47 protein-coding genes and 1 tRNA gene (2 of these 48 only partly in view) are annotated in these 57,671 nt (G+C 37.0%); 18 read left to right on the top strand and 30 right to left on the bottom strand.

Features of this window, described 5'->3' with window-relative positions; all coding sequences use genetic code 11:
• Window positions 1-95, top strand: the 3' end of a protein-coding gene (pssA, locus tag ASE92_RS08825) for a CDP-diacylglycerol--serine O-phosphatidyltransferase (RefSeq protein WP_056849737.1). It extends 607 nt beyond the left edge of the window; the window shows 95 of its 702 coding nt (coding positions 608-702); its start codon lies off the left edge, out of view; the stop codon is at window positions 93-95.
• A 153-nt stretch (window positions 96-248) separates the two neighbouring features.
• Here pssA and ASE92_RS08820 read toward each other — a convergent pair whose 3' ends face one another.
• Window positions 249-620, bottom strand: a complete 372-nt coding sequence (locus ASE92_RS08820) for an Hpt domain-containing protein (RefSeq protein WP_056849736.1) — start codon at window positions 618-620, stop codon at window positions 249-251.
• Between the two features lie 17 nt (window positions 621-637).
• Window positions 638-1,144, bottom strand: coding sequence for a 2-amino-4-hydroxy-6-hydroxymethyldihydropteridine diphosphokinase (gene folK, locus ASE92_RS08815; RefSeq protein ID WP_056849735.1), 507 nt, complete (start codon window positions 1,142-1,144; stop codon window positions 638-640).
• 38 nt (window positions 1,145-1,182) lie between these two features.
• On the opposite strand from folK, the gene sppA reads away from it, so the two are divergent.
• Window positions 1,183-2,949, top strand: a complete 1,767-nt coding sequence (gene sppA, locus ASE92_RS08810; protein ID WP_056849734.1) for a signal peptide peptidase SppA — start codon at window positions 1,183-1,185, stop codon at window positions 2,947-2,949.
• Between the two features lie 111 nt (window positions 2,950-3,060).
• On the opposite strand, the gene ASE92_RS08805 is transcribed toward sppA, so the two are convergent.
• Window positions 3,061-3,687 (bottom strand): hypothetical protein, encoded by a 627-nt coding sequence (locus ASE92_RS08805; RefSeq protein WP_056849733.1) that lies wholly within the window; start codon window positions 3,685-3,687, stop codon window positions 3,061-3,063.
• Window positions 3,688-3,774: 87 nt separating this feature from the next.
• On the opposite strand from ASE92_RS08805, the gene ASE92_RS08800 reads away from it, so the two are divergent.
• The 6 genes from ASE92_RS08800 to murA all read left to right on the top strand — a co-directional run bounded on the left by ASE92_RS08800 (window position 3,775) and on the right by murA (window position 10,312).
• A complete protein-coding gene (locus ASE92_RS08800) occupies window positions 3,775-5,451 on the top strand; it encodes a DNA polymerase/3'-5' exonuclease PolX (protein ID WP_056849732.1) in 1,677 nt (558 codons plus the stop codon).
• Window positions 5,452-5,592: 141 nt separating this feature from the next.
• Entirely contained in the window at window positions 5,593-6,195 is a 603-nt protein-coding gene (locus ASE92_RS08795) for a DUF4254 domain-containing protein (RefSeq protein WP_056849731.1), read from the top strand.
• A 109-nt stretch (window positions 6,196-6,304) separates the two neighbouring features.
• Entirely contained in the window at window positions 6,305-7,336 is a 1,032-nt protein-coding gene (locus tag ASE92_RS08790; protein ID WP_056849730.1) for a glycosyltransferase family 9 protein, read from the top strand.
• Complete coding sequence (locus tag ASE92_RS08785) at window positions 7,329-7,826, top strand: histidine phosphatase family protein (RefSeq protein WP_056849729.1); 498 nt, start codon at window positions 7,329-7,331, stop codon at window positions 7,824-7,826. The genes ASE92_RS08790 and ASE92_RS08785 overlap by 8 nt, the downstream gene beginning before the upstream one ends.
• A 391-nt stretch (window positions 7,827-8,217) precedes the next feature.
• Window positions 8,218-8,907: a DUF4290 domain-containing protein gene (locus ASE92_RS08780; RefSeq protein WP_056849728.1), complete on the top strand. Its 690-nt coding sequence runs from the start codon at window positions 8,218-8,220 to the stop codon at window positions 8,905-8,907.
• Window positions 8,908-8,986: 79 nt separating this feature from the next.
• The gene (gene murA / locus ASE92_RS08775; RefSeq protein WP_056849727.1) at window positions 8,987-10,312 is read left to right on the top strand and encodes a UDP-N-acetylglucosamine 1-carboxyvinyltransferase; all 1,326 of its coding nucleotides are present in this window, start codon (window positions 8,987-8,989) and stop codon (window positions 10,310-10,312) included.
• 287 nt (window positions 10,313-10,599) lie between these two features.
• Here the strand turns inward: murA and ASE92_RS08770 are convergent, their stop codons facing one another.
• The 7 genes from ASE92_RS08770 to ASE92_RS08740 all read right to left on the bottom strand — a co-directional run bounded on the left by ASE92_RS08770 (window position 10,600) and on the right by ASE92_RS08740 (window position 17,134).
• Window positions 10,600-11,961 carry a pyridoxal-phosphate dependent enzyme gene (locus tag ASE92_RS08770; RefSeq protein ID WP_056849726.1) on the bottom strand — a complete coding sequence of 454 codons (1,362 nt, stop codon included), beginning with the start codon at window positions 11,959-11,961 and terminating at the stop codon, window positions 10,600-10,602.
• Window positions 11,962-12,237: 276 nt separating this feature from the next.
• Complete coding sequence (gene dprA, locus ASE92_RS08765) at window positions 12,238-13,332, bottom strand: DNA-processing protein DprA (protein ID WP_056849725.1); 1,095 nt, start codon at window positions 13,330-13,332, stop codon at window positions 12,238-12,240.
• A 57-nt stretch (window positions 13,333-13,389) separates the two neighbouring features.
• Entirely contained in the window at window positions 13,390-13,656 is a 267-nt protein-coding gene (locus ASE92_RS08760; RefSeq protein ID WP_056849724.1) for a hypothetical protein, read from the bottom strand.
• A 135-nt stretch (window positions 13,657-13,791) separates the two neighbouring features.
• Entirely contained in the window at window positions 13,792-15,306 is a 1,515-nt protein-coding gene (locus tag ASE92_RS08755; RefSeq protein WP_056849723.1) for a S41 family peptidase, read from the bottom strand.
• 2 nt (window positions 15,307-15,308) lie between these two features.
• Window positions 15,309-15,917, bottom strand: coding sequence for an HAD hydrolase-like protein (locus ASE92_RS08750; protein ID WP_056849722.1), 609 nt, complete (start codon window positions 15,915-15,917; stop codon window positions 15,309-15,311).
• 1 nt (window position 15,918) lies between these two features.
• On the bottom strand, window positions 15,919-16,398 hold the full coding sequence (locus ASE92_RS08745; protein WP_056849721.1) for a hypothetical protein: 480 nt from the start codon (window positions 16,396-16,398) through the stop codon (window positions 15,919-15,921).
• Window positions 16,399-16,483: 85 nt separating this feature from the next.
• Window positions 16,484-17,134 (bottom strand): ABC transporter ATP-binding protein, encoded by a 651-nt coding sequence (locus ASE92_RS08740; protein WP_056849720.1) that lies wholly within the window; start codon window positions 17,132-17,134, stop codon window positions 16,484-16,486.
• A 223-nt stretch (window positions 17,135-17,357) separates the two neighbouring features.
• On the opposite strand from ASE92_RS08740, the gene ASE92_RS08735 reads away from it, so the two are divergent.
• The 6 genes from ASE92_RS08735 (at window position 17,358) to sucC (ending at window position 22,903) form a co-directional block, all read left to right on the top strand.
• Window positions 17,358-17,993, top strand: a complete 636-nt coding sequence (locus ASE92_RS08735) for a hypothetical protein (protein WP_056849719.1) — start codon at window positions 17,358-17,360, stop codon at window positions 17,991-17,993.
• A gap of 1 nt (window position 17,994) precedes the next feature.
• Complete coding sequence (locus ASE92_RS08730; RefSeq protein ID WP_056849718.1) at window positions 17,995-18,291, top strand: transcriptional regulator; 297 nt, start codon at window positions 17,995-17,997, stop codon at window positions 18,289-18,291.
• 356 nt (window positions 18,292-18,647) lie between these two features.
• The gene (locus ASE92_RS08720) at window positions 18,648-20,231 is read left to right on the top strand and encodes a DUF4173 domain-containing protein (RefSeq protein ID WP_056849716.1); all 1,584 of its coding nucleotides are present in this window, start codon (window positions 18,648-18,650) and stop codon (window positions 20,229-20,231) included.
• 125 nt (window positions 20,232-20,356) lie between these two features.
• Window positions 20,357-20,665, top strand: a complete 309-nt coding sequence (locus ASE92_RS08715; RefSeq protein WP_056850026.1) for a hypothetical protein — start codon at window positions 20,357-20,359, stop codon at window positions 20,663-20,665.
• A gap of 63 nt (window positions 20,666-20,728) precedes the next feature.
• Window positions 20,729-21,436 carry a hypothetical protein gene (locus ASE92_RS08710; protein ID WP_056849715.1) on the top strand — a complete coding sequence of 236 codons (708 nt, stop codon included), beginning with the start codon at window positions 20,729-20,731 and terminating at the stop codon, window positions 21,434-21,436.
• Between the two features lie 267 nt (window positions 21,437-21,703).
• On the top strand, window positions 21,704-22,903 hold the full coding sequence (gene sucC, locus ASE92_RS08705) for an ADP-forming succinate--CoA ligase subunit beta (protein ID WP_056849714.1): 1,200 nt from the start codon (window positions 21,704-21,706) through the stop codon (window positions 22,901-22,903).
• Between the two features lie 381 nt (window positions 22,904-23,284).
• Here the strand turns inward: sucC and ASE92_RS08700 are convergent, their stop codons facing one another.
• Window positions 23,285-23,491 carry a helix-turn-helix transcriptional regulator gene (locus ASE92_RS08700; protein ID WP_056849713.1) on the bottom strand — a complete coding sequence of 69 codons (207 nt, stop codon included), beginning with the start codon at window positions 23,489-23,491 and terminating at the stop codon, window positions 23,285-23,287.
• A gap of 8 nt (window positions 23,492-23,499) precedes the next feature.
• Window positions 23,500-24,096 carry a DUF2975 domain-containing protein gene (locus ASE92_RS08695; protein WP_056849712.1) on the bottom strand — a complete coding sequence of 199 codons (597 nt, stop codon included), beginning with the start codon at window positions 24,094-24,096 and terminating at the stop codon, window positions 23,500-23,502.
• A gap of 386 nt (window positions 24,097-24,482) precedes the next feature.
• Between ASE92_RS08695 and ASE92_RS08690 the strand changes: the two genes are divergently transcribed.
• Window positions 24,483-25,343, top strand: a complete 861-nt coding sequence (locus ASE92_RS08690; protein WP_010601359.1) for an RNA polymerase sigma factor RpoD/SigA — start codon at window positions 24,483-24,485, stop codon at window positions 25,341-25,343.
• 485 nt (window positions 25,344-25,828) lie between these two features.
• On the opposite strand, the gene ASE92_RS08685 is transcribed toward ASE92_RS08690, so the two are convergent.
• The 17 genes from ASE92_RS08685 to ASE92_RS08605 form a co-directional block, all read right to left on the bottom strand.
• Window positions 25,829-26,692 (bottom strand): AMP nucleosidase, encoded by an 864-nt coding sequence (locus ASE92_RS08685; RefSeq protein WP_056849711.1) that lies wholly within the window; start codon window positions 26,690-26,692, stop codon window positions 25,829-25,831.
• 95 nt (window positions 26,693-26,787) lie between these two features.
• Complete coding sequence (gene clpX / locus ASE92_RS08680; protein ID WP_056849710.1) at window positions 26,788-28,026, bottom strand: ATP-dependent Clp protease ATP-binding subunit ClpX; 1,239 nt, start codon at window positions 28,024-28,026, stop codon at window positions 26,788-26,790.
• Window positions 28,010-28,717, bottom strand: coding sequence for an ATP-dependent Clp endopeptidase proteolytic subunit ClpP (clpP, locus tag ASE92_RS08675; protein WP_056849709.1), 708 nt, complete (start codon window positions 28,715-28,717; stop codon window positions 28,010-28,012). The genes clpX and clpP overlap by 17 nt, the downstream gene beginning before the upstream one ends.
• Before the next feature lie 60 nt (window positions 28,718-28,777).
• Window positions 28,778-29,140 carry a four helix bundle protein gene (locus tag ASE92_RS08670; RefSeq protein WP_056849708.1) on the bottom strand — a complete coding sequence of 121 codons (363 nt, stop codon included), beginning with the start codon at window positions 29,138-29,140 and terminating at the stop codon, window positions 28,778-28,780.
• Between the two features lie 58 nt (window positions 29,141-29,198).
• On the bottom strand, window positions 29,199-30,551 hold the full coding sequence (tig, locus tag ASE92_RS08665) for a trigger factor (protein WP_056849707.1): 1,353 nt from the start codon (window positions 30,549-30,551) through the stop codon (window positions 29,199-29,201).
• 136 nt (window positions 30,552-30,687) lie between these two features.
• A tRNA-Leu gene (locus tag ASE92_RS08660) sits at window positions 30,688-30,769 on the bottom strand.
• Between the two features lie 157 nt (window positions 30,770-30,926).
• Window positions 30,927-31,232 (bottom strand): hypothetical protein, encoded by a 306-nt coding sequence (locus ASE92_RS08655; RefSeq protein WP_056849706.1) that lies wholly within the window; start codon window positions 31,230-31,232, stop codon window positions 30,927-30,929.
• A 43-nt stretch (window positions 31,233-31,275) separates the two neighbouring features.
• Window positions 31,276-32,073: a helical backbone metal receptor gene (locus tag ASE92_RS08650; protein ID WP_056849705.1), complete on the bottom strand. Its 798-nt coding sequence runs from the start codon at window positions 32,071-32,073 to the stop codon at window positions 31,276-31,278.
• Window positions 32,074-32,163: 90 nt separating this feature from the next.
• Window positions 32,164-32,841, bottom strand: coding sequence for an ABC transporter ATP-binding protein (locus tag ASE92_RS08645; RefSeq protein WP_056849704.1), 678 nt, complete (start codon window positions 32,839-32,841; stop codon window positions 32,164-32,166).
• A 102-nt stretch (window positions 32,842-32,943) separates the two neighbouring features.
• A complete protein-coding gene (locus ASE92_RS08640) occupies window positions 32,944-35,367 on the bottom strand; it encodes an ABC transporter permease (RefSeq protein ID WP_056849703.1) in 2,424 nt (807 codons plus the stop codon).
• A 91-nt stretch (window positions 35,368-35,458) separates the two neighbouring features.
• Entirely contained in the window at window positions 35,459-37,849 is a 2,391-nt protein-coding gene (locus tag ASE92_RS08635; RefSeq protein ID WP_056849702.1) for an ABC transporter permease, read from the bottom strand.
• Between the two features lie 184 nt (window positions 37,850-38,033).
• Window positions 38,034-40,403, bottom strand: coding sequence for an ABC transporter permease (locus ASE92_RS08630; protein WP_056849701.1), 2,370 nt, complete (start codon window positions 40,401-40,403; stop codon window positions 38,034-38,036).
• Window positions 40,404-40,478: 75 nt separating this feature from the next.
• A complete protein-coding gene (locus ASE92_RS08625; RefSeq protein ID WP_056849700.1) occupies window positions 40,479-42,857 on the bottom strand; it encodes an ABC transporter permease in 2,379 nt (792 codons plus the stop codon).
• Window positions 42,858-42,997: 140 nt separating this feature from the next.
• Window positions 42,998-45,382, bottom strand: a complete 2,385-nt coding sequence (locus ASE92_RS08620; protein WP_056849699.1) for an ABC transporter permease — start codon at window positions 45,380-45,382, stop codon at window positions 42,998-43,000.
• Between the two features lie 141 nt (window positions 45,383-45,523).
• Window positions 45,524-47,893 carry an FtsX-like permease family protein gene (locus tag ASE92_RS08615; protein WP_056849698.1) on the bottom strand — a complete coding sequence of 790 codons (2,370 nt, stop codon included), beginning with the start codon at window positions 47,891-47,893 and terminating at the stop codon, window positions 45,524-45,526.
• A gap of 208 nt (window positions 47,894-48,101) precedes the next feature.
• Window positions 48,102-48,800, bottom strand: coding sequence for an ABC transporter ATP-binding protein (locus tag ASE92_RS08610; protein WP_010602884.1), 699 nt, complete (start codon window positions 48,798-48,800; stop codon window positions 48,102-48,104).
• Between the two features lie 155 nt (window positions 48,801-48,955).
• On the bottom strand, window positions 48,956-50,200 hold the full coding sequence (locus ASE92_RS08605; protein WP_056849697.1) for an efflux RND transporter periplasmic adaptor subunit: 1,245 nt from the start codon (window positions 50,198-50,200) through the stop codon (window positions 48,956-48,958).
• Between the two features lie 454 nt (window positions 50,201-50,654).
• Between ASE92_RS08605 and ASE92_RS08600 the strand changes: the two genes are divergently transcribed.
• From ASE92_RS08600 to ASE92_RS08590, 3 genes are all read left to right on the top strand, one after another.
• Window positions 50,655-52,025, top strand: a complete 1,371-nt coding sequence (locus ASE92_RS08600) for a sigma-54 dependent transcriptional regulator (RefSeq protein ID WP_056849696.1) — start codon at window positions 50,655-50,657, stop codon at window positions 52,023-52,025.
• Window positions 52,026-52,109: 84 nt separating this feature from the next.
• Complete coding sequence (locus ASE92_RS08595; RefSeq protein WP_056849695.1) at window positions 52,110-53,468, top strand: PAS domain-containing sensor histidine kinase; 1,359 nt, start codon at window positions 52,110-52,112, stop codon at window positions 53,466-53,468.
• Between the two features lie 184 nt (window positions 53,469-53,652).
• Window positions 53,653-55,842, top strand: a complete 2,190-nt coding sequence (locus ASE92_RS08590; protein ID WP_235527324.1) for a bifunctional alpha,alpha-trehalose-phosphate synthase (UDP-forming)/trehalose-phosphatase — start codon at window positions 53,653-53,655, stop codon at window positions 55,840-55,842.
• A 330-nt stretch (window positions 55,843-56,172) separates the two neighbouring features.
• Here the strand turns inward: ASE92_RS08590 and ASE92_RS08585 are convergent, their stop codons facing one another.
• On the bottom strand, window positions 56,173-57,671 hold the 3' portion of the coding sequence (locus tag ASE92_RS08585; RefSeq protein WP_056849693.1) for a glycoside hydrolase family 15 protein. It continues 286 nt past the right edge of the window; the window shows 1,499 of its 1,785 coding nt (coding positions 287-1,785); its start codon lies off the right edge, out of view; the stop codon is at window positions 56,173-56,175.

The following is a 57,671-nucleotide window of genomic DNA, read 5'->3' as shown; positions in this document are numbered from 1 at the left end:
TCGCCGCCATTCCTTTTGTTTTGGTATTCTATATCAGTTTATCAATCCTGCATTTTAGAGGTACTGGCCGCAGCAATATAATAAGTTCGAAATAGTTGCAAGTAATTTACTTCATCCTCAAGCTGAATTTGTTTCAGCATATCTTTCATTAAATACCTTGAATAAATTCAAGGGAACTCCTGCTTTAACTTAACCCTGAATAATAATTTAAATTAAAGCTAAACTTGGGCTTTTCAAAAATTCAGTTATCATTTAGATTGAATCTCATTTTTAGCGACTTCCAATTGAGTATAAATCTCGACTAACAAGGCTTTCAAGCGTTCAACATCTGCGGGGATTTGCTCTACCGCGATCTGATTTCGGGCATTGTCTTCGATAGACTGAACAAAATCTTTAACATCGCTCCGCCCCACATAGCTAAATGTTGGCTTAATTTTATGCGCACAATTGCCAAACTTATCCCAATTTTCACTTGATAAAGCATCTTCCAACTCGGCCAGATAGAAAGGCGTTTGTTCAATAAACGTGTCAAAAACTTCGATCATAAATTCTGGATTATGACCAACCATTTCTTTAAGATATGATAAATCTAAGGGATGATTATCATGATTCTCTTGCATATAACAAAGCTAGATATTTACAATTTCTTAGCGTCTAATTTATCTGTAATATTTTCAAAAATATCCAAAATAGTTTTCCCCAAAATGGGATGTACTATACCTGGGGCAATTTCAGCCAGGGGCGCCATTACAAACCTTCTTTCTTGCATATGCGGATGAGGAACCTGAAGTTTATTTTCGATATCAATAACCTCATTTCCATATAAAATTAAATCAATATCAATTAAACGCTCTCCCCATTTATCTTTCCTAACTCTACCTAAAACTTTTTCTATCTCCAGTGCCTTGTTTAAAACTTCAATAGCAGGAAAGTTAGTCTCAACGGCTACGGCTTGATTTAAAAATGAAGGTTGATCAGTTTTGCCCCATGCTGCAGTTTCATACAAAGCAGAAATTGAAACTACTGAGCCTATATTTTCTGCTATAAGTGCAATTGCTTTATGTAAATTATCTTCTCTATTACCCAAATTTCCCCCCAGTAACAAATAAGCGGTTTGGTACTCTAAAGCCGTATTAAGCATCATGTATTTTTATATCTTTACGGCACAAAATTAACATTTAAATGAAAGATTTTTTCAAGTATCTATTTGCCTCAATGTTAGGATTTTTCCTATCAGCAGTTATTGTTTTCATCATCATCTTTGTAATTATCGTTGGTGCTATTTCTTCCATCGACAGTGATAAAACTGTTACTGTATCGAACAACTCGGTACTATTTTTAAACTTAGACCAACCCATTACAGAACGTACTCCGAAAAATCCGTTTGGTAACCTGCCCATTGTTGGCGGTACCGAAAAAGACGGAATTGGATTAAATGATTTGTTAAAATCTATCCAAAGGGCTAAAACTGATGATAATATTAAATGTATTTATTTGAATGTGAGCAGTCCGAATGCTGGTTTTGCCACTATGCGTGAGGTGAGAAATGCTTTAATTGATTTCAAAAAATCGCATAAAAAAATTATTGCTTACAGCGAGGTTTTTACCCAAGGCGCTTATTATCTGGCATCTGCTGCTGATAAAGTTTATTTAAATCCCGAAGGAGCTTTGGAATTTAAAGGCTTTAGTTCTGAACTCACATTTTTTAAAGGTACGCTGGAAAAAGTAGGCGTAGAAATGCAGGTGATTCGTGTTGGTAATTACAAAAGTGCGGTAGAACCTTTCATTTTAGATAAAATGAGTGATTATAACCGCAAACAAGTTACCGCTTATGTAGGTGGTTTGTACAATACATTTTTAACTGATATTGCTAAAAGCAGAGATATTCAAAAAGATAGTTTGTACAAAATTGCTGATGATTATAGAATTAGAGAACCTCAGGATGCAGCTAATTTTAAAATGGTTGATGCATTAAAATATAAAGATCAAATTTTAGAAGAATTAAAGGGATTATCAGGCAGAACCAGAGGCGAAAATGTACGTACAGTTTCTATTAATGATTATGTTAAAAACAATACTGAAACAGGCTCAGGAAAGGATAAAGTCGCTGTAATTTATGCCAATGGAGAAATTAGTGGCGGCGAGGGCAACGATAATCAAATTGGTTCCGAACGCATTTCGAGAGCAATTCGTAAAGCTCGTTTAGATGATGACATCAAAGCAGTTGTAATCCGTGTAAATTCTCCTGGCGGTAGTGCATTAGCATCGGATGTGATATGGAGAGAAATCGTGTTAACAAAAAAGGAAAAACCTGTTATCGCTTCATTTGGTGATGTTGCGGCATCTGGCGGTTATTACATCGGCTGTGCTGCCGATAGCATTTTTGTTCAGCCGAATACTATTACCGGCTCTATTGGTGTTTTTGGCCTCATTCCAAATTTTCAGAACTTAATGACCAACAAATTGGGAATTACTTTCGACGGTGTTAAAACTGGGAAATACGCTGATATTATGGCAACCAACCGCCCAATGACAGCTGGAGAAAGATTCATTATTCAGAACGAATTAAACAGAATTTACAGTGGTTTTGTAAATCGCGTGGCAGATGGCAGAAAGAAAAGCAAAGCTTATATTGATAGCATTGGTGGTGGCCACGTTTGGATTGGAACCGACGCAGTTCAAATTGGTTTAGCTGATAGAATTGGAAGTTTCAACGACGCGATTAAGGCTGCAGCAAAAAAAGCAAAAATCAAGGAATACAAAGTGGTAGAATACCCTGATGTTGTCGATCCTTTGAAATCTTTTATGGATGAAAGTACAGACAGGATCAAAACGTACTACACTAAACAAGAGTTGGGTGATAATTATATGCTTTATCAGCAAATGAAAAAAGTTATTGCCAGTTCAGGAATTCAGGCAAGGATGCCTTTTGAAGCGGTTATAAAGTAATACTTAATGGAAAAAGTAAGAGAGATGATGGCATCGACCAACTCCGCTCTTACTTTTTCCATTTTTCCTAATCCCCTTTTCAATTCTCCATTTTCAATTCCCTATTCCAACTTATTCAATCATTTTCCACTCCGGATGTAAAGTCAAATAGGTCCCATTAACCGATTGATTCAATGGATGAACCGTTAGAGAAATACTTTTTCCTTTCAAAAACTCAAATCCAATTCCGTCTTGCTTGGCATCGTAAACGGTTACGGTATCTTTTTGATCATTTAAATAAGTAGAAATTCGTTCCATAGCAGGGAATTTCAATTTAGTGTCCGATTCATTTAATCCAACAGTAAAACCATCCTGGGTTTTGTACTTCGGTGAAGTAATTCTAATCTGTTTCACATCTTTCACTCGCATGGTCGAATCTCGATAAGATGAATAAACAGCAATTTCATCTTTTTGTTCAACTCCAGAATCTTTGCTAAACCAAATACCCCATGCCTTGCCCATTGCCGCATCGCCAGCATCAGGTTTACCAAGCAATGCTCCTACTTTTTCCATATTTTCACCCAGAGAAATTTCACCCACTGAGCGACCAGGAACAATCAAATAGCGAGAATCGACTATGCGGCCTGGACCCGACTCAATACTTTCTATCGAATCGGTTTTATGCTGCGAGTTTTGCGAGGATTGACAAGCTGCCGTACTAATGGTCACGCCAAGAAGGATGATTTTTGAGAATTTCATGACTCTAGAACAACACAGCAATTAATTCTGTTTGAAAAAATACCGCTCCCAAAAGTTTTAACGCTTTATTTCCTAATTTTACAGCTTATGGAAAACAAAACCATCGCCCGTACCTTACGCCTCTTATCGCAGTTAATGGAATTACATGAAGTAAATCCATTCAAAATAAAATCAATAGCCAATGCTTATTTTAAAATTGATAAACTTCCTTTTGCACTTAAAGACAAACCTTTAGATGAGATCGATAAAATTGATGGCATTGGTAAAAGTTTGGCAGGAAAAATCATCGAATTATTGCAAACCGGCGAACTTAAAGAACTAAATGATATCATTGGAGAAACACCCGAAGGCGTTGTAGAAATGCTCGGTATCAAAGGGATTGGTCCAAAGAAAATTTTAATTATTTGGAGAACCTTAGGCATTGAAAGTATTGGAGAACTTTATTATGCCTGCAACGAAAACCGATTAATTGAAGCCAAAGGTTTTGGCCTAAAAACACAAGAAGAGATTAAAAATGCTATTGAGTTTAAGCTGGCCGCAAACGGCAGATTCCTTTACGCTCAATTAGAAGACCTTGCAAACACCATATACGCACAAATCTCCGAATGGCTAATTAAAGTTGATAACCATTCTTCCTTAGGTTTTGCTGGTCAATTTCGCCGTGCTTGCGAAATTATTGATGAGTTGGAATTTGTAATCGGTGCTGAACATGTAGAAGAAGTACAAACTAGCCTGGAGACTTTTGAGCCGCTTTCGTTAATTGCTGGCGAAGATTGTTTCATTACGACAACCGAAGCTGGTTTGAGAATTAAAGTTTTTGTTGTTGATAAATCTTATTTTTATTTAGAATGGTTTAAACTGACGGGAAATACCGAACACGTTGAACAGGTTTTAAAATTGGCTGGCGATGGCCCTTTTAAAAGTGAAGAGGCTATTTACAGTAAAGCTGGATTAGCTTTTATTGAGCCCGAACTGCGTGAAGGTTTAGATGAAATAGCATTAGCCAAAGAAAACAATCTACCCAAACTCATCACGGATGAAGACTTAAAAGGAAGTTTGCATAATCATTCTACGTGGAGCGATGGAGTTCATACGCTCGAGCAGATGGCTGTCTATTGCAAAGACACACTGAACTTACAATATTTAGGCATCTGCGACCACTCGAAAACAGCAGTTTATGCAAAAGGGTTAAATGAGCATCGTGTTTTTGCACAACATCTGGAAATTGATGAGTTGAACAAAAAATTATCACCTTTTAAAATTTTTAAAGGGATTGAAAGTGATATATTGAGTGATGGTTCTTTGGATTATTCTGACGAAGTGCTTAAAACTTTCGATTTTGTGGTGGCCTCTGTACACAGCAATCTTCGAATGGATGAATCCAAAGCGACTGCCCGGTTATTAAAGGCTATTGAAAATCCCTACACCACTATTTTGGGGCACCCAACAGGGCGTTTACTGTTAAGCAGAGCAGGTTACCCGATTGATTATAAAAAAATAATTGATGCCTGTGCCGCAAATAAGGTCGTTATCGAAATCAATGCAAATCCTTTACGATTGGATTTGGATTGGCGTTGGCATCATTATGCTTTGGAAAAAGGAGTATTGCTTTCAGTAAACCCCGATGCTCACAGAACCGAAGGCTTCCACGACATGCGTTACGGAATTTTAGTAGCCCGCAAAGGTGGATTAAGCGCAGACAAATGTCTAAATGCTTTTGCTTTACAGGAAATAACGGAATATTTTAACGCTAAAAAAGGTTAGCCACAGATTTGCAGATTAAATGTTGTTTTATAAATAACCACAGATAGACAGGATCAACACAGATATTCTTTCAGGATTTAACTATTCCTCAATCTCTATTCATCTGTGAGAATCTGTTGTAAAAAACCCTAACTTTGCCTCATGATCAGTGAAATTGCCAACCGCATCTTTAACGAAGTAATTACAGATTACCATAAGTTTGATGATATCGACCACCTGGTTGAAAATCCATATGATGCCGAAACCTTAGAACATCTTTTCTATATTAAAAATTGGATCGACACAGCTCAATGGCATATGGAAGATGTGATCCGTAACCCGCAGATCGACCCTATTGACGGCCTGAAATGGAAGAGACGTATTGATGCACAAAACCAGGTGCGTACCGACATGGTAGAGTTTATAGATGGATATTTCTTAAATCTTTATCGTGGAATTTCGGCTTTGCCAGATGCGAAAATCAACACGGAAAGTCCGGCTTGGGCAATAGACAGGCTTTCCATTCTGGCTTTGAAAATCTACCACATGCAGGAAGAAGCAGAACGAGAAAGTGCATCAGCTGAACACCGTGAGCAATGCCAAACGAAACTCAATGTTTTATTATCGCAACGCGAAGATTTATCGACAAGCATAAATGAATTATTAGCTGATATTGAGGCTGGCAAAAAATACATGAAAGTTTATAAGCAAATGAAAATGTATAACGATCCTAACTTAAATCCGGTGTTGTATAATAAAGCCTAACTCCACAAGTCGTCATTGTTAAACACGAAGCAATCCTACAACTTTTGCTATACAACCCATAGCTTAAGATTGCTTCGTGCCTAGCAATAACGAGTGATTCAAAAAAGCCATGTCATCAACAGAAAAAATTATCGTTTTACGTTTTTCAGCTATGGGCGATGTAGCGATGGTAGCTTCTGTTTTGAAAGAATTTTCTCAGCAAAATCCATCAGTAGAAATTATATTGGTCAGTCGTGAGGCCTATAAACCATTTTTTGACGGTATTGAGCATTTGACTTTTCATGCCATTCAACCCAAGACCATCCACAAAGGAATCTCCGGGCTGTATAAACTTTACAAAGAGCTCCGAAAATATAAACCAACAGCCATTGCGGATTTGCATGATAATTTAAGAAGCAGAGCGATTTCAACTTTTTTTCGATTAACTGGTATAAAAATTAAGCGAATTGACAAAGGCAGAGCCGAGAAAAAAGCATTAACGCATTCTGTTAATAAAATATTTCAACCCTTACGACAAACTGTAGAACGTTATGCTGATGTATTCCGCGAACTAGGTTTTGAGGTTAATCTGAGCCATAAGCTTAAAAAAAAACCGAAGAAATTACCTGTAAGAGCTGAGTATTTATTTAAAGATGAAACGAAAAAGAAACTGGGCATCTCCCCTTTTGCACAGCACATTTACAAGGTTTATCCGTTAGACAAAATGGAGGTAGTAATTGCTGGATTATCTGCTTCAGGCTATGAAATTTTTATTTTCGGGGGTGGAAAAACCGAACAGGCAATTGCTGAACCATGGGCCAAAATTTATCCAAACACGCATAATTTAATTGGCAATTTTAACCTTACAGAAGAGCTTGCGATTATTTCAAACTTGGATTTGATGCTTAGTATGGATTCATCAGGTATGCATATGGCTTCGTTGGTGGGTGTTCCTGTAGTTTCTGTTTGGGGACCGACACATCCTTATGCGGGGTTTTTAGGCTATGGTCAGTTGGAAAGCGATTGTATCCAAGTTGACCATCCTAATCGGCCAAATTCTATTTATGGAAACAAACCATGTATGTGTGGTGTTGAGAGCTGTATGGATTTAATAAATCCTGAAACGATTGTAAATAAAATTAAAGAAAAACTAAATGGCTAAGCAATTATTATTGGTTCGTCACGGAAAATCAGACTGGACAAATTTAGATTTAAAAGATTTTGATCGTCCGTTGAATAAACGTGGTAAAGAGAATGCACCAGAAATGGCAGAACGTTTGATCAATAAGGGGTTCAAATTCGATTTGATGGTAAGCAGTCCGGCAAAGCGAGCGAAATCTACTGCAAAATTTTTTGCTGAAGCTTATCAAATTGATGATATTCAATATGAGGAAGCCATTTATGAGGCAAATACCAATACGCTTTTAAATGTAGTAAATGGTTTGAATGATGAGGCAGATACTGTGATTATGTTTGGTCATAACCCTGGGTTTACCGATTTGGCAAATGAATTAAGCGGTGCTGATATTGCCAATATCCCAACAGCAGGAATGGTATTAATATCTTTTCCTTTCGATTCATGGAAGATGCTGAGCAGAGGAACGGGCGATTTGGTGTTTTTTGATTATCCAAAGAATAGTGATGAAGTGTAGGTTTTTGCCACGGAAACACTGAAGACACGGAAGAATAAATCGTCATTTCGACCGAAGTGGAAAAATCCTTTTCAGTTTTTTAAAGGTTTTGCTCTGGGCTTAGATCCCAAAAATGCACATCCCTTTCTTAGATAAACTGATTGAAATGAAAAGCCCCAATTTTTTATTGGGCTTGTCATGTAAAGAAGGGCTGAAAAACCAAAACAACCACCAACCCATCACTTCCAAATAAAATCTAAAATCGTAACCCTAAAATCGTAATTTTAATTATCTTTGAACTATAAATAACGAAAGTCCGGCAATAGACATTTCGGTGAATTCATAACCTCATCTCCTCTGGTTATTTCATAATTCGTATCGCCGGCAGATTTATCCATTAAATTATCTGTACATGAATTTTGATTATAATACTACGCGTAGCCATTTGATTTTATCAGAATATGGCCGCAACGTTCAGAATATGGTGAAGTATATTTGCGAATTACCAACTATTGAAGAACGTAATAAATATGCCCAGGCGGTTATCGACCTGATGGGATTTTTGCAACCGCACTTACGTGATGTTGCCGATTTTAAACATAAACTTTGGGATCACTTGCACATTATTTCTGGCTATCAGATAGATGTGGAAAGCCCTTACCCAAAACCTTTACCGGAAAATGCTTTTAAAAAACCAGAGCCACTTCCCTATCCTCAGCAACGGATTACCTACAAACATTACGGTAAAACAGTTGAGAATTTGATTGAAAAAGCTATGCGGGAGGAAAATCCGGAGCACAAAAAAGCTATGGTTCAGGGAATTGCAAACTTTATGAAAATGGCTTACGTTACCTGGAACAAGGATAATGTAAGCGACGACACGATAATCAAAGATTTGAAATATCTTTCTGGTGGATTATTATCGCTTGATGAGGGCGTGAACCTGGCTAAAGTAGAGTTTAGAGCTCAGAATCCTCGTCAGAATACTAATAATAATAACCGCGGAAGAACGAATAACAATAATAATAACGGCAAAAACCGTCAAAACAATAACAACAATAGTAATCGCGGACGAAACAATAATAATAAACCTAAATATTAATAACTTTTAATTGTCATGTTGAGCCTGTCGAAATACTGTCTTCGATAAACTCAGGCTGACACTTCACATAAAAAAATATATGAACGCATTTGAGATAACAGGCGGAATTAAATTAAAAGGCGAAATCACTCCTCAAGGGGCCAAGAATGAGGCCTTACAGATTCTATCTGCAGTTTTACTTACACGAGAAAAGGTAACCATCAGCAATATTCCTGATATTAAAGATGTAAACAAACTGATTGAACTTTTGGGCGATTTGGGCGTTGCTGTTGAGCGCATCGACAAAGACACTTATACCTTCGAAGCAAAAGATATTAATTTAAATTTCTTTGAATCAGATACTTTTAAAGCTAAGGGTGGTGGTTTACGAGGTTCAATAATGATTGTTGGTCCGTTGTTGGCACGTTTTGGTAAAGCTGCAATTCCTAAACCTGGAGGCGATAAAATTGGTCGAAGAAGATTGGATACGCACTTTATCGGTTTCGAAAAGTTAGGTGCAAAATTCATTTATGATAGTAAAAAAGCTTTCTTCAATGTTGATGCTACTGATTTAAAAGGTGCTTATATCCTGTTAGATGAGGCTTCGGTTACCGGAACAGCGAACATCGTAATGGCTGCCGTTTTAGCAAAAGGTACAACAACGATTTATAATGCTGCATGCGAACCTTATTTACAGCAGCTTTGTAAAATGCTGAATCGCATGGGTGCTAAAATATCTGGTATTGGTTCGAATTTGTTAACCATTGAGGGTGTTAAGGTTTTGGGCGGAACAGAACACAGAATGCTACCTGACATGATTGAGATTGGCTCTTTCATCGGTATGGCAGCAATGACTGAATCCGAAATTACTATTAAAAACGTATGTTACGATGAGCTTGGCGTAATACCTGAAGTATTTAAGAAACTGGGTATTAAACTAGAACGCAGAGGTGATGATATTTATGTGCCATCGCAAAAGCATTATGAAATTGATACTTTTATTGATGGCTCGATTTTAACGATTGCTGATTCTCCTTGGCCAGGATTCACTCCTGATTTATTGAGTATTGTTTTGGTTGTGGCTACACAAGCAAAAGGAAACGTTTTAATTCATCAAAAAATGTTTGAGAGTCGTTTATTCTTTGTGGATAAATTGATTGACATGGGCGCTCAAATTATTCTCTGTGATCCACACCGTGCTACTGTTAACGGTATTGATAAAAAATACAAACTTCGCGGTATCAGCATGACTTCACCGGATATCAGAGCAGGAGTGTCGCTATTGATTGCGGCTCTTTCTGCTGAAGGTAAATCAACTATTTACAACATTGAGCAAATTGAGCGTGGTTATCAGGATATTGATACGCGTTTAAGAGCTTTAGGTGCGCAGATTAAGCGTGTTAACGCTGATGCGCCAGGCCATTAAAGGTTTTTAGCGTTGAAAGATTAATGCTGATAGACTAAAGATAAATAGCATCATGCAAAAACGCCCGCGTAATAATTACCCGGGCGTTTTTTTGTGACTTCTCGTTCACGTAACAAGCAATATATCGGCCGCTAGTTGATCACCCAAAGCATTAAGATTGCTTTGTACCTCGCAATGACGACCGACTCAAAACTATTCGAATGAATAGCAAACCCCTTCCATCATCTATTCCCTATTCTCCATTCCCTATTTCCTATTCTCTATTTACTACTCCTCAACAAATATCCTTACCCCGATATCGCGTTTATAATATCATATTGCGTAATAATTTCAATTTTTCCTGATTCATCTTCTACCAAAACGGCTGAATTTTCTTTGTTAATTAACGATGAAATTTTATCAATAGAGGTATTCAAATCAACGAAAGGAAAAGTTGCCGTCATGATTTCTGATATCGGTGCAGATTTCAAACCCGGGTTTTCAAGTAAAGCAGTTAAAATATCACTTTCGGCAATTTTACCTACAATCATTCCTTGTTGTGTTACCGGAATTTGCGAAATATTCATCGATTTAATCGTATTGATCGCCTCTAAGACAGACTTTGTTGCATCGAGGGTTACAATTTCTGTTGCTTCCTTTTTAGCTAGAATTGATTTTGCTGTTAGTTTTTCATCATGTAAAAAACCTCGTTCCCTTAACCAATCTTCATTGTACATTTTGCCCATATAACGGCTACCGTGGTCATGAAAAATAACCACAACAACATCTTCGGGTTTTAACTTATCTTTCAATTGAATTAACCCACCAATTGCAGCGCCAGCAGAGTTTCCAACAAAAATACCTTCTTTACGGGCAATATCGCGAGTCATTAAAGCGGCATCTTTATCGGTTACTTTTTCAAATAAATCAATTACATCGAAGTTTACATTCGCTGGTAAAAAATCTTCGCCAATTCCTTCGGTGATGTATGGATAGATTTCATCTTTATCAAAAATTCCAGTTTCCTTATATTTCTTGAAAACTGAACCGTAAGTGTCGATCCCCCAAACCTGAATATTCGGATTTTTCTCTTTCAGATATTTACCTGTACCAGAAATTGTGCCTCCGGTACCAACGCCAACAACCAGGTGAGTAATTTTTCCCTCAGTTTGTTCCCAAATTTCCGGACCAGTTTGTTCATAGTGAGCGGCAGTATTTGCCAAATTATCATATTGATTTGGCTTCCATGAATTAGGAACTTCACGCTCTAAACGAGACGAAACAGAATAATAGGAACGCGGATCTTCCGGCTCCACATTTGTTGGACAAACAATAACCTCGGCACCAAAAGCACGTAAAGCATCTACTTTTTCTTTAGATTGTTTGTCAGTTGTAGTGAAAATACACTTGTAGCCTTTGATAATGGCAGCCATCGCCAAGCCCATGCCTGTATTTCCTGATGTTCCCTCAATAATGGTTCCGCCAGGTTTTAACTTACCGCTTTTCTCTGCATCTTCAATCATTTTTACCGCCATACGATCTTTGATTGAATTACCTGGATTGGTAGTTTCTATTTTTGCTAAAATTGTTCCAGGAACACCTTTTGTAATTGTATTTAATTTCACCAATGGCGTATTACCAATGGTTTCTAATATGTTATTGTACCACATGATACAAAATTAAGCAAAGCTATTAACTATTTTACAAACTATATTTTATTTAAAATATAATTTTAATAAACTCATTTTAATGAAATTTTATTCTATAATCTATCAATAAGATAGGTATTATAGATTGATTATTAGGCGAAATGCAATATTGTTTATAGGTTAATCACAGATTCGCAGATTAAAAATCAATTATACTTCTAAATAAATTACAATAAATAAGATGCTGAAAGGATTCAGCATGACGCCAATGTAAAAATCTGTGAATCTGCGGCTAACTTAGGCCAACTTATAAACCTTGCCAGGCATTGAAACAATTATCCCTTGCATTTCTAAGGTGAGAATAACTATGGCCAATTTGCTTTGCTGAATAGCTAATGAAATACAAAGTTCATCAATAGAAAGTTGACCGCTTTGTAAAGCATCAACAACTTTCTGCTCATTTGCAGTAAGATTGAGCTGCAAAGTAGTTTGCGCTTGTTTCTTCTTTTCTTTCACTTCATCATCCCAACCTAAATAATAAATCAAATCATTTGCATTGTTTATCAACCCTGCCCGATTGGTCTTAATTAAAAAGTTGCAACCTTCAGAAAAAGCATCATTTGTTCTGCCTGGAAAAGCATAAACATCTTTATTATAAGAGTTTGCAATTTCTGCTGTAATTAACGCCCCACCTTTAATGGATGCCTCAACAACAATAGTGGCATCGGCAATGCCAGCAATAATTCTATTTCTCTGTGGAAAATTTTGTCTGTCTGGATTTGTCAATGTTGGAAATTCGGAAAGTAAGCCACCGTTTAAAACCATTTTTTGAGAAACTGGTTTATGAATTTGCGGATATAATCGATCTAATCCATGCCCTAAAACACCAACGGTGGGAATATCATTGGCGATACATTCTTTGTGAGCGGTAACATCGATACCATAAGCGAGCCCGCTAACAATTAACACGTTATATGGTGCTAAAACCTCACAAAGCTGCTTACACAGAGTTTTGCCATATTCAGTTGCATTACGAGTACCTACAACGCTAATAATTCTCGAGTGATTCAAATCTGCTTTACCTTTAAAGTAAAGTAAAATCGGAGAATCAAAACAGTTTTTTAAGCGTTTTGGATAATTTTCATCTGAAAAAAAAAGAACTTCAATTCCATGTTTTTCAATAAATTTTAGTTCTTCAGCTGCTCGTTTCAAAGCATCAGTATTCAATATTGCTTCAACAGTTTTCTCGCCAATACCCGGAATTTGAAGCAATTGATTTTTTGTAGCAGAAAAAACAGCTTCAGCGCTGCCACAATAGGCTAATAAATTTTTGGCATTTACCGGACCAATGGATTTAATGAAAGTTAAAGCAATTTTATGAAGCGTACTCATTAATTTTCAGGCTAAGGTGAATAAATGCGGGATGATTTATTTCCTTACAAAGACAACCTAAAAATCAATATCAATTAAACTTTTAATTGGGATATGAATATTATTTTTTAGCTGAATGTATTTTTCTGTTACTGCCCAAACCGTAGTATCTACGCGTTTAGGGCCAATTGTTGTGTTAAAAGTAATCACCGCTTTGGATTTGAACTCATTCCCAAGTCTTTGAGCCTCATCAAGTTTAGTTTTTAGTTCTTCTGTATGATCTTCTTTTGCATTGATGATATTCAAATAGCTTAAATGTTCTTTTTCTACAATTTCTATTGGCATAGCTTCTCTTTAACGATTAATGTTAAACAAGCTTATTGATTTTTTCGAAGAAAAACAACCGCAAACACTCATTTTATGTAATAATTAACAAAAAAAAACCTCGATTTTCATCGAGGCTAAATTTCTAATTTCCTGTTATTTCAACTTCAGTTTTCGAGTTTCGATCATTCCTTTAAATTCGTGGTCAAGTTTTTCGTTATTGCTATCGATTACCTGCCTAGATACGCCAGAAGTACTACTTAATGTGCTTTCTTTTAAATATGAGGTAAATGCACCTGTTGCAGAATAATTTAAAGCCTGGGCTAATAATTTTTCTGATGGGTCTCCGAAGTCTTTAGTCAAATCATCAACTACATCTTTATCTACTGCCATTCCATCGAAATAATCGCCAAAGCCTGATTGATTCTTCGTTTGAAACTGAGGGATGTACAAGTCTTTTTTATCGATTCTGAGAGAGAAAAACCCAACTGGTTTGCCGTAGGTTTTTCTACCAATTAACTTTACATCCATTACCGGTTTTAAGTTGTTAATCAACAACTCGCTTGCAGATGCTGTTCCGCCTGCAACCAAAAAATAAACCCTGGTTAATCCATTCAAACTTCCGCGTTTGGCAAAAACTTCTAAATTACCTCCCTGAGCTGTAGGTTGATAATCATAATCATAAAAAGAAAACATGCGCCTAACCCCATCTGAACCAGTTTGATAAAATTTTTGATTCTGGAGAATAGTAGCTTGTTTATCCTGCATTGTTTTGGTCCAATAAGTAGTATACATTACTTTTCCATTCTGCGATGCCGGAGCAATTAAATTGGTAAAAGCTTCTGATGTTGCAACCGAACCTCCGCCATTGTACCTTAAATCGACTACTAATTCAGTGATTCCATCCGTTGTAAATTTAGCAAAGGCAGCATCCAATAATGGAACAGAATTAGTGGTGAAGCTGTTAAAAACAATATAACCTATTTTTTTTGCCGCTACAGTATATGTATTTGAGTATAGAATAGGATTAATATTATAACTGCCTCTGTTAATTACCAAATCTTGTGAAGTACCATCAGGTTTTACAACAGTCATAGAGATACTGGGATTACTACCAAAAATACCATCGTTTAAATTGTCGATATCGCTTTGACTGGTTCTTAAGGTTGTTCTACCATTCACCCGGGTGATTTGATAGCCTCTTTTTAAACCGGCAAGAGCCGCAGGAGAAGTAGCGTAAACAGATTTAACGCGTAATAAATTATTAGCATCGTAATTTGCTGAAAAACCATAATCGCCACTTACACCGCCCAATTGCCCGGCAACTGCACCATTATCAATAAACGAATACTTATCTTTTCCACCCGTACTTGGCAAAGCCGCAAGCGCCGCTAATACTTGATCATCGTTCGCATACTTTCGTGGATTAAAGGTATCATAATCAGGCATCCCCACATTCCAGAAGTAAGTTTGTTTCGCATATAAAAAGATAGAATCGCGGGTTAAATAATCACGGTTTGAAGTTGGGGTTTGCAGTGTATTCTTTTCTACTACAGGGGTAGATGAATCTGAATCAGGTTCAGTACTGTTCTTTTTACAAGAAGCTAAAAAACCAGCCGACCCAACTAAAAAGAACAAAATGCTCTTCTTCACATTAACTTTTCTAAACATATTTATTTGTAAATTTCCAGTGACACAATATACGGCAAATTCATTAACTTGGATTGTTGTTCATCAAAATTATTTGCCCCCACAACTAACGCATCATTTGGCGATAAATTGTTGTCGTTTAATATCTTCTGAAATATTTCTGTCTTCTCTACGCCCATTTCATCTGCAAAGTATACCGTTAGGTAATTTTCCAGTCCATTCCATTCTGTTTGTTTAATTTTGTTAAGCTGCTGATCTGGATTTCCAGCCGTCACGATGAATATTTTTTTTCTTTCAATGACCAACTCTTGCATAAACTCTAGCAGGTTTTTGAACAATAAAAGTTTTAAAGGCAGTCGGGCATTTTGATGAAGCAAATCAAAATTGTATTGGTATTTGGCGTCAATTTCAAAAGCCTTCGCTGTTTTTACGAATAAACCCTCTACTCCTGATTGCTCAAATTCACCTCTCATGAAAGCTAAGATAGCTTGCGCATTTTTTTGCTCGCTATATTCGATAAACTGGGCAAATAAATAATAAACTTGAAGCAGATAATCCTTTTCAGGGTAAAGCACATTATCAAGTTCAAAAATGACGATCTGCTTATCTTTCACTAGCTCGTATGCATCCATCTTAAATTGTAAGGAGTTTTAAATCATCGTTTGAATTGTTATAGCCGAAAACGCCGTTTAGTTCTTCGTTCTGTTTAATAAAAATTTCAGCACTACTAGCAAAAATACATTCACCTTGAATGAATACTGCGTAGTTTACATAGTTGGTCTTTTCAAGCGAGATATAATTCAGTAACGAATCGGCTGGTGGAGTTAACACCTGAATGCCATATTCACCAAACAAAACGGCTGATTTAGCGAGGGGTTCTACTTCATAATTGTGTAACGGGATGATGCAATCGATAGCTTCAGTGATGCAAAAATTCAATAATAAATGTGCAATACTATCTTGATTGAGCTTGCCCAATGAGGTAAAAGCATAATTTTCAGTTACAATACCCGGAACATCGCCATAGTCGGCTAGCAGGACAAAATGACTAGGAAATGCCTTCATTAACTTTAAGGCTTTGGCATTATTTCCGCCAGTAATTAATATTTTCAATGTTTAAATGTTATTTGATATTCAGTTTTGAATGGGAAATTGATAATTGGTAGTAGATAACAGGCAATTGATAGATGGCAACTTCCTATACGATTAAACCGTCTTTCATCGTTACTACGCGATCGCTTGTTTTAGCCAGGTGTTCGTTATGCGTTACAATTACAAACGTTTGCTGAAAATTATCTCTTAGTGTTACAAAAAGCTGGTGTAAGGCTGATGCATTTTCTGAATCAAGATTTCCAGATGGTTCGTCAGCCAGAATAATTGATGGATTGTTAATTAGTGCTCTTGCAATGGCTACCCTTTGTTGTTCTCCACCCGATAATTGGTTGGGTTTGTGATTGGCTCTATCTTTCAAACCAAATAAATCAAGCAATTCCAAACCTCGGGTTTCTGCTTGTTTTTTATTCGTTTTAGCAATAAAAGCCGGGATACATACATTTTCCAATGCACTAAATTCAGGCAATAAATGATGAAATTGAAATACAAAACCAATATTTTGGTTGCGAAAAGCGCTTAATAATTCTCCACTTAATTTATTTATGATGGTTCCTTTAAGCTCAACTTTCCCATCATCAGGTTTATCTAGCGTACCTAAAATATGGAGTAAAGTACTTTTTCCCGCACCAGACGGACCAATAATACTTACGATCTCCCCTTTCTGAACCTCAAAATTAACACCTTTTAATATTTGCAGATTTCCGTATGATTTTCTTATTCCAGTGGCTTTTAGCATGGCGTAAAAATAGTTAAATTTTTGCTTTGTGAGTGATAAGTTACAGGTTGTAAGCATAAGGCTTGATGTATGACACCCCATTTACATTTTTATTATTTTTCAATCTGTGTAAGTCGTTAATCTTTATAATCGATCCGATAATAATCTGTAAAATCAATTTATTAAAAAAAAGTTTGCAGTTATCAGAATCTTACTTAACTTTGAAAAACAAAGCACTTTCAAAATGAGTAATTCTGAGGAACAACTAAACGCATTAAAAGACATCAGACAGATGATGGATAGATCTTCAAGATTTATTTCATTAAGTGGTTTATCTGGCGTATTTGCTGGAGTTATAGCTTTAATGGGTGCCTACTTTGCAAACGATGAAATTGAAAAATTCATCAACAAAAGAGGATATAGTTATGGAATAGAGGGCGAAATGGACTTGGAATTTAACTTAATCAAATTGGGTGTTTTTGTATTGGTAATTGCTTTAGCGGGTGGGATTTTATTTACTTATCGAAAAAGTCAACGAAATAATTTACCAATCTGGGACAAAACCTCCAAATCATTGTTAACCAATTTGGCTATTCCATTGGTAACTGGAGGATTATTTATCATCGCGTTGCTGATTAATCATGCTCATACTTATGCTATTATTGCGCCTTCTTGCCTAATTTTTTACGGGCTGTCGCTCATTAACGCAAGTAAATATACCTATAGCGATATTCGCTATTTGGGCTTCCTGGAAATCATTTTAGGATTAATTTGTATGTTTTATGTGGCTTACGGGTTAATATTTTGGGCAATTGGCTTCGGCGTACTTCACATTATTTATGGATTGGTGATGTATTTTAAATACGAGAAAGGCCAATAAAATGAAGAATCCAATAGCAGATCTTAATAAAATATTCGACAGCCGAATTCGGCTCGGCGTAATGTCGATGCTGATTGTTAACCATGAAATTAGCTTTAATGATTTGAAACAAATGCTGGAACTTACGGATGGAAACCTTGCATCGCATTTAAATACCTTAGAGCAAGCCGAATTTATTGAGGTACATAAAGGTTTTATCGGGCGTAAAACCAGCACCACCTATTCTATTACCATTTTGGGAAAACAAGCTTTTAAAGCGCATTTAGATGCCCTTGAAAAAATGATTAATAAACTTTAACTATTTTTTTGTACGCATACTTTGAATTTCAAAGTACTTTTAAAAAAAGAAATAATGCATAGAACTGAGTCTCCTTTAATTGTTAGCCTATCGAAAATGTGTGGACTATTCACTGCGATTGCAGCAATAATCCTCTTTACGTTGTTGATTATCTTAAAAGCGGAACTTTTGCTTTTGGGTTGTTTCCTATTTTTTATATCCTCAGTTTTCATTAATACATCACTACTAATTGCATTAGTCATTCAATTAATCATCAATGAATTCTTTAGAAAGGAAGTACTCATTTCTATTTACAGCATTCTCATCAATATCCCCATTTACTTCATCTTATTTTTAATCGGAAATTATTTTAAATTATGAAAACGAAACCTAATTACCTCCTACTCGCTACCCTTATTGGAGGGATATTATTCAACTTGATATTTTGGTCAGAAAGACTGGCATTTAACCTGCTTATCTACAGTGTATTTATCTTGAGTATTAACTTCTTCAACACCGAGGTTGCTAAAACAAAGAAATTTAAAATCTACGCAATTGTGCATTTACTTGCAGCAGTAATGGTAGTAGTTAACAATTCCGATTTATCGCTTGCTACATACTATATCAGTTTTTTACTATTTGTCGGTTTTTCTCATTATCAAAGCATCAGATCAGTTTGGGTAGCACTTATGGCTACAGCACTGCAAATTATTGCCATCCCAGCAACCGCATTTAGGCGACTATCCGATCTTCAAATCGGGAATTTCAAATTCAGACCATTGCTGAGGCCGTTAAAATATATCATCCTGCCAATCATTATGGTATTTATTTTCATCGGCATCTACAGTGGCGCTAACGCAATTTTTGAAAAATACGCCTCCGAACTTGGAGATAGCATTGCAAATGTACTCACAGATGTATTTGGCTTTATTTTCAAAGATTTAAGTTTCGAGCGCTTCATCCATTTTGGTCTCGGCTTAGCCTTAACCGGTGGATTACTCATCACCTTTTACGATCGTGTTTTTGAAAAGATTGAATTGGATCTGGAAGAAAATCTACATCGGAAGAAAAGTAAAAGCAGAATTAAAACCCTTTGGAATGAAGTTGCCCAAGTATTTATGGGCAGAGTGATTTCAAAAAAAATGGCGCTGAAAACCGAATACATTGTCGCGGTGATTTCTTTTGTTGCTTTAAACTTTTTATTACTGATGCTAAATGGAATCGATATTTGGTGGTTATGGCTTGGTAAGGGGAAACAATTGGCCGAAACGAACTATGCCGCCGAATTACACGATGGCACCAATGCCCTCATCTTCAGTATCATTTTAGCAATGGCCATTATCGTTTACTTTTTTAGAGGGAACTTAAATTTTTACTCAAAAAGTAAAACGTTAAAAATTCTGGCATTTGCGTGGATGATCCAAAATTTTCTATTAATTATTTCTGTTTTCATTAGAGATGCGCAATATATAGAAGTTTATGGCCTTACTTATAAACGTATAGGCGTTATTGTATTTGCCACACTCTGCATAGTGGGCTTAAGCACTGTTTATTTGAAAATAGCCAGGCAAAAAACATTCTTCTATCTGCTAAAGATCAATGGAAATATTTGGTATCTCCTATTATTGGTTTTCACAATGGTGAATTGGGATGTTGTTATTGTAAAATACAATTTAGCGCACAGAGAAACCATCGCATTCGATCCTGATTATTTACTTTCCTTATCAGATAAAACGCTTCCAATAATTGATCAGCATAGAAGGGAACTTGATTTATCCGACGGAAATTTTGGAAGCCTTGCGCCTAGAGGTACAATTCTCATTGGCGCCACAAATGATCAACTTCAATTAAAGCTTGATCAGAGAATTGGCTTTTTTAAAGAGCGGTACGAGAGCGTTAGCTGGCTTTCTTGGAATTTGCAGGATTGGAATACGGCTGAATATTTTGGGATAAAAAAATGAAAATATCAGTCATCAACCAAGTCCAAAAATTATTCAAACGGTACAATAGCTTTTATTAGGCAAATAGACGATTTCACTTGCAACAATTATTAAAAATTTATAAATTAATTAACACAAATAACATCATGAAAAATCAAGAAACATTAAGCCCATTTAAGTTAAGAATCACAATTATTTTGAGCGTGATCGCATTCATTTTATGTATTCCGTTAATTGCAATGCAGTTTACCAACGAAGTAAACTGGACACTATCAGACTTTGTAGCTGCCGGCGTATTGCTATTAAGTACAGGTTTAGCCATCGAACTGGTTATAAGAAACATAAAAACCGGTACCAGCAGAACCATTGCTTTGGTGGTAATTTTAATTGCACTGTTTTTAATTTGGGCCGAAATGGCTGTCGGTATTTTTGGGTCGCCAATAGCTGGAAGTTAATTCTAGGTTGCAAAAATCAGAAACTTTTCCATTTAACTCGAATCATTTAAATCCAGCTACATTATGAAAAACATAACACTCATTGCAGTCATCACCATTAATTTATTAATGTTATCCTGCTCAAATCAAGAAAGAACAATTTCTACAGAAGTAGATAATCCATCAGGAACCAGCGAAGAACCAAAAGCGCCAAAGGTAAAATATAGCTCTTCGATCATAATCGAAAATAAGCATCTAATCATTTATCCATTACAGTTAAATGACCGCCAATCTGATAGCTACAAACGCGATGGAGGAATAAACTATTGGAATTTAGCATTTTATAATGTGATATCGGGCAAAAGTGAATTATTGACACGTGAGAAACTGATAATCAATAGTTTTAATGTTGGCAACCCAGATAAAAACCCAAACCAATCCGCTTTACTAACGAATAATTTTATCTATTACGAGGTTACCAATGCTGATTTTGACGGTGACAAAAAGTTAACATCTGCAGACCCTAGGACGTTGTTTTTATCCAGCTTGGAAGGCAAAACCTTTGTTCAAATTTCTCCTGAAAATTATTCTATACAGAATTGGAAACTCGACGAAAAGCATGATTTGATCTTAATGGATCTGATAAAGGATACAAATGGTGATAAGATTTTTGATGACAAAGATGAGCTGGATTATTTCGTATACAACCTTAAGAGCAGAGCTCCGGCCAAACCTGTATTCGATAAAGCTTTTAAAAATGAGGTAAAAGAACTCGCTAAAAAGGTCTTATAAAATTTACAAGCGACCCAATCCAAAAACGCTAGCCGCAGTTAGATAAATGCTCTGAAAAGCGGGAATACTTTTGATTTCTTTTTAAGAGTTGACAACTTCAATATCAAATTGGAAAGAAAGCTGTCAACTCTACAAGTTTAAAAAATTGTAGCATGGGCAAGACTACTATTCCCGATTAACATAAAACGTTCATTTTCTACAAAAAAACGGAAATATCTATTTGTTTAAAGGGTTTGAAATTGTAGCTTTGGGCAAATTTTGTAGCAAATGAATATTCACGAATACCAGGGTAAACAAATATTAAAAAGTTTCGGTGTTAACGTTCAAGAAGGAATTGTTGCCGACACTCCAGAGCAAGCTGTTGAGGCTGCTAAGCAACTGAAAACTGATTATAATTCTGATTGGGTTGTAATCAAAGCGCAAATTCACGCAGGTGGCCGCGGTAAAGGAGGAGGCGTTAAATTAGCCAAAAACCTTGATGAAGTGAAACAACGTGCAACCGATATTCTTGGTATGCAATTGGTTACCCCTCAAACCGGGCCAGAAGGTAAATTAGTGAGTAAAATTTTAGTCGCTCAGGATGTTTATTATCCAGGTGCTTCTGAAACCAAAGAATATTATATTTCAGTATTGTTAGACCGTGCAAAAGGTCGCAATATTATTATGTACAGTACTGAAGGCGGTATGGATATCGAAGAAGTTGCTGAGCATACTCCACACTTAATTTTTAAAGAAGAAATCGACCCTAAAGTTGGTTTACAAAGCTTCCAGGCTCGCAAAGTAGCTTTTAACTTAGGTTTAAGCGGTGCTGCACACAAAGAGATGGTTAAATTTGTAACTGCTTTATATAAAGCGTACGATACTACCGATTCATCGATGTTTGAAATTAACCCAGTGTTAAAAACTTCTGATGATAAAGTGATCGCTGTTGATGCTAAGGTTGATATAGATGAAAATGCATTATACCGTCACCCAGATTATGCAGCAATGCGTGATACGGCTGAAGAAGATCCGATGGAAGTTGAAGCAAGTGCTTCTAACCTAAACTTCGTTAACCTTGATGGTAACGTAGGTTGTATGGTTAACGGTGCTGGTTTGGCAATGGCGACAATGGATATTATTAAATTGGCTGGTGGTGAACCTGCTAACTTCTTAGACGTTGGTGGAACTGCAAATGCACAAACTGTTAAAGCGGCTTTTAACATCATTTTAAAAGACCCTAACGTTAAAGCGATTTTAATCAACATTTTCGGTGGTATTGTTCGTTGCGACCGTGTTGCGCAAGGTGTTATCGATGCTTATCAAGAAATCGGAAATATTCCTGTTCCAATCATTTGCCGGTTACAAGGTACAAATGCAGAAGAAGCTAAAAAATTAATTGATGAATCAGGACTTAAAGTTTACTCGGCAATCGCTTTAAAAGAAGCTGCAGATTTAGTAACTAAAGTTTTGGCTGAACAAGCGTAAAAAAAGTTGAAAGGTGAGAGTTAAAAGTTGAAAAACTAAAATTCAAAGCTTGTTGAATAAAAAAACCTTTCAGTGCAAACTGGAAGGTTTTTTTGTTTCCAAAATTGCCGTCATTGCGAAGCCGATTTTCCATCGGGTGCGGCAATCTCATTTGCTTTTTTATGTAAATCAGGTTTCTGTGCACTTAGGTTCCGAAAGTCCTGCTATCCTTCCTTCCGATAAAAAAATCGGCATCCATCCTATCAGGTTTATTTAACATAATTCAGTGCAAGAAACGAGAATTTGAAACCCATTGCGTTTTTCCGTGTCTTCCGTGTTTCCGTGGAAAAAAACAACAAACTAATTAAGTTTTCTTCCCGCTCATTGCATTTAGAACCTAAGCTAATTAGCTCTAAATTCTAAAATATCTCCTGGCTGACAATCTAAAACCTTGCAAATGGCTTCCAGGGTTTCCAACCGAACTGCCTTTGCTTTACCGGTTTTTAATATGGATAAATTAGACATCGTGATCCCAACGCGTTCACTTAATTCGGTAAGCGACATTTTGCGACGAGCAAGCATTACATCTAAATTTATAATAATTGGCATTTGGTTATTTATATGGTTAAATCGTTTTCCTCTTTCAGCTTTCTTGAGTAAGAAAGTAAATCATATATTATCGCAAGCACCGCAAACAAGGAGAGTAACGTAAAATTGAAAGATAAATTTGTATCAAGAAAATATTTAAAATCATGACCCGACAATTTACTAACATACTGATTTAGTAAAACCATAGATAAAAATTTCAAGGCAAAAAATATCATCACTCCAATTGCAACGCTCTGCCAAAGTCTGGTCTCGGTTATCGTTTCAAAAATTTCAGGCTTTTTGTAATTTAAAGTTAAGGTAACTCCGCCCACCATTAAGTAAAATAGTGTTGCTGCTCCCATTCCACCCAATCCATCTTCTGATAAAATTAAAGCCTGCATCAATGTTGGCTTAAATTCATACACACCAATATTACTATTTGTAAACTTGCCAGTGCCAATTATCTTAATCTCTTTTTTAGCATAAGGTTCGGCTAACTTTATGGCTATTGAGCCATCTCTATAGTTCGAGACGGCAGTGAATATGCCACTAACAATGCTAGTAATCGCAATAAAAATCAGGCTTATACCTGCTTGCCTAGAAATTTTAAAAGTATTAATTTTCATGAAATTAAATTTGAAGGGTTAATTTTTGTGGCAATTCAAATTTTAATTAACTACAAAAGCAAAAGCATTATTGCAAGCTCATATAATTAGTAAAATCTTAAGAGCGTCATATATTTTCAATAATCGACTTATCAAACATAAAAAATAAATTATTAATTAACAAAATATATTTATTGATTTACAATAAATAATAAATGTTAATCAATGATATTAAGATAGTGTTAGTAATTACTGTCAAAAACTTTATTGGAATGATTTTTGTTATAAGTAAAACTATAAAAAACGTGTGCAAACAGCAACATTTTCAGTATTTTATCCTTTCGGATTGCTATACAATTTCGTAACTTTGCACACTTCAACAATTAAAGAGCACACAAAACGTATAAATGAGACAACTCAAGATAACGCAATCCATTACCAACCGTGAAAGTCAGTCGTTAGATAAGTACCTACACGAAATTGGTAAAGTAGATTTAATAACAGCAGAGGAAGAGGTAATTTTAGCAAGAAAGATTCGTGAAGGCGATCAAGCTGCATTAGAGCGATTAACTAAGACCAATTTACGTTTCGTAGTATCTGTTGCAAAACAATATCAAAATCAAGGTTTAACCTTAGGTGATTTAATTAATGAAGGTAACTTAGGTTTGATTAAAGCGGCAAAACGATTTGATGAAACTAAGGGTTTCAAGTTCATTTCTTACGCCGTTTGGTGGATCCGTCAATCGATTTTGCAAGCTATCGCAGAGCAAAGCCGTATTGTACGTTTACCTTTAAACCAAGTTGGTTCATTAAGTAAAATCAGCAAGGCTTTCTCTAAACTAGAGCAAGAATATGAGCGTGAACCATCGCCAGAAGAATTAGCAGATATTTTAGAAACTACTGTTGATAAAATTTCGGATACTTTAAGTAACTCTGGCCGTCACGTTTCAATGGATGCTCCGTTCGTTCAGGGTGAAGAAAATACATTATTGGATGTATTGGAAAACCATGAACCAAACACCGACAGTTCATTAATCAACGAATCATTATCAGAAGAAATTAAACGTTCTTTATCTACTTTAACAGAAAGAGAAAGAGAAATCATTGTTTTATTCTTTGGTTTAGGCTCAAATCATCCTCTTTCGTTAGAAGAGATAGGTGAAAAATTCAACTTAACCCGTGAGCGTGTTCGTCAGATTAAAGATAAGGCGCTACAACGCTTACGTCATACTTCAAGAAGTAAAATCTTAAAATCTTATTTGGGCTAAAATTATAACTTTTGTTATAACAGTAATATCTAGGGACCGACAAATTTGTCGGTCTTTTTTTATGCACTAAATTTTCAAACGAAATTATGCTTATATCAACTTAGCTATAACCCACTATCGCATTTCTCAGCAAGGTAGCAGGAAGCCGTATTTTACAACAAAGCCAATCTTGCGCTTTCCGAACCCTGTCTCGTCATTGCGAGAAACGATTCTTCATCGTTTAGTGGCAATCTCACTTCTGCGATATAATACCCGAATGAGATTGTTTAGTCGTAACTCCTCGCAAACGACCGGTGATATCAAAAACTTCAAACATTTAAGCCCGTCAGTCTCACGCAAGTGGGAATCCTAAAGCGATCGCTGATATTTCAAGTGATCCTGGCGATGTGGGCAGCTAGTGCATAAAAAAAGATCGGTAAACCGATCTTCAATTGATATGTTTTTTCTTCCTAGATTGCTTCGTTCCTTGCAATGACGACAAATTGTTAAAACAGCAAATGTTTAACTGTAAGCCCATTATTAATCAATTGCTTTAAAGAGTCAATTCCAATTCTTAAATGCGTTTCGACATACTTCTCCGTTACAGCACTATCGCTTTCTGCGGTTTTAACACCCTCCGGGATCATTGGCTGATCTGAAACCAATAACAATGCTCCTGCTGGAATTTTGTTTGCAAAAGCAGTAGTAAACACCGTAGCTGTTTCCATATCAACTGCCATCGCCCTTAATGTTTTAAGATACTTTTTAAATTCTTTATCGTGCTCCCAAACCCTTCTGTTTGTGGTATAACAAGTTCCGGTCCAGTAATCTCTACCATGATCACGGATAGTTGTAGAGATTGCTTTCTGCAATGCGAACGCTGGCAATGCCGGCACTTCTGCAGGAAGGTAATCGTTTGAGGTTCCTTCTCCCCTAATTGCTGCAATTGGCAAAATTAAATCGCCTAATTGGTTTTTCTTCTTTAACCCACCGCACTTACCTAAAAACAAAACTGCTTTTGGCTTTATCGCTGTTAATAAATCCATCATAGTTGCTGCAAGCGGACTACCCATCCCGAAGTTGATAATGGTAATTCCATTTGCGGTAACGCTTTGCATAGGCTTATCCAAACCCATAATTGGGGCGTTGTCGTTCCACTCCGAAAACATGCTCACATATTTACTGAAGTTTGTTAGCAAAATATATTCACCGAACTGATCCAGCGGGCGGCCGGTATATCTTGGCAACCAATTTTTAACAATTTCGTCTTTCGATTTTAAACCAGATTTAACAGGACTTTCAACCTCTTTAACCTTTTTGGCTTTCTCCACTATGGCTTCGTCTTTTTTTACGTCTTTTTCTTCATTCATATTTTAAGGGCTTTGAGCAAAGCGCTTGGCGCTTAGCGTTAATAAATATTGTATTAAAAAAAATCCCTCCCGATGCTCGGGAAGGATTTGAATTTTTATGCGGCTTGTAACTTCTTGAAGTCGGCCTTTTCAAATTTTTCTATCGCATAATCGAGCGTGATGTGCAACTCCTTGACATCCGTTTGCGTCGGCGTGTCGAACATTGCATCCAACATAATCGCTTCACAAATCGATCTCAAACCACGAGCACCCAGTTTGTACTCCATTGCCTTGTCGACAACAAAATCCAAAACATCATCTTCAAAAACTAAGTTAACATCTTCGTAAGCAAAAAGCTTAACATATTGCTTAATTAATGAATTTTTAGGCGCTGTTAAAATATTACGTAGCGATTCTTTATCCAAAGGATTTAAATGCGAAAGCACTGGAATACGACCAATTAACTCTGGAATTAAACCAAAAGATTTTAAATCTTGAGGTGTGATATACTTGTAAAGATTTTTAAGATCTAAAACGGTTTCATCTTTCTTCACCTTATAACCAACAGCCTGCGTACGCAAACGATTTGCAATTTTACGTTCAATACCATCAAAAGCACCTCCGCAGATAAACAGAATGTTGTTGGTATTTACCGGAATCATTTTCTGATCGGGGTGTTTTCGTCCGCCCTGAGGTGGAACATTTACAACCGTACCTTCCAGGATTTTGAGTAACGCCTGCTGAACACCTTCGCCTGATACATCACGAGTGATTGAAGGGTTGTCGCTTTTACGAGCAACCTTATCCACTTCATCAATATATACAATGCCACGTTCTGCTGCAGCAACATCGTAATCAGCAGCCTGAAGTAAACGTGTCAAAATACTTTCTACATCCTCTCCTACGTAACCAGCTTCCGTTAACACCGTTGCATCACAAATACAAAATGGAACGTGCAGAATTTTCGCAATGGTTTTAGCCAAAAGGGTTTTACCTGTACCTGTTTCACCTACCAGCATGATATTCGATTTCTCGATCTCAATCTCGTCTTTATCAACTTTTTGATTTAAACGTTTATAATGGTTGTAAACTGCAACTGAAAGTACTTTCTTAGCGTCATCCTGACCAATTACATATTGATCCAGATGCTGCTTTATTTCTAAGGGTTTAAGTAAAGAAATAGCAGCCTGGATGTTTTTAGTGTTTTTGGTTCCTAATTCCTGTGCAAGCAGTTGATTGGCCTGAGTTACACACTTATCGCAGATAAATGCATCCATGCCTTCAATTAACATTAAAGTTTCATGCTTGCCAGAATGGCAGAATGAGCAACGGGATTCTTTATTTTGTTTCGCCATCTTTTTTTGAGTTTCTCGATAAAACTTCATCAACCATACCAAATCCTTTTGCCTCATCGGCAGTCATCCAGTAATCGCGATCTGAAGCTTTCTCTACCCAATCATAACTTTGGCCAGAGTGCTGTGAAATAATATCGTATAATTCTTTTTTCAATTTTAACATTTCTCTCAAATTGATCTCCATATCAGATGCAACACCTTGTGCACCACCTGATGGCTGGTGAATCATTACTCTTGAGTGAGGTAATGCAGCACGTTTACCTTTAGCTCCTGCAACCAATAATACAGCGCCCATTGATGCCGCCATACCAGTACAAATTGTAGCCACATCTGGCTGAATATATTGCATCGTATCATAAATACCTAAACCTGCATATACCGAACCACCTGGTGAATTGATGTAAATCTGAATGTCTCTATCAGCATCTGTTGATTGTAAAAACAACAACTGAGCTTGAATAATATTGGCATTCTGATCGTAGATTGCATCACCTAAAAAGATAATACGATCCATCATTAACCTTGAAAAAACGTCCATTTGAGCTACGTTCAACTGACGTTCTTCAATAATGTAAGGCGTCATGTTCTGTGGGTTCATGTTCGCCTGTGCAATAAATTTATCTACGTGTAAACCGCCAATCCCCTGATGTTTAACGGCAAATTTTCTGAATTCTTGTGAATCTATGTTCATAATATTGTATTGCGTTTAGAGTTTGGCGTTGAGCGTTGATTAACGAATAGCCAAACCGGATTATAATTTTAACAAATATTTTCTGAAGTTGGTTAATTTCCGTGCCAATTTATCTAATTCTTCTAGATAATAAAGCAGTTCAGTGTCAGAAATGTATTTTCTTCTTTCCAATACCACCAAAATATTAGCATTTTCAAATGCAGATCTATGCGCAATGTTCAGATAATGAGCAAATTCCTTGTTTGAAATGGAACCAGAACCTTCGGCAATATTATTGGATATGCTAAGAGCAGCCCCATTGAGCTGCTCTGCAAATCTGTATTTTTTATCGACTGACAATCGGTCAGCTATATCAAGTAATTTATCAGTTAGTTCGATAGATAACTGCCAAACTTCGAGCGATTGAAATTTAAATTGAGCCATCGCTAAATATAAGCAATCGATCAATCATTTTTGAACGCCTACCGCTAATCGCCTAACGCTAGTCCTTCTTATCCAACTCTACAAACTTATCGTAATCAATTTCTTTTTGATCCAAGGTTACGATAGTTTTAATTTGTTCGAAAGTTTTAGCTGCTTTAACCTCTTCGAAAGTGCGGTTCGCATTTTCTTTATCTTGTAAAAATTGAACAGCGTATTGCGCCAATTGATCTTCTGGAAGCGGACTTGGGCTATACATTCTAAATTGAGCATCTAACTTAGCTTTAGCCGCTGCAACAACATCTTCATATTTAATTTCGATGCTATTATCTTTGATGATTTTGTTTTCGATTAATGTCCATTTAAGGTTTTTAGCGAAATCATCATAACCTTCTGCTAATTCTTCGTCAGTTAATTTTTCGTTTGTTGCTTTTAACCAACGACGCAAGAAGTCATCCGGTAAATCAAAAGCGTGTTTTTGTAAAAGTGCTTCGTAAATATCGTTTGATAATTTACGTTCTGCATCTTGTGTAAACATACTTTCTACTTCTTCCTGAATTTTTGCTCTGAAGCCAGCTTCATCTGTTACCGTGCCTTCGCCAAATACTTTATCGAAAAATTCCTGATTTAAATCTGATTCTTCCAAACGGTTAACATTTTTTACTGTCAACTGGAAGTTCGATTTTAAATCTGCTGCATCCTCTTCAGAAATATTTAGTGCTTTAGCAATCGCCGCTTTATCTTCAAATGTTTTTTGAACATCGATTGTTACTACGTCATCCTTTTTTAAACCCACTAATGATTTAAGAACTTTTTTATCCGAGATTAAATCTAAACGGATAGTTGCAGTATTGGAGATGCCACCTTCGAAAATAGAACCATCTGCACCTAACTGAACCAATTCAGCATATAAAACATCACCTTCTTCAGCAACTTCCGGGTTTGTCATTTTACCATAGCTGCGACGGATATTTTTGATCCGGCTTTCCAAAGTCTCCTGATCAGCTTTAACCACATACTGTGTAAATTTATCTTTAGAAGAAACATTAACATCAAACGCTGGTGCTAAACCCAATTCGTAATCGAACTCGAATTCATCTGTGTTATCCCACTTAAAATCGCGTTCGTTATCCATTTGAGGCAATGGCTGACCTAAAATTTCTAATTTTTGCTCAGCAATATAGTTTGATAACGTATCATTTAATAAGTTATTGATCTCTTCTACTAAAATGCTTTTGCCATACATCTTTTTAATGTGAGCAGCAGGAACCATTCCCTTACGGAAACCAGGTAGTTGTGCTTTTTTAGCCTGATCTTTAATGGCTTTTTCTACTTTCGGACTATAATCAGCAGGTGCGATTTTGATTTTTACAACAGCATTTAAGTTGCCGGTTTTTTCCTGTGTAATATTCATTTTTAGAGATATGAGTATTTAGAAGTGAGATGTGAGACAAGCTTAGTGTTCGCAAATCACCCCCGTTGTTATTAATCAATGTTTTTAAAAACAAAACCGTTCCGATGTTTAAATCGAAACGGCCTTTATCTTGTTGTGCGGAAGAAGGGACTCGAACCCCCACGCCGTGAAGCGCCAGATCCTAAGTCTGGTGCGGCTACCAATTACGCCACTTCCGCAGTTAGGATGTATTAAGGACTGCAAAGATAGAAACTAGATTGAATAATCAAAAGGTATGCACCAGTTTTTATCAATTATTTTTTATTAAAAAAGCTAAGTCGCTAATTCTGAACGACAAAAATTTCAAAATAATATTAATTATTATCTTCAGCTTTGCTACTTCATCACCACTTCAGAAACTTCTATCAAATCTGGCCCACCCTCTATTGGGTAACCCGCGACTTTGGTACCTCTTAAAACTACTTGTTTATCGGCATAGGTATCGAGATTTAAACTACTACTTCTAAGCGCATAAGGTTTACCGCCATAACTAATGGTATGGGTTCCGTACTGATAAGTCGTCATTCCCAATTTGGTTATCCTGCCCTCAATGGAAATCGATTCTCCGGAAGACGCAGATCGCATGATCCCACATCCAGAAATCGCAGCAACAAATAATGTGAGGTAAATAAATTTTTTCATAGGTGAAGATATTAAGTTTTATAAACTAAGGAACAGTGAAAGACTAATAAAGTTCTTTTTGAAACTCGAAAAAATATTGAACTGCCTTAACTAAACGGCTTCCATACCAACTGAACATTTCCCCATCAACCAACATGACCTTCGCATTTGGAATGGCGTTCTGTATTTCTTCAATATGTTTTTCTTTAAAAGGATAGGGTTCTGATGAAAGTAGAATCAGTTCGCAATTAAGATGTTTCAGTTTCTCCAATGTAATTTGTGGGTATCGATCTTGTTGAACAACATTAATCATTCCGTTGGTGAGCAGCACATCATCAATAAAAGTGTTTTTACCTGCAGCCATAAAAGGTTTTCGCCAAATGAGATAGGCTACCTTTTTATCAATTTGGTGTTGAACTGCTAACGTTTTCAAATCATTAAAACCAGCTGAAATAAGGTGGTTAAGGTATGCAGCTTCAGGGTCACGATCTACCAGTGCACCAATCTGCGAGATGGTTTTCATGGCATCATCTAAGGTAAAAATGTCGCTCATCCAAACTGGAAAATGCTCGGCTAACTCTTCAATATCGCTTTGCGTGTTTTCTTCTTTATTTCCAATGATGAGATCGGGATTCAAATCTTTAATCAGATCGATATTAAGTTTTTTCGTGCCGCCAACCTTCGTACGTCCGGCAAACTTTTCTATCGGATGGATGCAAAACTTGGTTAAGCCGATAATTTCCTGATCTAAACCCAAATCAAAAAGCAATTCTGTTTGTGAGGGAACAATAGAAACAATGCGTTTGGGCGGAAAGTCGAGTGTAACCTTCCGTCCCATCTGATCGGTGAACGTTTTTTGCATCAAGCAAAGTTATAGTTTTAGGTTATAAGTTCTAAGTCGGGCGTAAAACTTAAAGCGTATAACCTAAAACTTAACATGTAGCACTTACCACTAAACTTGCACATCACCCTTAACAACGCCGTCGGCAATGTGTAAGATCCTATTCCCATATTCAGCATTTTTTTCAGAATGCGTTACCTGGATAATGGTGATCCCATCTTCTTTATTTAATTTTTGGAAAAGCTGCATAATTTCTTCTGCCTGTGCCGATTGCAGATTTCCAGTAGGTTCATCGGCCAGAATGATGCTCGGTTGAGCGGCTAAAGCCCTTGCAATACCGACCAGTTGTTGCTGACCTCCCGAAAGTTGGTTTGGAAATAAATCTTTTTTAGCTACGATATTAAACCTATCCAGCAAGTTAGCAATTCTGCTGGCACGTTCAGCGCTTCCCACTTTTTTATAAAGCAGTGGCGCCTCTATGTTTTCGTAAACCGTCATCTCATCAATTAAATGATAAGCCTGAAACACAAAACCAATGTGATTGCGGTAAAGTTCAATTCGTTTACGTTCATTTAAACTGGTTACATTTTCGCCCATAAACTCGTAAGTGCCGTAAGTCGGCTCCTCAAGCATCCCTAAAATATTCAGCAGAGTTGATTTACCGGCGCCAGATGGTCCCATTATAGACACAAATTCGCCTTGTTTAATTGTAGTGGTTACATGGCGAAGAATGTAACTTTTAACCCCTTTATTGGCGTAATATTTTTCTATATTTTTAAGTTCTATCATAAAAGTTGTGAGTTATCAATTGTAGGTTATCAGTTTAAGAGTCTCGAATAAGTTTGTAGCACGTCTACATCCTTAAAACTTATAACCTAAACCGTTCTTGTATTATTCATATTTAAGCGCCGTTACAGGATCCATAGTCGCTGCTTTCCTGGCCTGAATACTTACCGTTAATATCGCTATGGTGATGGAAACCACTGTTGCCACTATGAAAGGTAAAACAGGCATATCAATCCGATAGGCAAATGCATCTAACCATTTTTTAATGAGAATATAAGCGATTGGCCAGCTGATGACATTAGCGATGATCACCAATATCAAAAACGACCTATTTAACAGGTTGATAATTTCGTAATTAGCAGCGCCTAAAACTTTCCTAACGGCAACTTCTTTTGTTCTTCTTTTTGCAACAAAGGTTGATAATGCAAACAAGCCTAACAAAGACAATGAAACCGAAATCGTGCTAAATAGTACAATCATGTTCATAAACCTGTTGTTCTCCTCTAACACCTTATTCAACGAATCATTCATGGTAACATATGACATTGGATAATTAGGGTACGCAACTTTCCATTCGGCCTCGATTTTTCGGATAATCTGGGCGCTATTTTCACTATTGAACCGAACTAATACATTATTCGTCATGGAGGTGCCACCCAAGTGGGTTACCTTATAAATAGTTGGCAGAACAGCCTTATCAAAGCCTTCGTTATGATAATCTTTTATGACGCCAACAATCTGGAAAGTGTATTTTTCCTTGTCACTTTTCACATCATACAGTTTACCCACAGGGTATTTATCAATTAATTTAGCAGCGCTTTCATTGATCACCACAGCGTTTACGGTATCTTGTTTGTATTCTTTTGCAAAAATGCGCCCCTGCATTACTTTAACTCCTAGTGCCTGCAAGGCATCCATGCTTACCGTAACTGTATTTAAGGCAATGTTATTATCCTTATAAGTGATTTCTTCGGGAATGTTGAAAGCATTACCCATTACCTGCGTGGTGGTAGCGATGTATTTTACACCTGGAATTTTTCGTAAGCGTTCGGCAAATTTTTCTTCATAATTGGTTCTGATATTGATTAAGTTTCCCTTATCGAAACCTAAATCTTTATTGCTTACATATTTTGTTTGCTGATACATTACCCCAATAGCAATGATAAAAGTGACCGAGATTACGAATTGAAAAACGACCAAAACGTTCCGGATTGCCGTTCCTTTTAAACCGTTGGCATAGTTGCCTTTTAAAACTGATACCGGATTGTAGTTTGATAAAACCCAAGATGGATAGAAACCAGCAAGCAGCGTGACGACGACAAACAGCATAACGAGTTGGAATATCATTAACAATAATCTTGGATTATGCCAAAAGCTTAAGGTTACATTGAAGTGTTGGTTAAATGCAGGCAATACTACCTCGACCAGAACAACGCATAGAAAGAGTGCTATTACACTTTGTAAGGCAGATTCTAAAAGAAATTGTGTAAGTAGCTGATGTTTATTGGAACCTAAAACTTTTTTAACGCCAACCTCTTTAGCCCGGTTAACAGATTGAGCGGTTGCTAAATTTACAAAATTGATTACCGAGACTAAAAGCAAGAAAATAGAGATGCCAACTACAGGTTTTAATTTATCTTTCCAGCTGAGATGTATGGCGGGATTTGCGTGTACCTCCGCCAGCTGCAACGCTCTTAATCCAGGCGTTTTCCCATCTTTATAATAGTCATTGTAATTTATTTTTTGCTTAGCAAACGATGCTTTTTTAGCTTTTACATAAACTTGTTGTAGCGTCTTGTTTAAACTTACGCTATCTAAATCACCATACATTTTAGCGTAAACCTGGCAATAGTGCTTGGCTGTAATGTTATCTGGATCTTTATCTTTTTCACCAGTCCTCATGATGGCATTGAAACCAACAGTTTGCGGTGTTTGTGGCTCTTTTACCACTCCTGTAACTGTTAATTGCTGACCAGGATCATTTCTCCAGATCACCAGCTTTAGCGTTTTCCCTAAAACTTTGGTGGTGCCGAACAACTTGAGCGCAATACTTTCTTTTAATACAATCGATTTTGGCGATTTAAGGGCGGTTTCCGTATTACCCTGGATAAATTGATGATCGAACACGCTGAAAAAGCTGCTGTCAGCATCCTTAACTTTCTGTATCATTACCGGGTCTGCATGCCTAACTTTTACAGAATAGCCAGCGTTCCAATCCCACTCCTGATCTACTCTTGTAACGGCTATCGCCTGAGGGATATTTTCTTTAACCAAAGCTGCCATCCGACTATCTACAGCATCTTGCCAGTGTTCTTTATTATCAGGTGTAAAGAAGTCATGTTTCTCACGTATTTGATAAACATTTTTTAAATCCGGCGACCAGGAATCGAAACTTTCTTCGTGATTGATGTATAGCAACATCAATACAAAAGCCGTTAATCCAAGTGCTAATCCGCCTATATTTATGGCTGCATAAACTTTGTTTTTCCAAAGGTTCCGCCACGCGATTTTTAAGTTAAGTTTGAACATATTTCTAAAGGTTGAAGGATAAAAAAGGTTGAAGGCTGGAAGGTTCCGGATACTTTAATCCTTCACCTTAAAACCTTTCACCTTCCCTCCTTTATTCATATTTAAGTGCATCAATTGTATTCGCAACAGAAGCTTTATAAGAGCGGATGGATACAGTTACTAACGTGATTGCCATGGAAATTACCATCGCGAGAGCAAAGGGCCAGATGCTGATATCGATTCGATAAGCAAAACCGGAAAGCCATTTGGAAACGAAAAGATAAGCCAATGGCCAGGCAACTAAATTGGCGATGAAAACCATTACCAGAAATGAACCGTTGAGCATTTTTACCAGTTCGATGGTTGATGCACCCAGCACTTTCCTAATGGCTACTTCTTTGGTTCGCTGAGTGGCTACGAAAGAAATTAGGCCGAATAATCCAATGAATGAAATGAAGATGATTACGCCTGCAAAAACTTTAAAAAGGGTACCCATTATTTTTTCGCCCTGGTAATAGTTGTTGATTTCTTCATTTAGAAAAGATTCGTTGTAAACAGATTCAGGAAAAGTATTCTTCCAAATCTGTTCAACGTTTTTCATTGTTGCCAACATCTGTTTAGCATTTAATTTAACGGCGGCATAAAAAAATCTTGGTTTTAAAGAACCTACTAAAATGGGGTCGATATTTTCGTGTAAGCTCTTGTTTTTAAAATCTTTGATAACGCCAACAATCGGCGCCTTCATGCCACCCAAAGAAATCATTTTTCCAATCGCATCGTTAGGGTTGCGCACATTAAGTTTTTTAAGCAAAGTTTCATTTACCAAATATTCGTTCGTTGTGTCGGATTTTACCAGGTTTCTGCCTGCAACGAGTTTCAGATCGAAGGTTTTTAAATAATCCTCATCAGCATTTTTTGTATTCACCTGGAAATCAGCATCTCTCTCACCATTATAAGAAAAAGTACTACCATTATTATTTTGCGAAGATGGTGCTGTTCTGCACAAACTAACTCTTTCAACACCCGGAATTTGCTTTACCTGCGTTTTAAAAGCAGCGAAGCGTTGCGTCGTCAAACTATCATTCGGTAGGTCGACCATCGCAACTGCTGTCGGATTAAAACCAAGAGGTTGCTCGCGGATGTATTTCATTTGCTGAAGAATAATCAGCGTGCCAATAATTAGCGTAACAGTGATGGCGAACTGAACAACCACAAGCACTTTTCGTAAACCTAAACCGCCGGTATTAGCCGAAACTTTGTTTTTTATGGCCAGCGCAGGATTAAACCCTGACATTACAACCGCGGGATAAAAACCCGCGAGTAAACTCACGAAAACCACCAGCATGAGCATGAAAACCAAAATAATCGGGTGTTGAAAAATACTGAACGAAATTTTCGAATCGAATAAACGCTGCATCCCCGGCAAAGCGATTTCTGTTAACACGCTTCCAATTAATAGTGAAATAAGCACAATTGTTAAGGTTTCAGTTAAAAATTGCACTACTAACTGGCCTCTCTGGCTACCCATAACTTTGCGAACACCAACTTCTTTTGAACGACTTACCGCCTGTGCCGTGGCGAGATTTATAAAATTTATTGATGCGGTAATCATCAGGAAGAAACCGATAACGGCCAAACCCCAAAGTTGCTTTTTGGGCATAATTCTACCAGAGAAACTGCCGTACTTTTCATTGTAGTGAATATCACTTAAAGCTTGAAAAAAATGCCCCTCCTTACCTGGAGCTGCTTCTACATAGTATTTTTTAAGAAACGATTTTAGCGGACCTTCCAGCGTTTCGATTTTTACCTGTGGTTTAAGTTTGAAATAACTTTCGGAGTTTGAGCCCACCGAACCCCATCTGCTTAGGTTTCTACTTTTGAAGGATTTGTATGAAAGCATAACCCTGAGAGGCACCGAGTTATTCTCGGCAACATCATCAATTACACCACTCACAGTATAGCTTGTTTTACCATCGAAATTAAGGCTTTTTCCTGTAGCTAACTTCCAATCGCAGAAGAACTTAGTGGCCATTTCTTTAGAAAGCACCGCATTATTTGGGTCGCCAAGTGAGTTGTAGTTGCCAGCCAGCCATTTATAATTGAAAACTTCGAAGAAATCGGGTTCAACATAGAACACACTTTCTATTACTTTGAGCTTTTCTTTCCCTGTCTCATCTGCAATTTTTATAAGTCCGGCGCTTTGCTCAATTGCCGAAATTTTATCTATGTACGGCGAAAAATCGTTTCTCATTGCCGGCGTTAGTGGCAACGGAACGCCCTGAGTGTAAAATTGATTTCCATCAGCATAATCGAATGTAGAAACTACGCGATAAATCCTGTCTTCATCTTTAAAGCCTTCATCAAAACTCATTTGGTATCTAATAAAAATAAAAATGAGAATACAACTAGCCATCCCGATTGATAAACCAAGAACATTGATGAAAGTATAACCCTTGTTTTTCCAAAGGTTTCGCCAGGCGATTTTTAAGTTGAGTTTGAACATGTTTTTAATTTGCTGGAGAATTTCAGTTTTGAAATGAAGCTTTCTAACCTGATGCTGCTTGTGCCAATTTTATACCACTATAAATAACCATTTTCAATAGTTTGATTATCAATAATTTACAATTAATCAGCAATATAAACTGTTCGATTCCGAACAAATGTTTGTTCAAAATCGAACGGACAGGCTATTCGTATTTAAGTGCATCGACGGCATTTGCTTTTGCAACCTTTATCGATTGAATACTGACCGTCAAAACGGCAATCAGGAAAGAAACCGCGAAGGCCATCACAAAAGGCAATACCGATATGTTGATCCGATACTCGAATGCCGACAACCATTTGTTTATGATGACATACGCTAAAGGGAATGCAATCAGATTGGCAATAGCTACTAACTTGACAAAATCTTTGTTGAGTAAGGTAAGTATATGGCTTGTGCTAGCGCCTAACACCTTCCTGATGCTAATTTCCTTTTTGCGCTGTTCTGCCATAAACAATGCTAATCCAAGTAAGCCTAAGCAAGAAATAAAAATTGCAAAACTCCCAAACCAATTAGAGAGCGTTCCTAAAAGCTTTTCAGAATTATATTTCTCTTCAAATGAATCACTTACAAATACCCGATCTACCGGATAATCAGGATTTATTGCTTTCACCATTGCATCGATTTTTGATAAAGAGGCACTTATATTTGCAGCTTCATTTAAGCGAAGTAGAATTACACCGCCATCGTCATGATAGGCCCTGTTGAAAATCATGGGCGCAACTTTTTGATAGGGTGATTCTGCGACAAAATCCTTCATCACACCAATAATGGTACATTTATATTCTCCATAATCAATCACTGTTCCTACCGGGTTTTTAAGCGCCATGATTTTGGCTGCAGCTTCATTGATTAACACTTTATTCGAATCGCCAGGAAATTCGATTTTAAATTCTCTTCCTGCAACCATCTCGGTGCCGGTAGTTGCAATAAAATCGTAACCAATTCCACGTTGATTAAATAAAACTTTGTCGTTAGGATTTTTTCCAGGCCAATTGATATCTGATGTGTTATTTCCTCCTTCATCAATATTCATACTCAGCAGAGAAACGCTGGTCGCAGCGCCAGATTTCAAAATCTTGGTTTTTAAAAGTTCAAGTTTACTCGTTTGCCTTAAGTTACCTAAAGCTGCCATTTGAACTAAATTCCCTTGACTATAACCTAATGGTTTATTTTTAATATAGGTTAGCTGCTGATAAATTACCAATGTGCAAACAATTAAACATGCTGCAAATACGAATTGAGAAACAACAAGTACTTTTCTAACAGAAATGGCTGAACCCGTTTTTACGCCGAAACCTTTCAGCACCTTAACGGGATCGAAAGATGAGAGATAGAATGCAGGATAGCTGCCTGCAAGCAACCCTGTAAATACCACCAAACCTAACAAGGTAAGCCAGTATCGCCAATTGTTGTATTGAATTATTAAGTTGATATTTAGGATGGAATTAAAATATGGAAGACTAATTTCCACTAAAATAAAAGCGATTATTGTTCCGATGAGGGCAAGTAACGTGCTTTCTAAAATAAACTGTGCAACAAGTGCTTTTCTGCTAGACCCTATTGCTTTACGAACACCAACTTCTTTTGCTCTTTTCTCTGACCGGGCGGTAGATAAATTCATAAAATTTACACAAGCTATCAGCAGGATACAGATGGCGAGCATGAAAAAAACTCGTAACTTGTCTATTTTTCCTCCCGCAGATTTACCGTTTTCAAACTCATTGTAAAGGTGTAATTTGGAAAGTGGATGCAGAAAAAGTTCATTTAATAAGCCTTTTTGATTTCTTTGATAGATTCCTTTTACAGCAGCGTTTACCTGATCCAATAGGCTACTATTTTGAAGTTGCACAATGGTTAAACAGAAGTTACTTCCCCAGCCTTGCTCTTTGATCCATTTTTGTCTTTGTTCATTCAATTTCCAAGGCATCAAATAATCAAATTTGATGCTGGTGTTTTCTGGTAAATCAGCGATAACGGCTTCAACTTTTAATCCACCTTCATTATCAAGTTTTACGATTTTACCAAGTGGATTTTGGTTCCCAAATAATTTATGCGATAGTGATTGAGTCAGAATAACACTATTGATATTATTTAATGGAGAAATAGCATTGCCACTTAAAAACTTGTAATCAAGTATTTTGATAAATTCCGGATCGGCAAATAAACCTTTATTCTTTATTTTTTTATCATCGTAGCTGATTAGTTGCTCAAATGGGTAGGAAGATCTTGCTGCGTTTACTACTGCAGAATATTTGGCTTTTAATTCTGGCGCTAACAACCCAGGCGTCCAGGCCCAGGTATGCACTTTTCCATTGGCCGTCATATTGGTATGCGCTACGTAAGTCGTTTTGTAGTTTTCATACTGTTTATCAAAACTAAACTCGTAAGAAACGTACAGCAATAATAGCATACAGCTCGCCAATCCGATAGCTAATCCACCGATATTAATCAAGCTGAACCCCTTGTTTTTCCAAAGGTTTCGCAATGCGATTTTAAAGTTAAGTTTGAACATAATTGGTTATAGGTTATGTGTTACCTGTTGCGAGCCCAGACTTATAACTGGTAACCCGCAACTGTTAACTCGATTCTATTCGTATTTCAAAGCATCAACCGGATTGGCTTTTGCTGTTTTATATGCTTGAAAGCTCACCGTAATTAAAGCTATTAATAGCGTTCCTATTGCTGCCACGGGGATAATCCACCAGGATATCTCGGTATGGAATTCGAAATTTTCGAGCCATTTATTCATCGCCAGATAACTAATTGGCACAGCAACAACAATGGCGACCAAAATCATCTTAATGAATGAAAGTGAAAGCAATTGCATCAAATTAGCAACCGATGCGCCAAGCACTTTGCGCACGCCAAATTCTTTAGTACGTTGCTCGGCACTGTAGGCAACCAAACCGAATAAACCCAGGCAGGATACGAAAATCGCTAGCCCGCCGAACAGGTTGGAAAGAATACCCAAGGTCTTTTCTGACTTATATTTCTCCTGGTATAATGAATTTATAAAAGTAATTTCTGTTGGATAAGCAGGATTGAAAGCCTTCGTAATTCTACTGATGGTTTCGATGTTACTTTGCAGATTATTGGCGCTATTTAAGCGCATCGTGATGGTGCCTGTTTGCGCAGGATTTAAGAAAACCACCTGTGGATTATTGGATTTATATGGCGAATCCCACACATAATCATCAAATACTCCGATGATATAAGCATTTGTACCAAAAAGATTTACCCTTTTGCCAATAGGATTTTTATAGCCAAACACTTTTACAGCCGAGGCGCTTACCAGTAATGCACTGGTATCTGAAGCAAAGTTTTTAGAAAAATCTCTTCCTTCCAGCAATTTAATTCCGTTGGTTTTGGTGAAATCGTAAGAGGTGGCTACCTGGTTAAACATCACCGTATTTTCGGGCTTTGTCATCCTATCCCATTTAATATCCATAAAATTCCGACCGCGGTGAGAAAGGCTAACGGATGATTGATACATTGATGTTACTGCACCAGACTTCAGCATTTCGGTTTTGAACAGTTCAAACTTACCTTTCAACTCACCATCTTGAGGAATTTCTACCAGGGCATTTACATCAAAACCAACCGGCTTATTTTTGATGAATTGGATTTGACGATAAATAACCAAAGTGGCAATAATCAAGATAATGGCAAAACAAAACTGACCTACCACTAACACTTGCCTTAAACTTATCGTTAAAAATGCTCTGGCCTTGATTTTCTTTTTTAGTGTTTGGATTGGGTTAAAAGAAGATAGATAGAACGCAGGATAGCTACCGGCAATTAAACCAGTTGCAATTACAATGAGCATTATACCTACCCAACTTGCGGTATTGAAATACGAAATTCCAAGATTTATATTGAGTAACTGATTAAATGCAGGCAGACAAAGTTCTATCAAAGCAATTGCAACTACTACAGCAACCAATGTAAGCACCATTGATTCGGTTAAAAACTGGAGAATTAACGAGGTTCGATTTGCCCCGATGGTTTTCTTAATTCCAACTTCTTTAGCTCTTTTCTCTGATTTGGCAGTTGCCATGTTCATAAAATTGATGCAGGCAATAAGCAATATCCCAAATGCTAACCCCATGAAAAGCCAGATTTGCTCAATGTCTCCTCCAACTGGTTTCCCGTTTTCAAATTTACCAAATAAGTGAAGCTTACTGGCTTGGTATAAAAAGTTTGGTTGCGATTGCTCGGTTTGTTCGGCGCTTTTTTTGACCAATTCGTCTACTTTACGATTTACCAAATCAATATTGGCATCAGCATTTAGGGTAACCATCGTTACGAAACTGTAATTTGTCCAGTTTAAATCTTTGGCGCTTTCATCAACAATTTCGTAAAACGACCAGGGCATTAAAAAATCGAACCTGTTAGAACTATTTTCTGGCAAATCTTTAATTACTCCGGTAATTGTTAAGTTTTCTTTGTCTTGAAAACGAACAGATTTATTCAGAACATCATTGGTTCCGAAGAGCGTTTTCGCCGTACTTTCTGTTAAAATTACTGAAAGTGGATTGTTTAGCGCAGTTTTAGCATCCCCGTAAATAAACTCATAATCGTACATTTTGAGAATATCGGGCTCGGCAAATTTTGAATCTTTTTTATAGCTGTTTCGTCCATTTGCTATGAGGCTTTTTCTGCCATAATCCATCCGTGCTACATATTTCGCTTCCGGCAATTTATCCTTCAGCAGCGGACCTAACGCAGTGGTTGAACCATAAAAAGTGCCACCAATTTTTCCACCTTCACCCGGAACGTTGGTCATCGCTATATAAACATTTTGCCAGTTTTTGGCTTGCTTATCAAAGTTCCATTCGTATGATACATAGAGCAGCAACATTAAACAAGCCGCAAGGCCAATAGCCAAACCGATTACATTAATGAAAGATGAAATTTTATTCTTCCAAAGGTTTCGCAAAGCGATTTTTAAGTTTAATCTGAACATAAAGCCCCTCCTAAATCCTCCCCTGAAGGGAGGACTTTTTTTTGTGGTTAAAAAATTTTATTTCTACTAACATTATTTGTTCGGTTCAAAAGGTGTAAACGTTGCAGCTCCTCCCTCCTGGGGAGGTTGGGTGGGGCTAATTATTCATATTTCAAAGCATCAACAGGATTAGCGCTTACCGCTTTTTTGGCCTGAATGCTGACGGTAATCACCGTTAATAAAATGGTAATGGCAGCACTTAGCAAAAACGGCAGCATGGATAAATCAATTCGGTAGGCAAAGGTTTCCAGCCATTTTTTAGTCAGGATATAAGCCACCGGCCAGGAAATTAAATTGGCTAAGAGCACCATTATAAAGAACGAACTATTAATCAATTTGAAAATCTGAATATCGCTTGCTCCTAATATTTTGCGCACAGCGATCTCTTTGATTCTGCTGTTGGTGATATATTTTGCAAAGGCAAACAAACCTAGAATTGCAATAAAGATGGTTAGCATAGCCGCTGCGAAAAACACCGTTTGTAGTTGCTCTTGCTTTTTAAATAGTTTGCCATAAAGCTCATCTAGAAATTCGTACCTGAAATCTTCTCCATCTTTAGGATTTATTTGAGGCCATTGCGATTTCAAAGCGACCAAAGCCGAAGCCATTTTGTTTTCCTCAATCTTCAGCAAGATATGTGTTTTATAACTTCCACAAGGGTCCTTAATCGTGTATATTGTAGGCTGTACCTTACTTTCAAAACCCTGGGTTTTGAAATCTTTAATTATACCAACAATTTTATAATCGATACCGCAGCCCTTAATAATCTGGCCAACAGGATTTTTTATACCATATTTTGCTACTGCACTTTCGTTAATGATGGCAGAATTGATAGTATCGGTTGTAAAGGTGGTTGAGAAAAAGCGGCCTTCTTTTAATTTGATATTCAGCGTTTCAAAGTAGTCAAAATCTACGTTTACGAAATCAATGTTTGCTTTGGTAGCTTTATAAGCATAATTATTTATTCCGTTCTGACCACCAGGGATAAAGCTTGCAACCGTAGCAGATTTTACGCCTGGAATTCGCATTAATCTATCTCTTACTGGATTAAAACTGACTGAACCAAATTTAGCTGGATTGTTAAAGAGCGTTAGGTTTTTGATGTAAACAACCTGATTAGCATTAAACCCAACATCCTGCGTTCGCATGTATTTCAATTGTGAATTGATAATTAGCAAGCCGATAATAAAAATTACTGCAATACTAAACTGGAAAACCAGTAATCCGTTTCGCAACCAAGAGCTTTGTTTGCTGGCAGCAAAATTTCCCTTTAACACTAAAGCCGGTTTAAAGCCAGATAAAACCATAGAGGGATACGTGCCTGCTATCAGTGTGATGATGACTAAAATTAGTGGTAGCTCCCAAATTAATCCATTATCGATTTGCCAAACGGAAAGGTTAACCTGAAATAGATTATTAAATTGAGGTAACACTAATTCTACTAAAATTAAAGCCAGTACGGTAGCGATAAAGCACTGGATAAATATTTCGGTAAGAAATTGTAGGCTAAGCTGAGAACGGTAGGCACCCATTACTTTTTTAACGCCAACTTCTTTGGCTCGTTTACTGGCCTGGGCAATACTCAGGTTGGTGAAATTTATACACGCAATCACTAGAATTAAAAATCCGAGTATGGAAAGCGCCATCAAAGTTTTATATGGCAAATCGTTGCCTGCTTTGGGCCGCAGGTGTAAGTTTGCCAGTGGATCTAAAAATATAGAGATGGTTTTTAATTCAGCTAACTCCTTTTTGGCATCAACTTTCAATAGTTCGTATCTATATAAATCACTTATTTTTCGTTCAAGGTTTGCAACATCTACATGAGGTTTTAGCTTCAGATAGATGGAATAATCATTCATATCGTAATTATCGTGCTCACCGAGTTCGGCGGCCAAAGAAACCCCATCAAAGTTAAAGTTAGAATGTTTTTTCCTTTCAATAGTGCCCGCTATAGTGCCCGTTATCCCCGAGTTGCTCGCTCCATAACCAACTATTTCGGGCTTGTTATCTGTTTTAGCAGGGAAAAGTGTTTTCATGCTTTCTTTACTCAGATAATTGAGTCTTTCTATATCTCCTGACGGTTTGGTCAGACCGTTTTCTGGCACAATGTTTAGCATTTTTGCTGCATTATAGTCTACAGCCAGGATATTTTTGGTGAAAAGTGTGTTATTTCCATTTTTAATGGTCAGTTCGAAGGAGCCTTCTTTTATTAAACCAACTGATTCCACTTCGGGATAAGTTTGTTTGATGGCTTTTGCAAATGGGGCCGCAATGTAATTGGTTCTAAACTCGGGATACGTTACCCCTACCACATAAATATCCTTATAGTTTGGATTTGATTTATCGAAACTGGTTTCATATGCAAAATACATGGCCACCAAAATAAACGCAGCCAAAGCGATAGCTAAACCACCAACATTAATAGCTGTGATGAATTTGTTTCTCCAAAGGTTTCGCAATGCGATTTTTAGGTTAAGTTTGAACATAAAGCCCCTCCTAAATCCTCCCCGGAAGGGAGGACTTTTGTTTGTGGTTAAAAAATTTTATTTCTACTAACATTATTTGTTCGCTTCAAAAGGTATAAAACTTTGCAACTCCTCCCCTCCGGGGAGGTTGGGAGGGGTTAATTATTCATATTTAAGTGCATCCACAGGGTTAGCTTTTGCTACTTTTATCGATTGGATGCTTACTGTTAAAATGGCTATTAAAACAGACAATCCAATTGCAATCACGAACGGTATTGCTGAAATTGCAATTCTATATTCAAAAGCAGACAGCCATTTGTTAATAATAATGTAGGCTAACGGAAAGGCCATTAAGTTTGATATCGCCACCAGTTTTATAAAATCCTTATTTAAAAGTGTAAGAATATTTGTAGTACTAGCGCCCAGCACTTTGCGAATGCTGATTTCCTTCTTACGTTGCTCAGCCATGAAAAGCGCTAAACCCAATAAACCCAAGCAAGAAATAAAGATTGCAAAACCTCCGAACCAGTTTGAAAGTGTACCCAGTAATTTCTCATTTTGAAATTTCAATTCAAAAGATTCATTAACAAACCTTCTTTTTACCGGGTAATCGGGTTCTATCTGTTTAATTAAATTATCTATGGTTGCTAACGAAGAACTAATATTTTGGTTAGGATTTAAACGAGCAAGGATTACCTGAACATCATCCATATAACTTGGATAAAAAATCATGGGTGCAACTTTTTGATAAACGCTTTCCACCACAAAATCTTTCACCACACCAACATTTGTTTTTTCTACATCCCAAAATCTAATTCTAGCTCCCACAGGATTTTTTAGATTCATCATTTTAACGGCAGCCTCGTTAAGCATGATGTTGTTGCTATCTCTTTTTGATTCTGTTTCTACTGTTCTTCCGGCAACTAATTCCGTGCCTATTGTTGCAATAAAGTCACTTCCAATTCCTCGGTTATTAAACAAAATAGATTCTCCAGCTGTTTTGCCTTGCCAATGAACATCTGTTGTATTATTACCACTTGCCGTAATGTCTTTACTAAAAAAGGTTACTCCCGTTGCCGCACCAGACTTTAACATTTGGGTTTTAAGCAGCTCCAACTTGCTTCGGTTACCCATTTTACCTTGAACCGCAATTTGGACAAGGTTTGATTTATCATAACCTATCGGCTTATTTTTAACGTAACTTAATTGCTGATAGATAACTGAAGTACACACGATTAAACAAGCTGCAAATACAAATTGAACAACTACTAAAACTTTTCGGATAGAAACAGAGGAATCAGATTTAATTTTTAATCCTTTCAACACTTTTATCGGCTCAAAAGATGATAAATACAAAGCTGGATAACTCCCCGCCATGAATCCCGTAAAAATCATTAAACCAAATAAGGTACCCCAAAAAGTGAAGCTATTGTAATCGATTTCCAGGCTTATATTTAACAAATTATTGAAATATGGCAAACTGACCTCTACTAAAATGAAAGCCAAAACACCTGCTAATACCGTTACAAAGACCGACTCTAGCAAGAATTGGCCGATCAAAGATTTTCTCGTAGAACCGATAGCTTTACGAATTCCAACTTCTTTCGCTCTCCGCTCAGAACGGGCGGTGGATAAATTCATGAAGTTTACACAAGCAATTAAAAGAATACAAAAAGCCAACAATAAGAAAATTTTTAATTGCTCAATCTTACCTCCAACCGATTTTCCATTTTGAAAATCATCGTACAAATGCCATTTGATTAACGGAAACAAGAGTGCCTCGGCAGTGTTACCCTGCTGATTGCGCTTGTAGATGCCTTTCATATCAGCATTTGCATCAGCCAGAAACTTGTTGTTGTTAAGCTGAACAACGGTCAAACACATGTTGTTTCCCCAGTTAGGTTGACGTGCCCAGGGTTCTCGCTTTAAAAAAAGTGCCCAGGGAGCCAAGCACTCATAGGTGATGCTGCTATTTGCAGGTACGTCTTCAATTACAGCTTCAACCTTCAATACATCCTGATTTTCAAGCTTAACGGTTTTATTAATTGGATCTTCGTTACCGAAAAGTTTTTTCGCCATAGATTCGGTCAATATGATCGTGTTAACATCTTTTAGCGCCCGTTCCGCATTTCCTTTAATAAATTTTAAATCGAAGATTTTTAAAAAATTTGGATCTGCAAAGTTCAGCTTTGCATTGATTCTCTTATCGCCCACCGAAAGTAATTTTGGACTTGGGTAACTGGAATGTGAGGTATATTTCACGCCAGGGATTTTTGTTGCAACCTCATCAGCCATAACATTTGGAGTCCATGCAAAACTAAAAATTTTCCCGTTTGCAGGTGCGTTCTGATAGATTACGTAAGTCTTATCTGCATTGGCGTAGTGCTTGTCATAGCTCCACTCATACGCCACATATAAAAGCAAAATCATACAACTGGCTAATCCAATGGCCAATCCACCAACATTTATAATGGTAAATCCTTTATTTTTCCAAAGGTTTCGCAATGCGATTTTTAAGTTTATTTTGAACATCTTTTGAGTTTTACATGGTTAGTTTAAGTCATAAGTACAGTGTGTAGAACTTACTACGTTTGACTTTTAGCCTTCAAGCGCCTTACCCAAATCTTCCCATCCAGGAAGATTCGGCTGGCCTATCATTAAACTAAAACTATTTTTAATTAGCAAGAGATTTAGGTATGAGTTCAGCTTGGTAACTGGTAACCCATAACTTTTAAGTCATCTATATCAATTCCTCGTTCCGGCTTTTATTTATCTTCTCAGAAATCACATGGCCATCTTTCAGATTGATGATTCTGTTTGAGAAACTAGCATCGTGACTCGAGTGCGTTACCATTACGATCGTAGTGCCCGTTTCATTTAATTCACAAAGCAACTCCATTACTTCGTTACCATGCGAACTATCCAAATTACCAGTAGGCTCATCGGCTAAAACCAACTTTGGTTTGGTTACCAAAGCTCTGGCAACCGCAACACGCTGCTGCTGACCACCAGAAAGTTGTTGTGGAAAGTGTCCGCTACGATTTACGATATTCATTCTTTCGATGATTTCGTTAACTAACTTTTTACGTTCACCAGCAGGAATTTTATTGTAAATGAGTGGTAATTCGATGTTTTCGAAAACCGTTAACTCATCAATTAAGTTGAAATTCTGGAAAACGAATCCCATATTTCTTTTACGGAAATTAGAACGCTCTCTATCGTTTAAGGTTAAAAGTTCCGTATCGATAAACTTGTAACTTCCGCTTTCGGGTTTATCCAATAAACCCATTACGTTCAAAAGCGTAGATTTTCCGCAGCCAGATGGGCCCATAATCGAAACAAATTCACCTTCTTTTACATGAAGATTAATTCCGTTTAGAGCTGTAGTTTCTACTTCTTCAGTTTTATAAACTTTTTCTAAGTTTTCTATTTTTATCATAGCTTGTTGGTATCAAGTATTTCGCCCCAACCCTTCCCAGTAGCGAGGGCTTTGGTATTGTGCTTATTAATTAAATTTGTGCTAACAATTTAGCTTTTTCGTTATCTATGTTTGCTCCTTGCACTCCTCCCCTCTGGGGAGGTTGGGTGGGGCTATTACTTACTGATCTCCACCTGATCGTATTGGTTAAACTGATCGTAAGATGAGGTGATCACTTCATCGCCTTTTTGTAAACCATCCAAAATTTCGTAATACAGATAGTTTTTTCTGCCAATTTTTACATTTTTCTTGGTTGCTTTACCATTGTTTACCACAAACACCCACGAACCACCTGTACTTTGAAAAAACTGACCTTGAGCCAATAGTAAAGATTTGCTATTGTCAGACAAAGTTAACTTCGTTTGAAGGGATAAACCACGACGCAAACCCTCCGGTGCAGCACCCTTGAAAACCATTTCTACCTGAAACTGCCCTGCTGTAACCTCTGGAATTACTTTGCTCACAGTTAAATTATATGTTTTTCCGTTAAATTCGCAGGTGGAAGTCTGCCCCTCCTTTACACGGTTGATATAATATTCATCTACACCGGCTTGCAATTTATAACCTTGCAAAACATCAATTTTCCCAATCATTTCATTCGAGTTGTATGATTTTCCGATAACAGGATCGTAAGATGATAATTTACCAGAAACCGGCGCTTTGATCGTCATATTTTCTATATTTTTCCGAATCATTTCCAAACTCTCATTCATCTGCCCCATCGACTGGTCTATTTGTGAAAGTTGCATTCTTCTGCTTTGATTTTCTTGTTTTACTGCCTGGCGTACAATCTTAAGTTTTCCCTGATAGTATTCGTAATCTTGAGTAGACTTGTTAAACTCCTGAAGTGTAATCACTTTTTTCGCAAACAAAGAACTATCCAAGCGATATTGGCGAGCAGCAGTTCTTAAACTATTTTCAACATCCAAAACATCCTGATTTAAAACCCTTTGATTTTGCTCCAAATCTAATCTCGATTTTCTCAATTGATTAATTTGTTCAGTGGCAGCGGTTTGGCTCGAAGTATAACTCAACATGGCATTGGAATTCGAAATCCTTAATAAAGGTGTTCCTTTAACTACAGAAGCACCATTTTCGGTAAAAATTTCGGCAACTGTTCCGCCCTCCGATGAACTTACAATTACTGAAGTTAACGGTACAACACTTGCATTTAATAAAACTACATCTTCAAAATCACCGTACTCTACTTTACTAATAGTTAGTTTTTCCGCATCTGCACTGTAGGTTTTTTTTAAAGATAAAGTATAGCCATAAATTACAATTGCTACGAAAGCAAGTGCTCCACCAATAATAATCAGGGCTTTAGTGCTAAATCTTTTCTTTTCAATTTTTTTGTCCATTGTTCGGTTGTACTGTTTGATCTCCGTTATGCCAAGCTTGTGCCAAACGATATAAATTAAGATAAAATACTGAAAATTAATAGCTTAAGAATTTTTAGTATTTTAGTTTGTTCATTATCGGACAGTTTATGTGCGGGAGCGGACAGTTTAGTTATTTTTGAGGACAGAACCTCACCCCTTCATCCCCTCTCCTTTAAGAGAGGGGCGGAGAGCAGAACATAATAAAATGACAAGAAAAACTTGCTCTAACCAGTTGCCTTTAGATCCCGAGTGAAAGTAGAAAAACACCAAATACTTCTTCCTTTAACAGGGTGAGGTTTTTTAAAACATACAATATAAATAGGTTATAAAAACTATCTAACCACAATTTCCCGCTCTTCAATGAGAGTGAAAGTATAAAAAAAACAATGCCATTACCTCTGAAAAGGGGTGTTTTTTTTTAAAATTTAAGTCTATGTTAAACGCCACAGTTTTAATCATCGATGATGATGATGACATTCTTTTAAGTGCCCGCTTGTTTCTAAAACAGCAAGTGAAGCAAGTTATTACCTGTAAATCTCCGAAGGAAATAAATGTATTACTCAGTAAAAACGAGGTTGATATAATCTTGCTCGATATGAATTATCAGAAGGGCGCTAGCGACGGTCGTGAAGGTTTATACTGGCTGGAACACATCCTATCGATTGATAAAGATTATGTGGTTATTTTAATGACTGCTTTCGGAAACGTTGAGCTTGCAGTTAAAGCGATTAAAAACGGTGCAACAGATTTCATTCTTAAACCCTGGGAAAACGAAAAACTTTTTGCCACCATTTCCGCAGCGTCGAAACTTCGCGAATCAACCAGAAAGGTTAAGAAATTAGAGAAAATCCACACTTCGCTACACAAAGATATGACACGTGGTTTTGAGCATATCGTTGGCGAGGCCGATGGAATTAAACAACTTCAAAACACACTGCTGAAGGTTGCGCCAACAGATGCCAACGTTTTGATTTTAGGCGAAAACGGCACGGGTAAACAAGTCTTCGCTTATGAAATTCACGGCAAATCGCAACGTAAGAACCAGGTTTTTATGCATGTAGATTTAGGTTCATTAAATGAAAATCTTTTCGAAAGCGAACTATTTGGATACGCCAGAGGCGCTTTTACCGATGCAAAAGAAGATAAACCTGGTCGCTTTGAATTAGCAGATGGCGGAACGATATTTTTAGATGAAATTGGAAACCTCACTTTGCCCCTTCAAGCAAAATTATTAAGCGTTTTACAAAACCGAACCGTAATCCGCCTTGGCGAAAGTAAAGAACGTAAAGTAAATGTTCGTTTAATTACAGCCACCAATATGCCTTTGAATGAAATGGTTTCCAAAAATACTTTCAGACAAGATTTATTGTTCAGAATAAATACAGTAGAACTGCTGTTACCACCACTACGAAAACGAGGAAGGGATATATTGCTTTTATCCAATCATTTTATGCAGGTTTTTAGCATAAAATACCATAAAGAAACCCGAAGTTTAAGCCCTAAAGCGGAAGATGTTTTATTAAATTATAAATGGCCAGGAAATGTTCGGGAACTGCAGCATGTTTTGGAACGTGCCGTTATTATGAGTGATGGAAATGAAATTTCAGAAGCAGATTTGCAATTAAGTCCGCAGCGGTTTGCACAAAACACATCAATGCCAGACGAAATGGCGCTCGGCGAAATGGAAAAAATGATGGTGCAAAAAGCTATTGACAAACACAAAGGGAATATATCAAAAGCAGCGGCAGAGCTGGGTTTAACCAGAGCGGCTTTATATAGGAGGATTGAAAAATTCGGCATTTAATTTAAGGGAGATCGTAATAGGTAAAAGGTTTGTTTCGAAAGCAAAACCTCTACCTCAAAAACCTCAACCTTTAACCTTAAAATTATGTTCTACAAACGATTTACTTTTCGTCTAATATCCAGGTTACTCCTCATTAATTTGCTGGGCTATCTCCTATTCTATCTTATCCAAAACACCCAATTATGGTTTACGATTATTGGAGTAGGCTTAATTTTATTGGGTTCGATAATTTCGCTGTACTATTACATAAACGAAATTCGTTCGGATATTAAACGTTTCATTTTAGCTGTCAAAACCCGCGACCATACTTTGAATTTCAAGAATAAAGCCACAAAAGGCAGTTTCCCTGAGTTATACGAATCCTTCAGCGAAATTCTGCAGGTGCACAAACAAATCAGATTGGAACAAGAAGCGATGTTTCAGCTGATTAAAACCATTTTGGAACAAGTTCCGGTTGGGGTAATTGTGGTTAATAATACAAAAACCGCACAGGATAATGAAGAGATTGCCTTTTTTAATCAGGCGGCATCGAATCTATTGGGCGTTCCTGCTTATAAATACTGGCATCGCCTCAAACAACACATACCAAATTTCGCCAATGAAGTCGATCAGATTTCTTCAGGCGGAAAACGGTTTCTGGAATTAAAAATTCAGGAAAAGTTCATCCAGCTATCTACCGAGGTTATTCCATTAAATCTATACGGAAAAAATTACACCATCATCAGCTTTCAGAACATTAAGGATGAAATCGAACAAAAAGAAACTGAAGCCTGGAATCGATTAATCGGTGTGATATCTCATGAAATATTAAATTCCATTACCCCAATCAGCTCGTTATCCGATACGATTAACAGCATGGTAACGGACAGAGAGAATTTGGATTTGGATGAAATGGAAGATTTGAAAACTGCGTTACAAACCATCAAACGACGCTCTACCGGCTTACTAGACTTTGTAAAAGATTACCGCTTGATTGCCGAATTACCAACACCAAATTTAGAATCGCATACCATTGGGGAAATTTTAAAACACATTAAAGTGTTGATGCAGCCCTTTGCGAAAGTTAAAAATGTGGTGCTTGAGGTGGAGCAAACTTCCTCAAAGATCACTGTTCAACTTGATTTAAAATTGATTGAACAAGTTCTAATTAACCTTATTACCAATGGCATTTATGCAGTCGAAGAAAATGAAAATCCACACATTTCGGTCAGTTATCGCTTGGAAAACACGAAACTTTACATCGATGTAACCGACAACGGAAAAGGAATTGCACCGGAAGACTTGGAGAAAATTTTCGTTCCCTTTTATACCACCCGTAAAAATGGCTCGGGCATCGGTTTAACCATTAGTCGCAACATTATGAAAATGCACCGCGGCAGCATCGAAGTAGTTTCCACTCCAAATGAGCAAACAACTTTTTCATTGGTGTTTAACTATGTTTAGGTTTTTTAACCAAAGGATTTCAAAAATTGATGCAGATTAAAAATCAATTTTCCTCATCTGTTTTTTTGCCTTTCATCTGTGATTGATATTTTTTCTTAAATCATTTCAATGTTTGTTTTCAAACAAAATTCAAACAAAAGGTGTTTAAATGGCTTTTATTTATGTGGATACATCAAATACAAGCATGAAGACAGTTATAATATCGAACAGACTACCCGTTAAAATCATTGAAGAAAATAACGAGTACACCTTTATTCCGAGCGAGGGCGGCCTTGCTACCGGATTGGGAGACGTGTACAAATCAGGCAATTCCATTTGGGTTGGCTGGCCAGGAATCGAGGTTCCTGAAGAAAGACAAGAAGAAGTAATTCAAAAATTAGGAGAACTCAATCTTTATCCTGTTTTCCTTACTCAAGAAGAAATCAATTTATATTACGAAGGCTTTTCAAATGAGGTGTTATGGCCGGTTTTCCATTACCTGGTTACTTATGCCCATTACGAGCAAAGTTATTGGGATTGCTATAAATCGGTGAACGACAAGTTTGCAAAAAGTGCCATGAAGGTGCTCAACAGAAGAGATAAAATATGGATTCAAGATTACCAATTACTTTTATTACCGGGAATTTTGAGAGAAAAATTACCTAATTCTACTATCGGATTTTTCCAGCATATCCCTTTTCCTTCTTACGAAATATTTAGATTAATCCCTTGGCGTGAAGAAATACTGAACGGATTAATCGGTGCAGACTTAATAGGCTTCCATACTTATGATGATGTTCGCCATTTCATCAGCACTGCAACCCGTTTACTACCGATAAATTCGTCATCAAATGTGCTCAACAGTAACGAAAGGCAAATCGTAATAGAAGCTTTCCCGATGGGAATAGATTTCGAAAAATTTTCATCATTAACCACAACAGAAGCCGTAAAACAAGAAATAAGAGATTTTAGAAATGGAAAAGAAGATATGAAAATAATTCTTTCCATTGATAGATTGGATTATAGCAAAGGCATACTAGAGCGCCTAAAAGCCCTTGAACTGCTCGTACAAGTACATCCCGAATACATCGGGAAAATTGAGTTATTTATGATTGTAGTTCCATCAAGAGATACGGTTCCTCAATACCATGAACTGCGTGAACAGATAGACCAATTTGTTGGAAATCTCAATGCCCGTTACCGATCGATGGATTGGATCCCGGTAAATTACTTCTACCGATCTTTCCCTATTGAAGTGTTATCTGCTTTATATGCATCAGCAGATATTTGCCTGGTTACGCCTATGCGTGATGGGATGAATTTAGTAAGCAAAGAATACGTGGCCAGTAGAAACGAGGAAGATGGTGTACTGATTTTAAGTGAAATGGCTGGAGCATCAAAGGAGTTAACCGACGCACTAATAGTTAATCCAAACAACTTGGGCGATATTATGGAGGCTATTGTTACGGCCTTAAAAATGCCTCAAGAAGAACAGCAAACCCGTATGAAAGCCATGCGGGCAATTGTAGAAAAATTCAATGTTAAACATTGGGTAAACAATTTTATTTTAAGATTAAACGAAGTGAAAGATTCTCAAAAATCATTACAAACAAAACATGCAGTAAATTCTGTTAACGAAATTATAGCTGCAAAATATGCTGAAACGAAAAACCGGGTACTGTTTCTTGATTATGATGGTACGCTGGTAGATTTTACTGGAAATATCGACGATGCATCTCCTGATGATGAGCTTTATGATTTGATTGAAAACCTAACTTTAGATTCTGCTAATACAGTTGTCATTATTAGTGGAAGACGGAATGAAACACTTGAAAAATGGTTCGGACATTTAAAAGTAGATATGATTGCAGAGCATGGTGCTTGGCAAAAAGCTCAGGGCGATAAATGGAATTGTTTGCCACTGCTTACCGACCAATGGAAAGGCGAAATTCGTTCATTATTGGAAACTTATACCGATAGAACTCCTGGATCTTTTATCGAAGAAAAAAGTTATTCATTAGTTTGGCATTATCGCAAAGCTGAAGAAGGATTGGGCGAATTAAGGGCAAATGAAATTGTTAGCCACATGAAAATCTTGGCTGCCGACAAAGGTTTGCAATTGATGCCAGGCAATAAAGTAATTGAATTCAAGAACATTGAAGTAAATAAAGGTAAAGCTGCGTTGAATTGGCTTTACAACAAACAACCAGATTTTATTATAGCCCTTGGTGATGATCACACCGATGAAGATATCTTCAGGGCCTTGCCAGATGATGCGATTACCGTTAAAGTTGGTAATAACTTATCTGAAGCAAAATATTATCTAAACGATTTCAAAGAAGTAAGAAAGTTGCTTTGGAGCTTGGTTAAGGAAGAGTTTGTAGAGAGAGATTAAATAAAATACTCCCGGCAGTCCTATATAGGCGGGAATCTTAAACTAATGCATCAGGATTCCAAATCTAATTGGATGGCGAATCTTGTACTGATTACGAAAAAAGAAATCCCGCAGATTAAAATGATTACCGCAGAAAATCAGCGAAAATCTCCTTAATCTGCGGGAAAATTATCTCTAGAAATAATAAGTCTATAAATGTTATTCAGAACTTTTAGAAGAACATTTCGGCAAGCTCAATGTGACAACTTGCAAATAAAAGTCCCGCAGATCAAAATGATTACCGCAAAAAATCAGCGAAAATCTTTTTAATCTGCGGAAATATTATAACCGCTACAAAAATATCGGTCTATCTAACTTAATTGCAATGCGATAAGCCGCATTCATTAAACCAACGTGGCTGTAAGCCTGAGGAAAATTCCCCCACTGACTACCGGTTTTTGCATCCACATCTTCACTGAATAACAACAAATGATTACAATATTTAATAATATTTTCGAATTCCTTAATCGCTTCGTCTGTTCTACCCACACAAGCCAAAGCCTCTACGTACCAAAACGCACAGATTAAAAATGTTGTCTTTGGTTTTCCAAAATCATCTGCATGTAGATAGCGGTAAAATAAACCATCTTCGGTTTTCAGCTCATTTTCTAAAGCGATTAAATGATCTTTTGCACGATCAGAAGCGGGATCTAAATAACCCATCATAATCAGTTGCAATGTACTCGCATCCAAATGCGGACTGCCAACTGCATTTGTATAAACCTTTCTAATTGGATCATAACAGGCCTCAATATGTGCTGCAGCCTTATTAATTAATACCTGTGCCCGATTTTCGAAATCAGCATTTCCAATGGTTTTCGCCATTTTTAATGCTGCCTGTGCACCAGCCCACTGAAACAAATTACTATAACAATGTACGTTTGCAATATTCCTGAATTCCCATATACCGGCATCCTTTTCATCGATTGTTCTTTCAATCTTTGACAGTACACTTTCGATCCATTTTACCGAATCGCTGCGTTCTGAAAATACAAAACGATGATCAGTATAAAGCGGCAACATCGATATTAAAACCTGGCCATAAATGTCATTTTGAATGTGTTCGTAAGCCTGGTTTCCAATCCGGATGGGCTGCTCGCCTTTATAGCCTTCCAAATGATCTAAGGTATGCTCAGTGATTTGCCTTTCGCCGGCAATTCCGTACAAGGGCTGGTAACGTTCATCTTCGGCGTGAGAAATATCAGATAAGTAATTAAAATACTTCTCCATTTCTTCAAAATGACCAATATGGTTCAGTGATGTAAGTACATAATGCGAATCTCGCAACCAGCAATATCGGTAATCCCAATTCCGGGTGCTACCTGGCGATTCTGGTAAACTTGTGGTACTTGCCGCTATAATTGCCCCAGTATCTTCATATTGATGGATTTTTAAAACCAAAGCCGATCGAATGACAAAGGGTTGGTAAAAGCCTGCAATAGATGAATGTTTAATCCAAAGTCTCCAATAGGAAACGGTTTCACGAAGGAAATTTTCAGCAGTACTTACAATGGGCGCCTCCAGGTTTTCGCCATAAGTCATTATGAGATATTTCGGCTCGTTTAATACGAAAGCTTTCTGATCCAAAATATAAGTTAAGGAAACATTAGTACTTAAGCGGATATTTTCGTCGCAACCGTGATAATCAATATGGTTACTGCCCCTGCTCGCCCGCATTTTGTTCTTGCCATAATCGCAAACGGGTTCACATTTAATGGTCACCCTCGGATTCCCTTGCAGGGGTTCGATTTTCCGGATGAACATTAATGGCTTAAAATATCTCTCATACA

The organism is Pedobacter sp. Leaf41 (assembly GCF_001422545.1).
Taxonomy (GTDB): Bacteria; Bacteroidota; Bacteroidia; order Sphingobacteriales; family Sphingobacteriaceae; genus Pedobacter.
Note: the sequence above shows the minus strand (reverse complement) of the source record. Positions and strands in the feature narration are given on the sequence as shown.

Excerpts from the sequence above, each read along its gene's own strand:
- ASE92_RS08655 (WP_056849706.1), bottom strand. The coding sequence starts at position 31,232 with ATGAAAAAATTTATTTACCTCACATTATTTGTTGCTGCGATTTCTGGA.
- ASE92_RS08780 (WP_056849728.1), top strand. The coding sequence starts at position 8,218 with ATGAATTTTGATTATAATACTACGCGTAGCCATTTGATTTTATCAGAA.
- murA (WP_056849727.1), top strand. The coding sequence starts at position 8,987 with ATGAACGCATTTGAGATAACAGGCGGAATTAAATTAAAAGGCGAAATC.
- ASE92_RS08630 (WP_056849701.1), bottom strand. The coding sequence starts at position 40,403 with ATGTTCAAACTTAACTTTAAAATCGCATTGCGAAACCTTTGGAAAAAC.
- ASE92_RS08770 (WP_056849726.1), bottom strand. The coding sequence starts at position 11,961 with ATGTGGTACAATAACATATTAGAAACCATTGGTAATACGCCATTGGTG.
- clpX (WP_056849710.1), bottom strand. The coding sequence starts at position 28,026 with ATGGCGAAACAAAATAAAGAATCCCGTTGCTCATTCTGCCATTCTGGC.
- sucC (WP_056849714.1), top strand. The coding sequence starts at position 21,704 with ATGAATATTCACGAATACCAGGGTAAACAAATATTAAAAAGTTTCGGT.
- ASE92_RS08735 (WP_056849719.1), top strand. The coding sequence starts at position 17,358 with ATGAGTAATTCTGAGGAACAACTAAACGCATTAAAAGACATCAGACAG.
- ASE92_RS08650 (WP_056849705.1), bottom strand. The coding sequence starts at position 32,073 with ATGCAAAAAACGTTCACCGATCAGATGGGACGGAAGGTTACACTCGAC.
- ASE92_RS08740 (WP_056849720.1), bottom strand. The coding sequence starts at position 17,134 with ATGCTAAAAGCCACTGGAATAAGAAAATCATACGGAAATCTGCAAATA.
- ASE92_RS08635 (WP_056849702.1), bottom strand. The coding sequence starts at position 37,849 with ATGTTCAAACTCAACTTAAAAATCGCCTGGCGAAACCTTTGGAAAAAC.
- ASE92_RS08615 (WP_056849698.1), bottom strand. The coding sequence starts at position 47,893 with ATGTTCAAAATAAACTTAAAAATCGCATTGCGAAACCTTTGGAAAAAT.
- tig (WP_056849707.1), bottom strand. The coding sequence starts at position 30,551 with ATGAATATTACACAGGAAAAAACCGGCAACTTAAATGCTGTTGTAAAA.
- ASE92_RS08750 (WP_056849722.1), bottom strand. The coding sequence starts at position 15,917 with ATGGATGCATACGAGCTAGTGAAAGATAAGCAGATCGTCATTTTTGAA.
- ASE92_RS08605 (WP_056849697.1), bottom strand. The coding sequence starts at position 50,200 with ATGGACAAAAAAATTGAAAAGAAAAGATTTAGCACTAAAGCCCTGATT.
- ASE92_RS08690 (WP_010601359.1), top strand. The coding sequence starts at position 24,483 with ATGAGACAACTCAAGATAACGCAATCCATTACCAACCGTGAAAGTCAG.
- ASE92_RS08620 (WP_056849699.1), bottom strand. The coding sequence starts at position 45,382 with ATGTTCAAACTTAACCTAAAAATCGCATTGCGAAACCTTTGGAGAAAC.
- ASE92_RS08730 (WP_056849718.1), top strand. The coding sequence starts at position 17,995 with ATGAAGAATCCAATAGCAGATCTTAATAAAATATTCGACAGCCGAATT.
- ASE92_RS08760 (WP_056849724.1), bottom strand. The coding sequence starts at position 13,656 with ATGCCAATAGAAATTGTAGAAAAAGAACATTTAAGCTATTTGAATATC.
- ASE92_RS08805 (WP_056849733.1), bottom strand. The coding sequence starts at position 3,687 with ATGAAATTCTCAAAAATCATCCTTCTTGGCGTGACCATTAGTACGGCA.
- sppA (WP_056849734.1), top strand. The coding sequence starts at position 1,183 with ATGAAAGATTTTTTCAAGTATCTATTTGCCTCAATGTTAGGATTTTTC.
- ASE92_RS08820 (WP_056849736.1), bottom strand. The coding sequence starts at position 620 with ATGCAAGAGAATCATGATAATCATCCCTTAGATTTATCATATCTTAAA.
- ASE92_RS08720 (WP_056849716.1), top strand. The coding sequence starts at position 18,648 with ATGAAAACGAAACCTAATTACCTCCTACTCGCTACCCTTATTGGAGGG.
- ASE92_RS08600 (WP_056849696.1), top strand. The coding sequence starts at position 50,655 with ATGTTAAACGCCACAGTTTTAATCATCGATGATGATGATGACATTCTT.
- ASE92_RS08785 (WP_056849729.1), top strand. The coding sequence starts at position 7,329 with ATGGCTAAGCAATTATTATTGGTTCGTCACGGAAAATCAGACTGGACA.
- ASE92_RS08595 (WP_056849695.1), top strand. The coding sequence starts at position 52,110 with ATGTTCTACAAACGATTTACTTTTCGTCTAATATCCAGGTTACTCCTC.
- ASE92_RS08790 (WP_056849730.1), top strand. The coding sequence starts at position 6,305 with ATGTCATCAACAGAAAAAATTATCGTTTTACGTTTTTCAGCTATGGGC.
- ASE92_RS08590 (WP_235527324.1), top strand. The coding sequence starts at position 53,653 with ATGAAGACAGTTATAATATCGAACAGACTACCCGTTAAAATCATTGAA.
- dprA (WP_056849725.1), bottom strand. The coding sequence starts at position 13,332 with ATGAGTACGCTTCATAAAATTGCTTTAACTTTCATTAAATCCATTGGT.
- ASE92_RS08755 (WP_056849723.1), bottom strand. The coding sequence starts at position 15,306 with ATGTTTAGAAAAGTTAATGTGAAGAAGAGCATTTTGTTCTTTTTAGTT.
- folK (WP_056849735.1), bottom strand. The coding sequence starts at position 1,144 with ATGATGCTTAATACGGCTTTAGAGTACCAAACCGCTTATTTGTTACTG.
- clpP (WP_056849709.1), bottom strand. The coding sequence starts at position 28,717 with ATGAACATAGATTCACAAGAATTCAGAAAATTTGCCGTTAAACATCAG.
- ASE92_RS08715 (WP_056850026.1), top strand. The coding sequence starts at position 20,357 with ATGAAAAATCAAGAAACATTAAGCCCATTTAAGTTAAGAATCACAATT.
- ASE92_RS08685 (WP_056849711.1), bottom strand. The coding sequence starts at position 26,692 with ATGAATGAAGAAAAAGACGTAAAAAAAGACGAAGCCATAGTGGAGAAA.
- ASE92_RS08700 (WP_056849713.1), bottom strand. The coding sequence starts at position 23,491 with ATGCCAATTATTATAAATTTAGATGTAATGCTTGCTCGTCGCAAAATG.
- ASE92_RS08670 (WP_056849708.1), bottom strand. The coding sequence starts at position 29,140 with ATGGCTCAATTTAAATTTCAATCGCTCGAAGTTTGGCAGTTATCTATC.
- ASE92_RS08625 (WP_056849700.1), bottom strand. The coding sequence starts at position 42,857 with ATGTTCAGATTAAACTTAAAAATCGCTTTGCGAAACCTTTGGAAGAAT.
- ASE92_RS08710 (WP_056849715.1), top strand. The coding sequence starts at position 20,729 with ATGAAAAACATAACACTCATTGCAGTCATCACCATTAATTTATTAATG.
- ASE92_RS08645 (WP_056849704.1), bottom strand. The coding sequence starts at position 32,841 with ATGATAGAACTTAAAAATATAGAAAAATATTACGCCAATAAAGGGGTT.
- ASE92_RS08610 (WP_010602884.1), bottom strand. The coding sequence starts at position 48,800 with ATGATAAAAATAGAAAACTTAGAAAAAGTTTATAAAACTGAAGAAGTA.
- ASE92_RS08795 (WP_056849731.1), top strand. The coding sequence starts at position 5,593 with ATGATCAGTGAAATTGCCAACCGCATCTTTAACGAAGTAATTACAGAT.
- ASE92_RS08695 (WP_056849712.1), bottom strand. The coding sequence starts at position 24,096 with ATGAAAATTAATACTTTTAAAATTTCTAGGCAAGCAGGTATAAGCCTG.
- ASE92_RS08640 (WP_056849703.1), bottom strand. The coding sequence starts at position 35,367 with ATGTTCAAACTTAACTTAAAAATCGCGTGGCGGAACCTTTGGAAAAAC.
- ASE92_RS08800 (WP_056849732.1), top strand. The coding sequence starts at position 3,775 with ATGGAAAACAAAACCATCGCCCGTACCTTACGCCTCTTATCGCAGTTA.